This window comes from Pseudobdellovibrionaceae bacterium (assembly GCA_019637875.1).
In the GTDB taxonomy this organism is placed as follows: domain Bacteria; phylum Bdellovibrionota; class Bdellovibrionia; order Bdellovibrionales; family Bdellovibrionaceae; genus JAHBUW01.
On the sequence record JAHBUW010000007.1, the window covers coordinates 57,672 to 114,772 of the forward strand.

57 protein-coding genes (2 of these 57 cut by a window edge) are annotated in these 57,101 nt (G+C 58.0%); 41 read left to right on the plus strand and 16 right to left on the minus strand.

The window, feature by feature from the left end:
- On the minus strand, positions 1-519 hold the 5' portion of the coding sequence (gene maf, locus KF767_10130) for a septum formation protein Maf (GenBank protein MBX3018236.1). 135 nt of this gene lie to the left of the window's left edge; the window shows 519 of its 654 coding nt (coding positions 1-519); the start codon lies at positions 517-519; its stop codon lies beyond the left edge, outside the window.
- Positions 520-545: 26 nt separating this feature from the next.
- On the opposite strand from maf, the gene KF767_10135 reads away from it, so the two are divergent.
- The 7 genes from KF767_10135 to KF767_10165 all read left to right on the plus strand — a co-directional run bounded on the left by KF767_10135 (position 546) and on the right by KF767_10165 (position 10,596).
- A complete protein-coding gene (locus KF767_10135) occupies positions 546-1,448 on the plus strand; it encodes a type II secretion system F family protein (protein ID MBX3018237.1) in 903 nt (300 codons plus the stop codon).
- Positions 1,448-1,798 (plus strand): DUF192 domain-containing protein, encoded by a 351-nt coding sequence (locus tag KF767_10140; GenBank protein ID MBX3018238.1) that lies wholly within the window; start codon positions 1,448-1,450, stop codon positions 1,796-1,798. Before KF767_10135 ends, KF767_10140 begins: the two co-directional genes overlap by 1 nt.
- A complete protein-coding gene (locus KF767_10145; protein ID MBX3018239.1) occupies positions 1,785-3,452 on the plus strand; it encodes an FHA domain-containing protein in 1,668 nt (555 codons plus the stop codon). Before KF767_10140 ends, KF767_10145 begins: the two co-directional genes overlap by 14 nt.
- Positions 3,449-4,525 (plus strand): FHA domain-containing protein, encoded by a 1,077-nt coding sequence (locus tag KF767_10150; GenBank protein ID MBX3018240.1) that lies wholly within the window; start codon positions 3,449-3,451, stop codon positions 4,523-4,525. Before KF767_10145 ends, KF767_10150 begins: the two co-directional genes overlap by 4 nt.
- 4 nt (positions 4,526-4,529) lie before the next feature.
- Positions 4,530-6,500 (plus strand): FHA domain-containing protein, encoded by a 1,971-nt coding sequence (locus tag KF767_10155; protein MBX3018241.1) that lies wholly within the window; start codon positions 4,530-4,532, stop codon positions 6,498-6,500.
- On the plus strand, positions 6,497-7,252 hold the full coding sequence (locus tag KF767_10160) for a hypothetical protein (protein MBX3018242.1): 756 nt from the start codon (positions 6,497-6,499) through the stop codon (positions 7,250-7,252). Before KF767_10155 ends, KF767_10160 begins: the two co-directional genes overlap by 4 nt.
- 152 nt (positions 7,253-7,404) lie before the next feature.
- Positions 7,405-10,596 (plus strand): DEAD/DEAH box helicase family protein, encoded by a 3,192-nt coding sequence (locus tag KF767_10165; protein ID MBX3018243.1) that lies wholly within the window; start codon positions 7,405-7,407, stop codon positions 10,594-10,596.
- Between the two features lie 11 nt (positions 10,597-10,607).
- Here the strand turns inward: KF767_10165 and KF767_10170 are convergent, their stop codons facing one another.
- Entirely contained in the window at positions 10,608-12,140 is a 1,533-nt protein-coding gene (locus KF767_10170; protein ID MBX3018244.1) for a hypothetical protein, read from the minus strand.
- A gap of 16 nt (positions 12,141-12,156) precedes the next feature.
- Between KF767_10170 and KF767_10175 the strand changes: the two genes are divergently transcribed.
- The 3 genes from KF767_10175 to KF767_10185 all read left to right on the plus strand — a co-directional run bounded on the left by KF767_10175 (position 12,157) and on the right by KF767_10185 (position 13,805).
- Positions 12,157-12,783, plus strand: a complete 627-nt coding sequence (locus tag KF767_10175; GenBank protein MBX3018245.1) for a MotA/TolQ/ExbB proton channel family protein — start codon at positions 12,157-12,159, stop codon at positions 12,781-12,783.
- A 1-nt stretch (position 12,784) separates the two neighbouring features.
- Positions 12,785-13,192 (plus strand): biopolymer transporter ExbD, encoded by a 408-nt coding sequence (locus KF767_10180; GenBank protein MBX3018246.1) that lies wholly within the window; start codon positions 12,785-12,787, stop codon positions 13,190-13,192.
- 97 nt (positions 13,193-13,289) lie between these two features.
- Positions 13,290-13,805, plus strand: coding sequence for a hypothetical protein (locus KF767_10185; protein MBX3018247.1), 516 nt, complete (start codon positions 13,290-13,292; stop codon positions 13,803-13,805).
- Between the two features lie 32 nt (positions 13,806-13,837).
- On the opposite strand, the gene KF767_10190 is transcribed toward KF767_10185, so the two are convergent.
- Positions 13,838-14,695: a hypothetical protein gene (locus KF767_10190; protein MBX3018248.1), complete on the minus strand. Its 858-nt coding sequence runs from the start codon at positions 14,693-14,695 to the stop codon at positions 13,838-13,840.
- 251 nt (positions 14,696-14,946) lie between these two features.
- Here KF767_10190 and KF767_10195 point away from each other — a divergent pair, with 251 nt between their 5' ends.
- The 13 genes from KF767_10195 to KF767_10255 all read left to right on the plus strand — a co-directional run bounded on the left by KF767_10195 (position 14,947) and on the right by KF767_10255 (position 27,414).
- Positions 14,947-15,594 carry a hypothetical protein gene (locus tag KF767_10195; GenBank protein ID MBX3018249.1) on the plus strand — a complete coding sequence of 216 codons (648 nt, stop codon included), beginning with the start codon at positions 14,947-14,949 and terminating at the stop codon, positions 15,592-15,594.
- Positions 15,594-16,463 carry a CDP-diacylglycerol--serine O-phosphatidyltransferase gene (gene pssA / locus KF767_10200; protein MBX3018250.1) on the plus strand — a complete coding sequence of 290 codons (870 nt, stop codon included), beginning with the start codon at positions 15,594-15,596 and terminating at the stop codon, positions 16,461-16,463. Before KF767_10195 ends, pssA begins: the two co-directional genes overlap by 1 nt.
- Positions 16,464-16,465: 2 nt before the next feature.
- Positions 16,466-17,485 (plus strand): aspartate-semialdehyde dehydrogenase, encoded by a 1,020-nt coding sequence (locus tag KF767_10205; protein ID MBX3018251.1) that lies wholly within the window; start codon positions 16,466-16,468, stop codon positions 17,483-17,485.
- A gap of 18 nt (positions 17,486-17,503) precedes the next feature.
- Positions 17,504-18,955, plus strand: a complete 1,452-nt coding sequence (locus KF767_10210; GenBank protein ID MBX3018252.1) for a hypothetical protein — start codon at positions 17,504-17,506, stop codon at positions 18,953-18,955.
- Positions 18,952-19,926, plus strand: coding sequence for a hypothetical protein (locus KF767_10215; GenBank protein ID MBX3018253.1), 975 nt, complete (start codon positions 18,952-18,954; stop codon positions 19,924-19,926). The genes KF767_10210 and KF767_10215 overlap by 4 nt, the downstream gene beginning before the upstream one ends.
- A 114-nt stretch (positions 19,927-20,040) precedes the next feature.
- On the plus strand, positions 20,041-21,417 hold the full coding sequence (locus KF767_10220; GenBank protein MBX3018254.1) for a type II secretion system protein: 1,377 nt from the start codon (positions 20,041-20,043) through the stop codon (positions 21,415-21,417).
- Entirely contained in the window at positions 21,417-22,265 is an 849-nt protein-coding gene (locus tag KF767_10225) for a hypothetical protein (protein ID MBX3018255.1), read from the plus strand. The genes KF767_10220 and KF767_10225 overlap by 1 nt, the downstream gene beginning before the upstream one ends.
- A 35-nt stretch (positions 22,266-22,300) precedes the next feature.
- The gene (locus tag KF767_10230; GenBank protein ID MBX3018256.1) at positions 22,301-23,494 is read left to right on the plus strand and encodes a hypothetical protein; all 1,194 of its coding nucleotides are present in this window, start codon (positions 22,301-22,303) and stop codon (positions 23,492-23,494) included.
- A gap of 46 nt (positions 23,495-23,540) precedes the next feature.
- Positions 23,541-24,326, plus strand: a complete 786-nt coding sequence (gene truA, locus KF767_10235; protein ID MBX3018257.1) for a tRNA pseudouridine(38-40) synthase TruA — start codon at positions 23,541-23,543, stop codon at positions 24,324-24,326.
- A gap of 70 nt (positions 24,327-24,396) precedes the next feature.
- Complete coding sequence (gene rplM, locus KF767_10240) at positions 24,397-24,828, plus strand: 50S ribosomal protein L13 (protein ID MBX3018258.1); 432 nt, start codon at positions 24,397-24,399, stop codon at positions 24,826-24,828.
- A gap of 15 nt (positions 24,829-24,843) precedes the next feature.
- The gene (rpsI, locus tag KF767_10245) at positions 24,844-25,239 is read left to right on the plus strand and encodes a 30S ribosomal protein S9 (protein ID MBX3018259.1); all 396 of its coding nucleotides are present in this window, start codon (positions 24,844-24,846) and stop codon (positions 25,237-25,239) included.
- A gap of 248 nt (positions 25,240-25,487) precedes the next feature.
- Positions 25,488-26,009: a hypothetical protein gene (locus KF767_10250; GenBank protein ID MBX3018260.1), complete on the plus strand. Its 522-nt coding sequence runs from the start codon at positions 25,488-25,490 to the stop codon at positions 26,007-26,009.
- Positions 26,010-26,109: 100 nt separating this feature from the next.
- Complete coding sequence (locus KF767_10255) at positions 26,110-27,414, plus strand: alkaline phosphatase family protein (GenBank protein ID MBX3018261.1); 1,305 nt, start codon at positions 26,110-26,112, stop codon at positions 27,412-27,414.
- Between the two features lie 32 nt (positions 27,415-27,446).
- On the opposite strand, the gene KF767_10260 is transcribed toward KF767_10255, so the two are convergent.
- Positions 27,447-28,997, minus strand: coding sequence for a hypothetical protein (locus tag KF767_10260; protein MBX3018262.1), 1,551 nt, complete (start codon positions 28,995-28,997; stop codon positions 27,447-27,449).
- A gap of 177 nt (positions 28,998-29,174) precedes the next feature.
- Between KF767_10260 and KF767_10265 the strand changes: the two genes are divergently transcribed.
- The 4 genes from KF767_10265 to KF767_10280 all read left to right on the plus strand — a co-directional run bounded on the left by KF767_10265 (position 29,175) and on the right by KF767_10280 (position 32,015).
- Positions 29,175-30,632, plus strand: coding sequence for a M36 family metallopeptidase (locus KF767_10265; GenBank protein MBX3018263.1), 1,458 nt, complete (start codon positions 29,175-29,177; stop codon positions 30,630-30,632).
- Positions 30,633-31,409 (plus strand): hypothetical protein, encoded by a 777-nt coding sequence (locus KF767_10270; protein ID MBX3018264.1) that lies wholly within the window; start codon positions 30,633-30,635, stop codon positions 31,407-31,409.
- A gap of 130 nt (positions 31,410-31,539) precedes the next feature.
- Positions 31,540-31,761: a hypothetical protein gene (locus tag KF767_10275; GenBank protein MBX3018265.1), complete on the plus strand. Its 222-nt coding sequence runs from the start codon at positions 31,540-31,542 to the stop codon at positions 31,759-31,761.
- 65 nt (positions 31,762-31,826) lie between these two features.
- A complete protein-coding gene (locus KF767_10280) occupies positions 31,827-32,015 on the plus strand; it encodes a hypothetical protein (protein ID MBX3018266.1) in 189 nt (62 codons plus the stop codon).
- Here KF767_10280 and KF767_10285 read toward each other — a convergent pair.
- From KF767_10285 to KF767_10295, 3 genes are read right to left on the minus strand one after another with little or no spacing between them, the layout of a single operon-like run.
- Positions 32,012-32,221 carry an RNA-binding S4 domain-containing protein gene (locus KF767_10285; protein ID MBX3018267.1) on the minus strand — a complete coding sequence of 70 codons (210 nt, stop codon included), beginning with the start codon at positions 32,219-32,221 and terminating at the stop codon, positions 32,012-32,014. The genes KF767_10280 and KF767_10285 overlap by 4 nt on opposite strands.
- 1 nt (position 32,222) lies before the next feature.
- Positions 32,223-34,970: an alanine--tRNA ligase gene (gene alaS / locus KF767_10290; GenBank protein ID MBX3018268.1), complete on the minus strand. Its 2,748-nt coding sequence runs from the start codon at positions 34,968-34,970 to the stop codon at positions 32,223-32,225.
- 40 nt (positions 34,971-35,010) lie between these two features.
- Positions 35,011-35,520 (minus strand): regulatory protein RecX, encoded by a 510-nt coding sequence (locus tag KF767_10295; GenBank protein MBX3018269.1) that lies wholly within the window; start codon positions 35,518-35,520, stop codon positions 35,011-35,013.
- 40 nt (positions 35,521-35,560) lie between these two features.
- On the opposite strand from KF767_10295, the gene KF767_10300 reads away from it, so the two are divergent.
- The 6 genes from KF767_10300 to KF767_10325 all read left to right on the plus strand — a co-directional run bounded on the left by KF767_10300 (position 35,561) and on the right by KF767_10325 (position 40,681).
- Complete coding sequence (locus KF767_10300; protein MBX3018270.1) at positions 35,561-36,061, plus strand: GNAT family N-acetyltransferase; 501 nt, start codon at positions 35,561-35,563, stop codon at positions 36,059-36,061.
- A gap of 14 nt (positions 36,062-36,075) precedes the next feature.
- On the plus strand, positions 36,076-36,561 hold the full coding sequence (locus KF767_10305; GenBank protein ID MBX3018271.1) for a phosphatidylglycerophosphatase A: 486 nt from the start codon (positions 36,076-36,078) through the stop codon (positions 36,559-36,561).
- Entirely contained in the window at positions 36,558-37,040 is a 483-nt protein-coding gene (locus KF767_10310; protein MBX3018272.1) for a CinA family protein, read from the plus strand. The genes KF767_10305 and KF767_10310 overlap by 4 nt, the downstream gene beginning before the upstream one ends.
- Positions 37,041-37,213: 173 nt before the next feature.
- A complete protein-coding gene (locus tag KF767_10315) occupies positions 37,214-38,860 on the plus strand; it encodes a PDZ domain-containing protein (protein MBX3018273.1) in 1,647 nt (548 codons plus the stop codon).
- A gap of 117 nt (positions 38,861-38,977) precedes the next feature.
- Positions 38,978-39,841 carry a dienelactone hydrolase family protein gene (locus KF767_10320; protein ID MBX3018274.1) on the plus strand — a complete coding sequence of 288 codons (864 nt, stop codon included), beginning with the start codon at positions 38,978-38,980 and terminating at the stop codon, positions 39,839-39,841.
- 18 nt (positions 39,842-39,859) lie between these two features.
- On the plus strand, positions 39,860-40,681 hold the full coding sequence (locus tag KF767_10325; GenBank protein MBX3018275.1) for a hypothetical protein: 822 nt from the start codon (positions 39,860-39,862) through the stop codon (positions 40,679-40,681).
- Here the strand turns inward: KF767_10325 and KF767_10330 are convergent.
- Complete coding sequence (locus tag KF767_10330; protein MBX3018276.1) at positions 40,678-41,829, minus strand: sterol desaturase family protein; 1,152 nt, start codon at positions 41,827-41,829, stop codon at positions 40,678-40,680. The genes KF767_10325 and KF767_10330 overlap by 4 nt on opposite strands.
- An 86-nt stretch (positions 41,830-41,915) precedes the next feature.
- On the opposite strand from KF767_10330, the gene KF767_10335 reads away from it, so the two are divergent.
- A complete protein-coding gene (locus tag KF767_10335) occupies positions 41,916-42,833 on the plus strand; it encodes a 1-acyl-sn-glycerol-3-phosphate acyltransferase (GenBank protein ID MBX3018277.1) in 918 nt (305 codons plus the stop codon).
- Between the two features lie 28 nt (positions 42,834-42,861).
- Here KF767_10335 and KF767_10340 read toward each other — a convergent pair whose 3' ends face one another.
- A complete protein-coding gene (locus tag KF767_10340) occupies positions 42,862-43,359 on the minus strand; it encodes a hypothetical protein (GenBank protein ID MBX3018278.1) in 498 nt (165 codons plus the stop codon).
- Between the two features lie 408 nt (positions 43,360-43,767).
- Here KF767_10340 and recA point away from each other — a divergent pair, with 408 nt between their 5' ends.
- Positions 43,768-44,979, plus strand: a complete 1,212-nt coding sequence (recA, locus tag KF767_10345) for a recombinase RecA (protein MBX3018279.1) — start codon at positions 43,768-43,770, stop codon at positions 44,977-44,979.
- Positions 44,980-45,553: 574 nt separating this feature from the next.
- Entirely contained in the window at positions 45,554-46,231 is a 678-nt protein-coding gene (locus KF767_10350; protein ID MBX3018280.1) for a hypothetical protein, read from the plus strand.
- 137 nt (positions 46,232-46,368) lie between these two features.
- Here the strand turns inward: KF767_10350 and KF767_10355 are convergent, their stop codons facing one another.
- The 3 genes from KF767_10355 to KF767_10365 form a co-directional block, all read right to left on the minus strand.
- A complete protein-coding gene (locus KF767_10355) occupies positions 46,369-46,776 on the minus strand; it encodes a hypothetical protein (protein ID MBX3018281.1) in 408 nt (135 codons plus the stop codon).
- A gap of 159 nt (positions 46,777-46,935) precedes the next feature.
- Positions 46,936-47,499 (minus strand): DsbA family protein, encoded by a 564-nt coding sequence (locus KF767_10360; GenBank protein ID MBX3018282.1) that lies wholly within the window; start codon positions 47,497-47,499, stop codon positions 46,936-46,938.
- A 142-nt stretch (positions 47,500-47,641) separates the two neighbouring features.
- Positions 47,642-48,124 carry a glutathione peroxidase gene (locus KF767_10365; protein ID MBX3018283.1) on the minus strand — a complete coding sequence of 161 codons (483 nt, stop codon included), beginning with the start codon at positions 48,122-48,124 and terminating at the stop codon, positions 47,642-47,644.
- Positions 48,125-48,258: 134 nt separating this feature from the next.
- Between KF767_10365 and KF767_10370 the strand changes: the two genes are divergently transcribed.
- Together KF767_10370 and KF767_10375 are read left to right on the plus strand one after the other, a co-directional pair.
- Entirely contained in the window at positions 48,259-49,389 is a 1,131-nt protein-coding gene (locus tag KF767_10370) for a hypothetical protein (GenBank protein MBX3018284.1), read from the plus strand.
- A gap of 73 nt (positions 49,390-49,462) precedes the next feature.
- Positions 49,463-49,879 carry a hypothetical protein gene (locus KF767_10375; protein MBX3018285.1) on the plus strand — a complete coding sequence of 139 codons (417 nt, stop codon included), beginning with the start codon at positions 49,463-49,465 and terminating at the stop codon, positions 49,877-49,879.
- On the opposite strand, the gene KF767_10380 is transcribed toward KF767_10375, so the two are convergent.
- On the minus strand, positions 49,876-51,096 hold the full coding sequence (locus KF767_10380) for an aspartate kinase (GenBank protein ID MBX3018286.1): 1,221 nt from the start codon (positions 51,094-51,096) through the stop codon (positions 49,876-49,878). The genes KF767_10375 and KF767_10380 overlap by 4 nt on opposite strands.
- A gap of 11 nt (positions 51,097-51,107) precedes the next feature.
- Positions 51,108-52,076, minus strand: coding sequence for a lytic transglycosylase domain-containing protein (locus KF767_10385; protein ID MBX3018287.1), 969 nt, complete (start codon positions 52,074-52,076; stop codon positions 51,108-51,110).
- 324 nt (positions 52,077-52,400) lie between these two features.
- Here KF767_10385 and KF767_10390 point away from each other — a divergent pair, with 324 nt between their 5' ends.
- Entirely contained in the window at positions 52,401-52,841 is a 441-nt protein-coding gene (locus tag KF767_10390; GenBank protein ID MBX3018288.1) for a hypothetical protein, read from the plus strand.
- Here the strand turns inward: KF767_10390 and KF767_10395 are convergent.
- A complete protein-coding gene (locus KF767_10395) occupies positions 52,813-54,168 on the minus strand; it encodes a beta-lactamase family protein (protein MBX3018289.1) in 1,356 nt (451 codons plus the stop codon). The genes KF767_10390 and KF767_10395 overlap by 29 nt on opposite strands.
- A gap of 104 nt (positions 54,169-54,272) precedes the next feature.
- Here KF767_10395 and KF767_10400 point away from each other — a divergent pair, with 104 nt between their 5' ends.
- The gene (locus tag KF767_10400; protein ID MBX3018290.1) at positions 54,273-55,004 is read left to right on the plus strand and encodes a helix-turn-helix transcriptional regulator; all 732 of its coding nucleotides are present in this window, start codon (positions 54,273-54,275) and stop codon (positions 55,002-55,004) included.
- On the opposite strand, the gene KF767_10405 is transcribed toward KF767_10400, so the two are convergent.
- Positions 55,001-56,008, minus strand: a complete 1,008-nt coding sequence (locus tag KF767_10405) for a hypothetical protein (protein ID MBX3018291.1) — start codon at positions 56,006-56,008, stop codon at positions 55,001-55,003. The genes KF767_10400 and KF767_10405 overlap by 4 nt on opposite strands.
- A 339-nt stretch (positions 56,009-56,347) precedes the next feature.
- Here KF767_10405 and flgF point away from each other — a divergent pair, with 339 nt between their 5' ends.
- On the plus strand, positions 56,348-57,101 hold the 5' portion of the coding sequence (gene flgF, locus KF767_10410) for a flagellar basal-body rod protein FlgF (protein MBX3018292.1). 59 nt of this gene lie beyond the right edge of the window; 754 of the gene's 813 nt are visible here — the first part of the coding sequence; the start codon lies at positions 56,348-56,350; its stop codon lies off the right edge, out of view.

Below are 57,101 nucleotides of genomic sequence, written 5' to 3' on the forward strand. Positions count from 1 at the left end.
CGCGTCGACGAAATCGCCGCCGCCGCCCTGAATGCCGTAACTGCCGGCCTTGTCCAGGGGATGTCCGGACTTCACGTAGTCCTGAATTTCGCGCTCAGAAAGTGAACGAAATGCGACCTCGGTCGTCTCAATCCAAGATTTTGGAATTTTCGAATTTTCGTCCAGAAGGCAGACAGAGGTCTTGACCAAGTGGGTCCGGCCCGAGAGGGAAATCAGCGTCGCGATCGCGTCCGCGGCGCTTTCGGGCTTTCCTAATGGCCTCTCGTCGAGGACGACCATCGTATCGGCCGCGATGACCAGTCTGGACCCACCTTGGGTCCTGTCTAACGACTGGACGGAAGCCCGGGCTTTCCGGACGGCGATGTCTAAAATCTGCTCATCCACAGTCAGGTTTTCCTCAAGAGTTTCCGATATTTTAGAGGGATGGACCTGAAATTTGAAACCGGCATTTGTGAGCAGTTCACGACGTCTTGGAGATTCCGAGGCGAGGACGAGTTCATACATGCAGCTCGAGTTCATCACAGGTTTTTGGAAATGGGGAGAGAATGTTAAACCCAGATGTGATTCTCTACATGGCCATGGGACTGAGTTTCGTGTCGGTGTACTTCGTCACGCAGGCTTTGCTGACGAACAACACCGATAAGCAAATTCTGTCTTGGGCGAATGGCAGTGAGCCGCAGAAGTCCTCGTCGGCACTGATCAATTGGTCGCGTCCGTTGGTTCACCAATTCACATTGCAGCACGCCGCGCGCGTGAAGAGCCCCTCGTATCGCAAGAAGCTTGAACGCCTGATCATGACCGCGGGCTTGTCGCGCGAATTGAACGTCGATGAGTTCATCGGCCTGAAAATTTTCTGGGGCTTCGGTTTGCCGGGATTCCTGATCGTGTTCAACTTCGCCTTCGGATTGGGCATCGGCTGGCCGGTCTTCGTGGTCGCGATCGCGCTGGGCTGGCAGTTCCCGGATATGTACGCGAAGAGCCAGAAGAAAAAACGCGAGCTTTCGGCTCGCGCGGATCTGCCTTTCTTCGCGGACCTCTTGGCGTTGTCGACCGAGGCCGGACTTGATTTCATCTCGGCGATGCAGCGGATCGTGGACAAGGCCGAAGGCAGCGTCCTCGGCGACGAGCTGGGCATCGTGCTGAAAGATATCAAACTCGGTGCTTCGCGGATGGACGCCCTTCGCGGATTGGCGAAGCGCCTGGACATTCCCGAGATCATGAGCTTCGTCGCGGTCCTGGTCGACGCCGACGCGACGGGCGCCAGCATCTCGCAAGTTTTGAAAGACCAATCGGTGCAAATCCGTCTGGAGCGTTTCGTCCGCGCCGAGAAGGCCGGGGCCCGCGCTTCGCAGCTGATGTTGATCCCGCTGATCTTTTTCATCTTGCCGGCGGTCTTCATCGTCGTCTTCGGTCCGGTCATCGTGAACTTCACGCGGGGGACGTTCTAATGGCGAAGCTCTTGCGTGCGGATAACCAGCAACTTTTGATCCCGAACTTGCGGGTCGCGGATTCGTTCGCGACGCGGTTGCGTGGTTTGTTGGGTACGCGGGAGTTGCCCGTCGGTGAAGCGTTGTGGATTCATCAGTGCAATTCGATTCATACCTTCTTCATGCGCTATCCGATCGATTGCGTTTTCTTGGATCGCGACATGGTCGTGAAAAGTATCAAAAGCGACGTGCGTCCGGGACGTATCGTCTGGCCGCAGTGGGGAGCCACCACCGTGGTCGAAATGAAGTCGGGAGTTGCGGTCGGAACATTGGGACTTCGGAAAGGGGAAAAACTGCATGTGGGCGCTTAGAATTCTGAACGGTCCGCAAGCGGGACAGATTTTCCCGCTGGAGCCTGGAAAACTGAAGTTGGGTCGCGCGCAAAGCTGTCAGATTCAGCTGAACGCGGCGGGCATTTCGAAAGAACACTTCGAAGTGTCGGTTCTGCCGGACAAGGTGCTGATCACGGATTTGCGTTCGTCGAACGGGACATTCTTGAACGGCGTGCGCATCCAAGGTGGATTCCTGAATATCGGCGACAAAGTCATGGTGAACCAAGTCATCTTGGACGTCGTCCTTATGCAGGAACGTCCGCAGGGTCAGACTTTGCGCCCCGTGGATTCGAACTTGCCGGTTCCGATGGGTTCGGGGGTTCCGCAGATCGGTGGCCAGCCCCCGGGTGGGATGGTGCCGGGCACGCCCATGGGCCAGGACGGATTCGGACACTATAATAATGGAGTGGTTCCGAGCCCCGTCGTCCATAGACCGCCCGCGAGCTTCGGCGGTTTCCTGGAGTACAAGAGCTACCAGTTCAACGAATATATGGATACGACGGTCCTGCCCGGAGTTTACAAGCTCCCGCAGACGTTCGAGTTCCGTTTCGTTTTGATGGGTTTCGTCGGCGTGTTCATCCTGGCGGTGACGCTGCTTTCGATGATCCCGCTGTACCAAGTGACTTCCGAGAGCGTGAATATCGAAAGTCAGCGTCGCGCGCTGACGGTCGCGCGCGCGCTCAGCGAGATCAATCAACGCGTTCTGCGGAGCGGGGACTTCTCGGGTTTCCGCACCGATATGGTCATGAAGGAAGAAGGCATCGAGGACGCCTACGTCGTCGCGGCCGATGGCAAGATCTTGGCGCCGCCCGAGCGCGTGGGATTGACGCCGAAAGAAGCGGGCTTCATGAGCAAGATCAAGCGCTCGACCCAAGAGATGACGGACTCGTCATTGGACGGCCGCGTGGTGGCGTCGGTCCCCGTCGTCGCGTTCGACGCGGAACTGCAGCAAAACGTCGCGAAGGCTTACGCGGTGATCGTTTACAATCCCGGTAACCTGACGTTCGACGACCAACGTGCGTTCAGCCTGTTCGTGCAGGTTTTCACGCTGGCGATCATCGTGGGGGCGGCGCTGTTCTTCTTCCTTTATAAGATGATTCAGTATCCCTACGCGCGTCTGCACATGGCGCTCGATGAGGCGATGCGTGACGGTAACGATCAGATCCAGATCGAGTTCCAGTTCGCGGCTTTGCAAAATTTGATGACTTCGATCAACAGCCTGCTGGCCCGTGTGGCGGCGGGGAACCAGAACGAACACATGTCCGTGGGTAAAGGATCTCGCGACGGTGAGATCGCGAATCTGATGCAGTTGATCGGTTACCCGAGCATCTTGATTTCACGCGAAGGCATGATCGCGCGGGTCAGCCCGACGTTCTCGCAGTTGACGCAAATCGCGGAAGAACGTTTGGTCGGCGCGAAGATCAATGACATTCCCGATCCGGCGATGCAGCAGAACTTCAATCACCTCATGAGTCAATCGCAGATGAATATGTCGTCGATCAGCTCAGATACTTTGGACATCGGTGGACACAACTTCATGTTGAACTGTCAGGCGCTCGCGAACGCGCAGGGCGATATCGAATATTTCTTGATTACCGTCACTCCGGTTGAAGGTCAGGAGGGAGCCGCGTGAGTGCTGCCCCGTCTTTGAACTCCGCTTTGAGCGTGACGATCGAAATCGTCCGCGGCCCGCACAAGGGTTTCGTGCAGACCTTCCAGCAGAACAAGTGGACGGCCGGCCGGGGACCCGAGAACGATCTCGTGCTGGCGCAGGACTTGAAGGTCAGTCGCAATCACGTCGAGGTGCAATGTACCGGCGCGCAGGTCTTCGTGCGCAATACGAGTCAGAAGAACATCATGATGATCGATGGTCTGCTCGCGATCGAGACCATCATGAAGCCGGAAAGCGTCGTGCAGATTGGCGAGACTTACATTCGTTTCAAATTCGACCGGCCCGTCGAGAAAACGCCCCTGAAGGCGGTGCCGAATCCGCAAGTGACGAAAATGCCGGCGGTGACGGGAGTCGGCGCGGCGGTGCCCGCCGGCGGCGGAGTTTCGCGAGCGGTCGGAATGCCGGGAAATCCAAGTGCGGGCGCGGTCGGGTTTCCGGCGCCGGCGAATGGATTTCCGGGACGTCCGAAGCCGCCGCCCGAAGTGGAATTGCCTTTGTTCTCGCATCCGCGATTCCGCTTCTATTCGATGATCGCGGTCGTCGGCGTGGTGGTTTTGTGGTTTTTGAACGGGGAAGTGATCAACAAACCGGCGGAGAAGATCCGCGGGTCGGTGACGGTGACGGAGGATATGGCGAAATCCGAGGATGAGTTGAAAGCCATTCGTGAGTCCATGGCGAAAAAGGGCGTCGACACGCCCCAGTTCCGCCTGGCCGAGGCCCAGTTCATCCGCGGATTTCGTGACTATCAAAACGGGCAGTACGCACGCGCGATGGAGGCTTTTCAATCGGCGCGGTCGTTCTACCCCGAGCACGAGTTGGCGACGCATTACTGGACGCTCGCGAAGCGTAAGCAGGATGAGCGGGTGCAGATTTATATGATTCAAGGACGGCGGTACAAAGGAGTCCAAAACTACCGCTTGTGCCGCTCCGCCTTCGCGACGGTCGTGAAGATGGTGAAAAACGATAAGGACCCCATTTATCAAGAGGCGCTTCGCTTCCATGATGAATGCGCACTGAAGGAGATTCAGAAGTAAGGTTATGGCGCGTTTAAAGGTGTTTCTAGACGGACAACTCAGTTCGCAGCACGAGCTGAACCCCAGCCAGGACTTTGTCGCTGGCCGCGGGGAGAGCTGCGACTGCGTTCTGCGTCCGGAGCGCGGGATTTCGCGCCAACACTTTAAAATTTTCCAGACCGAGATGGGCTGGGAAATCGAAAGCCTTTCGCGTTTCGGTGAGCTGTACGTCAACGGCGAAAAAATCGAACGCACTTTGCTGCAGCCCGGACAGATGTTCGCGGTGCCTCCTTATGAATTTGTGTTCGAGGAAGGTCACGCGTCGAACGAAGTATCAGTTCCGTCGATCCGTCCCCCAGAGTTGGGACGTACGAATACCAACGGCGGCGGTTTCACCAATGGTGGTGACGAGCGTACGCAGATCGGCGTCATGCCGTCCGCGGGGATTTTGCGTTTGATCGACAATCGCGGGAACCTCGTGCAGACCTTCGGTTTGCAGGGTTTCAACTGGGTGGCGGGTCGTGACGTCGGATGTACGATCTTCATCGACAATGCGAAGATCAGCCGCAAGCAATTCGAAATTCAAAAGACGGAAGAAACCTATTTCGTGCGCGATCTGGGCGGAACGAACGGCACGCTCGTCAACGGCCGCCTGATCCCGAACGATCAGTGGACGCAGCTGCAGAGCTCCGACGTCATTACGGTGGCGGATTGGTCGTTGGTCTTCGAGATCCGCGATGCGGAGTTTGAGCAGAGATTGGCTCAAGTCGATCCCGCATTCCGTTCGCCGGTGGCGTTCACCGGTGGTGGCGGCGGTGGTTACAATGTCCCCGCGCACTACTCCGATCCGATGAACATGCCGGCGATGTACTTGCCGCCGGGGCCGCACGCATCGGGACCGATGGCGCCGGTGGGCGGCATGATGTTGTTCGGCAAGCACTACGAGTGGCTGAACCCCATGCGGTTGGGCTTGATCGTGCTCATCCTGTTCGGCGGGATGTACATGATTTCGGAAGAGCTGAATCCGCCCGAGGCGCCTAAGCAGGCGAAAGTGCAATCGCCCTTCGATGCTTTGCCGGTGGAAAAACAGCAGATCGTGAAGCAGACGTACTCGTTGGCGACCGAATATTATATGACCGGTCGTTTCTCGCAGGCGCTGCAGAAGCTTCAAGAGCTGCACGCGATCATCCCCGCTTACGAAGATTCGCAGCAGTTGATGAACTACGTCCAAACGGCGATGGAGATCAAAGAGAACCAAGAAAAGCTTCGCGCTCAAGAGGCCGACGAAAAAGCATTGCGCGCCTTGGTCAAAGAGGTCATGGACAAATGTAAGGCCATGGTCGAAAAGGAGCGCGCGACGATCACCATGGATCGTCTGGAAGCTTGCGTCGTCAAAGCGCTTGAGCACGATCCGAATAACGGCGAGGTCGAAGTCCTGCGTCAACAGGTCGATGCTTTGATGCAAGACCGGGCGATCAAAGCCGCACAGTCGGCGGAGTATCAGAAAAAAGTCAAAGCGATGGAAGCCCTTTACCAAAAGGCCGTCGCCACGGAAAAACGTAAGCGTCCCCTGACCGCCATCGGGCAGTACTCGAAAGTCGTCAATGCGCCCTTGCCGGATCCGAATGGTCGTAAGGCGCGCGCGCAACGCCGTATCGCTTCGATCGAAAAGGATATCCGCATCCGTCAGGGCTCGTTGATCAAACAGGCCGAAGCCGAGTACGCCAAGGGCAACCGTAAGGGCGCCATCCAGATGTTGAAGAAGTCGATCCGGATCAATCCCGGCAACAACAAAGTCGACGAACGCATCGCCGAGATCATCGCGGAGCTGCGTAAAGACATGCAGCCGATCTACCATGAAGGAATTCTGGAAGAATCGGTGGGGAACGTCGATACGGCTCGCCAGAAGTTCACGAAGATTTTGGAGATCAGTATCGCGGGCGAAGAGTATTACGATAAAGCGAAAATGAAGATGCGGAAGTACGGTCAGCCATGATGAAACTCGATCAGGCGTCCTATACCAACGGTCTTTACTTCCGCCCCAAGCCGGTCGTGATCGACCGTCCCGACAGCAATTTGCTGCTCATCGCGACGGGCTGGGGACCGCTCGAGGTCACGCAGCATGCGGCCGAGATGGTCGTCGAGCAGTTCGAGCTGCTTTCACGCGACGACGTGACCACGGCGTTCGAAGTGATGGCCTCGGTGTCGTCTCCCGCGAACCGGCTCGTGAACGGCGTGCGGATGGCGAACCAGCATCTCTATAAAATCGAAAACGCGAAACAGTGGAAGGCCGCGGTCGAGTTGACCGCGATTCATTACGAGTACGGCGTGCTCTCGTGGGTTCACGTCGGCAGCCCGCACGTCCTGTTGCACGACGGAAAGAACGTTCACCCGTTGGCTTACGCCGTGGATTGGGTTGGGCAAAGCGAAAACCGCGGCCCGCTCTTCTCGGAAGCCTTGGGCATGGAGGCGAACGTAAATTTGACCGTCGGCAGTTTACGTCTGACCCGCGAGGCGCAGATCCTGCTCGTGGGACGGTCGACGTTGCCGAAGGCCGTTTTCCAAGCGGAAAACTTCGAATCCGCGGAACTTCAGCACCAAATGGTCGATGATAACGCCGCCGCTCCTTACTGGTTGGGCGTCGTGGATCTGGATCGCCCGACGGCACGGCCCGTATTCGATCCCCACGCCACGCCGGTCGAAGACGTCACTCTGCACGCGGTGGAAGACGAAGATCCCGCCGCTTAACGGCCACCCAATTCCACTGTCGAAGATTTCGACACCAGAATTCCGGTTTGCCGTTGGCCCTAGAGTTCCCTTTCAAAACGCCGAATTTTGCTGCGCCTGAATCGCCAATACGGGTCTCGGCCTTGCTTTTAAAGCAAAGTAGCGAGGACCTTATGGCCGACGTACGTCAACTGGCATTCTGCACCGTGATCGCATCGACGCTCTTTTCCGGAGTCATCGCCCTGACTCCGCGGGCCTACGCCATCCGTTGCGTGGATATGCACGCCGGGCCCAGTCGGGTTCTGCCGACACCGATTTCCGAGCGCACCCCCACGAAGGCGGAACAGCTTTACGCCAACCGTGCACCGAACCTACCCCCGAAAGACCGCATGCTCGAGGACATCGAGCTGCTTCGGAAAACCGATCCGGAGCTCGCCGCGACCGCGCGTGAAGCCCGCTTGGCCAAAGAGCGTGGGCAAAGCCTGCGCGTCGATTTATCCGGGCTCGAAACGCATATGGTTTTCTTCGTTGAAGGCGCTTATTCCAAAGTCGTCGGTGATCGCGGGTATTCACGTCCCTTCGTGAAGTTCACGCGGGTCGACGCCAATACCTTGATGATCGAGCATGCGGGCGACAAACACCCGATGGTCGTTCGATGGTCCGAGGGCATCACTTCCCCCCAGCGCGCGAAGTCCGTCAATGAAGGTGGGCGACTGGTGCAGGTGCTGGATATCCCCGCCTCGCTGAAATCGCGCGCGGGCCTGAACGAGCTTCCGCGCAAGTTCATTTACAGTCTGATCACCGGAAGCCATCTGAACAAATTCATTTCGGGGGCGGGCTCGGCGATCATGCGTATCGCTTCGGTCTTGCACGATGGACGTTTGGCGTACGACCGCCCGACCCAAGTGGAATCCAAGCAGGTGCGGGCGTTGCTCGATTCGAATCCTAAGTTGCGCACGAAGGTGCGTTCATTGCTCTTCGTCGCGCCGACCGCGACGGGAAAAACGAAAGTTTTGGGCGATACGATCGTGAACAAAGTCAATTCGGCGCTCGCGACGAAGGGCCGCAAACTCATCGTGCTGATGACGAAGACTCCCGACCTGACGGGAGAGCTGGCGCGTGAAATCGGGGAACACCTTTATGGTGAAATCAGCCCGCGGAACTTCCGCTTGGTCCAATGGGGCGGCGAGAATACGGAAGCCATGGGGACCCCCGAGCTTCTGCGGTTCATCGACGCGTCGGACGTGCCCATCGTTCTGGTCACAAGTTATCCGACGTTGTCCGCGCGGGCGAAGTCGACGACCGAGCAGGCCGAGCTGTTCCGTCGCGCGAACAGTCTGATGATCGACGAGGCCCACAACGCCGGCGGCGAAACTTTCGCCAATGTCCTGCGTTCGGCGATGGACGTGGCCACCGCGGATCGCAATTCGGGGAATGTCCTGAATGGTCTTGATATTTTCGGCGTGACCGCGTCGCCCGTGACGCGTATTCAGCGGACCGCCGACCTTTTCGACGCCGCCTTTTGGGCCGCGGTCGATAGCCCCGGTCGGTGGGCCCAGACGCAAATGCGCACCGGGCACGAGCTGAAAAACTCCGAAAAAGTTTTGGAGTGGGTGCGTATTCTGGAGCAGTATGAAAAAGCGCGCGACCGCGGCGAAATCAACGCCTCGGAGCCGCAGTTTTACAAACCCGAAGAGCGCGGCTTTAAGTTCAGCACCATCTTCAAGCGCGATACGGGAACATCCAGTAGCGTCGACATCGCGCGCCTGAAAGAGATCTGGCCCGATCTTTTGCCGATGATCGAAGGCCACGGTCCGGGCGTCATCCAAACTTATCCGCGTGATGCCGCCCCGGTGGCCGAGGCGCTTTCGCAGCTGACCGGTAAGAACTTCGTTTCGCTGCAGAAACTCAATCCCGTCGAACGCGGTCGCGTCTACGAAGCGTTCCGTAGCGGCGGACTTTACGAAGGGCGACCCGTGGACGCCATCGTCGGTCCGATTCGTGAGGGCCTCGATTTCCCGCAAGCGGGCTGGTACCTCTCGTTTAAAAAGTACGTCAAATTCCCCGAAAACATCCAGGGGCCCGGCCGGGTCGTCCGTCTGGCGTTGAACAAACTGCCGCCGCTGATCATGTTCTTCGGAACGGAAGTGAACAAGATCGCGTACAAAGACGTGCGGGAGCTCGTCTTGAGTCGTTTGGGTCGTTTGCCGGTCAAGCTGCCCGAAGGGCGACTGTACTCGGGCGCGCGTCGCGGGGATGAAAGTCACATCGGTCAGGTGATCGAAAAGTTGAACACCTCGATGGAGGCGCTCGTGCGGATCCGCGCGGAAGTCGCCAAACAGATGGGCGATCCGAAAAACCTGAACGCCGAGCGGATTCTCGAGATGCAGACCCTGCTGAAGGACATCCGTCTTTCGGGAGAAAATCGCGAGATCGCGCAGTCCCTCAAAGAATTCGTGACCGAGCTCAACTCGTTCCCGTTCTTCACGGGACAGCTGCGTTCGACGTGGACTTTGACGGATCGTTTGTTGTCGCTGGCGAAAACTCCGGAGGGCACGAAACGCCGGATCAAGCCGGAAGAAGAAGCGTGGCTCAAAGACAAAGAGATCATGGAGCAAGTGAAGCTCTTCCGTTCGTTGCTTCCGAATATCGGTCCGGTTCCGCGCGCGATCTTGGAGCACATGGATCTGCGTCCCATCAACGTTTATGAATTGGCGGACGCCGTGAATCGTTTCGTCGAAGCGAACGATGGCAAAGCTCCTTTTACCGCCGATGCCGACCCGCGGTCTTTACGAGCTTTCACCCAGCAGGTCTTGCGGACCTCACCCGATGCGTTTTGGCGTCGCCTGAACGAGAACTCGCGTAAAGCGCTGGAAACCGAATATCAAGCGCAAAGCCGCGTCTCTTTAGAGCAAGCGGTGAACGACTTCGTCCTGACGTACCGGATGTTCCCGCATTTGGAGTTCCGTTTGATGCACGACATGGATCGCGGCTTGGTCGACGGAATTTCGGACAAGCTCGCGACGGAGCTTTCCCAGCGCCTGCGTGAAGGCGATGTTGATGTCGCGAAACTTTCGCCCGACGCGCAGCGGGCCCTCGAGGATTCAGAAGTCTACAACGCCTCGGTGCTCGGTGTGATCAGGGCGTTGCGTGAACTGCGTGAGGACGTCACGGACGGTGGAACCTCGTACGTACAACGCCTGCGTGACGAAGGCCTGTTGAGCTACGATACGCTCGCGCGGACCGGAGATTTCCGCGTCCTGCGGGTGATCGATCAGTTGGTTGAACTGAATCCGAACGGTGACTTCCGCTCTTCGATTTTGCGGGATGCGGTCTTCCAACGTTTGGCGGACGTCGGTCCTTAATCGGTGCGCGGCTAGTCTTTCAAAGGTAAGGCCCGCAGGGCCTCACGTTGTAGGTCGCGCAGATCGGGACGTTCCAAAATTTTTTGGACCGTCAGGAACTCGCGGCTCGGAGCGGGATTCAAGTCGCCGTACGATTGCCGCGGCTCACTCTTCGTGAAGAGATGGTGCGCGGACGCGAGCAACGTGAATTCGTGAATGAAACCCAACTTCAACTCGCGAAGGGCCTCGGGCCGCGCGACGCTCGTCTGGCGCGCTTCCTTCAGGCCACGAAGCGTTTGTACCGTCCGCGAGGGGCAAACGCGCATGAACGCGCCCGCCGCGGTTTCTTGCGCGAACTCATCCAAACAGCCGGTCAGCGCTTCGAGTTTTGTTTTGACCACCGCCAATTGAAGGGGGGGCTCAGGCTTCGCCGGATTCAGCGCGGTCTGAACTTTCGCGACCAGCTCCTTGCGGCCCGGGGCATCCAGTTTGAGGGGGGCCTCCCACGCGAGCCAAGTGGTCCCGTCGAAAAAGGCCGTCCGGCATTGCAGATCGCCATTGGGTGCCGGGAAGCAGCCTTCCGCCGTGGCAAAGCTGGCCTCACGATCGCGCCACTTCTGCGCGAAAAACTGTCCGCGCTCCGCTGGCGTACGGCGATCCCCGGTATCGAAATCGTCGGCGATCTCCCGCAAGAACTCGCCGAGCTCCGCGAAGGACCAAACTCCGTTGATGCGATTTTCGGGAAGTCGGACATTTTCGGGTGGATGCAGATAAAGGGGCATCAGCATGGCGGTCGGATTGATTTGCATCCCGACCGGGCGCCGGTTGAGTGGTTCGGTGCGTCCGGGAAGGCCGACCACGACGATCCACCACTTTTTCCACAGCCCGTTTCGCTGCGTCTCTTCCAAAAAGTGAAAAAGAGTTTCGTCGAGTTCTTCGATTTCGCCCTCGAGTGAGCGGGGCCGCGATTCACCCATGTCGGAAATCGAGGGGAACTCGGGGTACATCAAGTCGCCGCTCGTCATGAAAGCCAAATGACGAGCGCCCTCGGTTTCTTTCAGCCAATTGAGAAAGGGAACCGAGGTGAGCTCGAGGCTACGGTAGGGCGTGCGCGGCGAGACGGGGTTACTTTCGTCGAAAATCTCGAAGCCTTGATCCAGGCGCGTGCGGCGCAAAAGGGGGGCGCCACTGGTGAAGAAGCTTGTGCGCCATCCACGGGTCACCAGCTTTTCGGCCAACGAAACTTGCGAGGCGGCCAGGCTTTGATCGTTATAGCGCAGTCCGTGACGGGTCGGTGGCATGCCCGTCAGCAGGGTCGCGACGTTTGCCGCGTTCGAGGTGGAATTCGCGATCAAGCCCTGAACGTGGACGAAGTTTTGACACAAAAAGTTAAAGCCGCGCTGGTCCGAAGGCTCGCCCGCGACGCAGGGAAGGTCATCGGTTTTGAGCCCTTCGACCGCGATGACTAAAATGCCCGCATCGTCGCGCGCGGGCGTGCAGGCCGCCAAGAGCAGCAAAAGCTTGAGCGTCACGAGGAAGCGGGCGATAATTGCGGGACCTGTCACGGGAAGGAGCCTCTCTGTGTTAGCCGAACAGATTTTTGCCGTTGCCGAAGTCGCAGATCAAGCCGTTTTGTATCTCCTCTTGATCTTGAGCGTAGTGAGCATCGGTTTGATTCTTGAACGTTGGTTCGTTTTGCGCAAGTTCGCCGCGAACAGTAAGAAAATGCGCGCCCGCGTGAAAGCCGCGATCACTTCACATAGCTTGGATGATGTCGAGCAGCTCAGCAAAGATCCCGAGACCTTGGAAGGCCGCGCCATGGGGTTCGCGGTCAAACACATGAAAGAGAATGGTTCGAAGGGACTGGAAGAGGTCTTCAACTCGTTCGCCCTGGCGGAAAAGCCGGAGCTCGAGCGCTCGTTGAACTTCTTGGCGACCTTGGGATCGAATGCGCCCTACATCGGTTTGTTCGGAACGGTCCTCGGGATCATGAAGGCGTTCAACGATCTCGCGAATAGCCCGGATGCCGGACAGCAGACGGTCATGGCCGGAATTTCGATCGCGCTCGTCGCGACGGCGGCGGGCCTTTTCGTCGCGATCCCCGCGGTCATCGCCTACAACTATTTCTCGCGTCAAGTGAAGGGCATCATGGTCGGTTTGGACAGCGTGAAGGAGCTTTGCCTCGCGTACGCGAAGCGGAAAGGCTGATATGTCGAAAATTTCCGATAACGATTCGGAAGCGATTTCCGACATCAACGTCGTTCCGCTCGTCGACATTATCCTCGTCGTTTTGATCATTTTCATGGTGACGGCGCCGATGATCATGAAGCCTTCGATCAACGTCAATTTGCCGAAGGCGGCGAGCGGGGACGCGACGACTCCGGGCGGCCTTTCGATCACGCTGACGACGGACGGCAAGACTTTGCTGAACGGCCAGCCTTCGGATGCCGAGCAGATCCGCGCGCAGGCGGCGGTAGAACTCGCCAAAAATCCCGAGACCCAGGCGGTGATTTCGGCCGACCGCGACGTCCCCCATGGACAGGTCGTGCAGATGATCGATCAGGTCAAACAAGCGGGCATCAAAAAGTTCGCGATCAGCATCGAAAAAGCGCAGTAAAAGTCCAACAGATTTGATTCTCCGGGTGAACACGACGGATGTCGTGTTCGTCTTTGGCGAGGACCGGGATTCATCAAGTCCTGTCAAAATCCCGCCGATGGTTTCTTTGATGAAACCCGATTCTTCCCTTCATGAAGCCAAGTTCCTGGCGGCCACCGCGGTCTTCACGCTGGCGCTTTTGGTTTTTTCATTAAAAGGGATCCTGACGCCACCCGAGACCGGACTTCCGTCGGGGACCGGTGAGCGGGGACCGGCCAGCGAAGTGGCCGGCGCCCAGGCGGGTTTGAACGGCGGGACCGGCGAGCTCGAAACGCTCGAATGGGATTGTCGCGACGCCAAGGATGTTCCCACGGTGAAAGGGAGTCACGTTCGTTTGAAGTCGAAGTATTGCGACAAAAGCGAGAAGCCCGAAGTCCGTATCGTGAACACCGCGAACGGCTATACGGCGTCGGTCTTCCTGGCGGCGAAAGGTTTCTCGACCGACTTCATCGATTTGCGTGAAGGTCTCAACGAAATTTCGATCGAGTGGAAATCGCCCAAAGGCGAACCCATCCGCCGCGCCTTCCACGTCCGCCGCGAACCGGCGGTCGCGCCTACGGGCGCGCAAGAGTAATGGCGCCGACTGGCGCGCAGGCATAACCCAACTTAAAACGTATGTCCGATCGCCGCGCCCACCGAGCTTTCGCGCGGACTGTAGCCGCCGTCTTTGAAGGGCGTCATGACGTGCAGTTGCGTTGAGACACCGAAGGCGTAGTTGTTCCACCACTCCATACGCACGAGTCCGTCGTTGGCGATGATCGAGCTCATCAGGTAGTGGGTGGCGTTCAGGCGTTTGCCGACGTAAAGGCGATTTTCGATGACGTTGGAGGGACCGAAGGCCGCGGGATTCATTTCGACCCGCAGTTTCGAGTCACAGTAGGGGTTCTGCACGACGATCTCGGCCGAGTTGTCCGAGAACGAGTAGTGCACGTCCATTTTGAATTGCGGTCCGACTTGGACTTGTACGTTCGAGAGTTTTTCTTTGAGTTCGTACACTTCGCGCATCGAGGGTTGCGATTTGAAGTAATTGTCGACATGGAACTCGCCCAATCGGCGCATCATGTACTCGGCGAAAGCGCGGCGTTTGCGCTGCATTTCATCCAGGCCGACACTTCGCCCACGGTTTTCATCGAAGGCGGTGAAGCGATTCGCCGCGTACGCCAGGCTCTCGGTGTCGATGTAGCCGAACTGCTCGCGGTAACGGGTTTTGAATTCTTGGGTGAGCTGCGCATTGAAGATCTTGGAACGGTAGTCGACCGTTAGTTCGCCTTGCGGAGGCGAAAGATAGACCTCGTAAAACTTCTGCTGCTTCTCTTGGCGAACGTCGGCGACGTAGCCGTCGTCGGAGGCGGGCAGGCGTCCGCTGAACGACGCGCGTTCAGGGCCGGGTTGCAAGAACCCGAAAACGACTCCCAACAAAAAGCTGACCCAAAGACGCAGTTTCACGTCTTTCAGCAATTGCAAAGGGTTCGCCGCCGGTGCGTCTCTAACCCCCCGAAATCAGGGACCTTCTGAAGGCGTTTCGGCGGTCCCTTCCACGGGCCCCCAAACGGGGTGCCTGAGGCTTAGACATGGGCCCAGTGTCATGATCGAAAATTGATTGAATTCAAAGACTTACCCGTTAGATTCGAGGCGTTTGTGGTGTCGATTCTGGGCCCTCCAGATCGTACATATTGGCTTTGGTTTCCGTGAGGTCAGGATTGTTGGTTGAGATGATGGCTTTAAAGCGACGTTCGGACATCCATTTGGCGCGGAAACTGTGGCACGTGGGTGGGGTCTCGATCATGGCGTTGATTTACACCTACGCGCCTTACGAGGTCGCGATGACGATCCTGGCACTGGCGTGGCTGGCGTTCGTTCCCGTCGACGTCTTTCGCCACTACTCGCCCCAGCTCAACCGCCTGGCGCTGAAGACCTTCGGGCTGATCATGCGCGACCACGAAGAGAAGAAACTTGCGGGTACGACGTATTTGCTGACGGGGGCCGCACTGGTGGGGCTGCTTTTTCCGCGTGAAGTCGTGCAGCCGACGTTGCTGTTTCTGGCCTTCGCGGATCCCTTCGCCAGCCTGATCGGGATCAAGTACGGCACGATCAAAATTTTCGGTCACAAAAGCCTGCAGGGATTTTTGGCCGCCTTCGTGATTTGTTTCGTGTTGAGTTTCTCGTATTTCAGCAATCACGGACTGCTCGTGAATTATCAGCTGACGGCCGCTGTGTTGGCGGGACTGGTCGGCGCTCTTGCCGAGCTGATTCCTGTCGCGAACCTGGATGACAACTTGACCCTGCCGGTGCTGAGCGCGCTGGGCCTTTGGGGAATCTATTTGTTTTACGGTCATCCGATGACCTTAGGAGTGATATTCTGATGTCGACAACGACTCCGGTGGAAACCGCGGACTACGCGGCCGAGCCTAAACGCAAACTCGCGATTCATATTTATCTTCTGCCCAATATGCTGACCACGGCGAACCTGTTCTTCGGGTTCTTCGCGGTGGTGCAGGCGGTGCGCGGGGAATTCGTCTATGCCGCGTACTGTATCGTGGCGGCGGCGGTTTTCGATCTTCTGGATGGGCGGGCGGCGCGGTTGACCCGTTCGACGTCGAAGTTCGGGGCGGAATACGACTCCCTCTGCGACTGCGTCAGCTTCGGGATGGCGCCGGCGGTGATGCTTTACCTGTGGGCCTTGCAGCCCTTCGGTCGCATGGGCTGGATCGCGTGTTTCTTCTTCGTCGCCTGCGGTGCGCTTCGTTTGGCGCGCTTCAACGTCCAAGCGAACGTCGTCGAAAAAGCCTACTTCCAAGGTCTACCGATCCCGATGGCGGCGGGGATCGTGGCCAGTTCCATTTTGGCATTCCAGGATATGGGTTGGGACGCCAGCGGGAATCCGCTGATCCTGGCGATGACTTTCCTTCTCGCTTTCGTGATGGTCTCGACGTTCCGTTACCGTTCTTTCAAGGACTTGGATCTGAAGTCGCGGATGCCGTTCCGCTATTTGGTCGTCGGCGTCGCCGTGATCGCGGTCGTCGCTTACCGTCCCGAAGTGAATTTATTTCTGCTGTTCTTGACCTACGCGACACTCGGCGCTGTATTCGGCGTTCTCCGCCTCGGCCATCGCAAAATCCGTCCGAACGCTTATCTGCCCTCGCGCGATGAGCAAGAAGACGACCTGGTCGAAGAGGAGGATGAAGAATCCGCTCTCGACAACGAGATCGTGGAAGAAAAAGACAGGACATAGCAATGGCTCAGAGTCTGAAAATCGGTGTGGTCGGCGCGACCGGAATGGTCGGCAAATCGTTCATGGCAACACTGGAAGATCGCAAGTTCCCCGTCGCGGAGCTGCGTCCCTTCGCCAGCGAAAATTCGCTCGGAAAAACGGTGCGTCTGCAAGGCAAGGACTACGCGATCCAGATTTTGAAACCGGGCTGCTTTGACGGCTTGGACCTCGTTTTCTTTTCGTCGGGCGACGAAATTTCGCAAGAGTGGGCGCCGATCGCGGAAAAGGCGGGGGCTTGGGCGGTCGATAACTCGGCGGCTTTCCGCATGGACGAAAGATATCCGCTCGTCGTTCCTGAAGTGAACGGGGATCTGGTCGCGAAAACGGGTCGTCCCACGATCGTCGCGAATCCGAACTGTTCGACCATTCAATTGGTCGTTGCGCTCGATCCGCTCATGAAAAAATTCGGTCTGGAGTCCGTGCGCGTGGCGAGCTACCAAGCGGTCAGCGGCGCCGGCCAAGCGGCTTACGATGAGCTTTTAGAGTCGGTGAAGACCTACGACGGCAAAACCGAACAAAAGGCCGTCAACTTCGTGCACCCCATCGCGTTCAACTGCATTCCCCAAATCGGCTCATTCAACGATCTGGGTTTCTCGAGCGAAGAGATGAAGATCATGAAGGAAACCCGCAAGATTTTGCGTAACCCCGAAGTGAAGGTTTCGGCCTTTACCGTCCGCGTGCCCGTGCTGAATGGCCACGCCGAAGCGGTTTGGGTGACGTTGAAACAGAAGGTGACCCGCGACCAAGTCGTCGCCGCGCTTTCGGAAGCCGACGGGATCGTCGTTCAGGACGATCTGAAGACCTCCACTTACCCTCAACAACGTTTGGCGTCGGGACAAGATCCCGTCTACGTGGGCCGTATTCACCAGGATTTGGACGATCCGAACACCTGGTTGATGTGGGTCGTTGCGGATAATATCCGTAAGGGCGCCGCTCTGAACGGCATCCAAATCGCCGAGCGAATTTTTGACATTCGCCATTAGTCCTGCTCGAATAATGGGATGAGCATTTCGCGCATCCCTTATTCGCTCGGTCTTTTTCTTGCCGCCACTCTTTCGGTCGGCCCTTCCGCGCAGGCCGCGATCACCTTGATCAGCCACTCGAACTATCTGCGCACGATCGTCAAAGATACGACGAACAACGAGCTGATCTTCTTCGCGGGGCGCACGGCGCAAAACGGACAAGACTGCACCACGGCGAATCCCGCGTTCACGGACGCCAACCTGCCCTGTAACTCGTGCGCGAAGCTCGCCAACACGACTTTGGGTTCCAATGTCTGTAACGACTCCGAAGTTCACCTGAACCTCCCGTTCCAGATCACGCTCCGCTCGGATCAGGCGGAAGACTACGTCAACTGCACGAAGCTGATCGTCGGCCGCGTCGCCGGCGCGACCGAAATCTTTTCTTCGGCGGCGCAGACCACGCAGATCACGCCGGGACGCGCGGGTCAGGACGTGACCGCCACTTTCACGTGGTCGGAAATCTGCGCGGCGGCGGGCGCGGGCAACGGCTGCACGAACAGCTTCAATAAGAAATTCGAGTTCAGCTTCGATCGTCAGTGCAACCAAAGCGCCGACGGGTTTCAGTCGGGTGCGCCGCAGGTTCGCGTCGTCTTCCGTTTCGTGAGTCAGAACGCCAACATGACCCTGGGCTGCGGGGCCGGTGGCGGGACCGCTCCGGGTCCCTTCGAGGGGATTTGCAATTACACCGTCGTTCCCGGCGACGAAAAAGTCTTCATCCGCAACACCGAAGGTGTCACCGCCAACGCGTTCGACGTTCCGAATTTGTCGGGGGCGGGGACTGGCGACTCGAAAGACGAAAGCGGGATGAAGTACACGGCGCTGCGGATTTACTTTTTGCCGCTCGCGTCCGGCGCTCCGGCCGCCATGAACTATTCGACGCCGTTTTCGGACCTTGCGATCAGTGGAACCTCTTTGAGTGAAAGCCGCGTGCAGGGGTTGACCAACGGCGTGGAGTACGTGTTCTGGGGCGGAATGGTCGATCAGGCCGGAACGGTCACGCACCTGGTGGCGAACGGCGGGTTGACGACCGCGCAACAGGGAACTCCGGAAAAGGTGTTCGGACTCTTGGACGAAAAGGGTTGCTTCGTCGCGACGGCGGCCTACGGAACTCCGCAAGCCGATGAGATCCGCGTCCTGCGCGAGTTTCGCGACGTCGTACTGGCGCAAACGGGGCCGGGTCGCGCCTTCATTCGCTGGTACTACGCGAACTCGCCCGAATGGGCGGCGGTGATTCGGGATCACGAGATGTTGCGCGGAATGGTGCGCACTTTCCTCGAACCCATGATCGGCATGGCGAATTTGAGTCTGCATTACGGCGCCTGGGTTTTCTACGCGGCGTTCACCGCGGTCTTCTCTTTGCTTCTTTGTGGAGTGGCTTGCACGAAAGTTCGCGGGCGTTGGCGCGGTCGCGCGGCGGGGAGCAAAACTTGAAATCCTTGAAAGCGATTCTGGTTCTGACTTTACTGCTGGGTGTTTCATCGGGTTTCGCGCAAGACGAGGACGATTTCGAAAGCGAAATGCAGCAGTCCATGGAAGAGGTCGATACCGGAACGGATCTGCCTCCGTCGGAATTCGGTAGCGAAGCTTTTGGTGACGAGTCCGGTGAAAGCTTCACCGCGCCCGAGGAACAACGTCCTTTCGCGCCGACACCAGCTTATACGCCCCCGCCGGTCGAGATGGCCGCGCCGGGAACTTTTCAAAAACCGAAAGGCCCGCCGCAAGGAGGGACGCTCGAGACCACGCATCCGAACGCCGCGAAAGGCCTTCTGCGCATCGAAAAGGACGGCACCTACGTTTACCGTACTCACATTCCGGAAAAATCGCGTTCGAGTTCAATGCGCGTCGGTTACTTGACCACGCCGTTGATTCGCAACAATCAGGGCGTCAGCTTCGGCGACATCTACGGTGCGGACGGACTTTTGGGATTGGTCGGCGAATACGAGTGGCAACCTTTCCGCCGTTTCGGCGCTTTGGGCTTTCGCGTGGGTTCGGGTTTGGTCGTCGCGCGGGGGAACGGTCGCTTCGCGGACGGCGTCGCCGCGGAAGAGATTTACAATCTGATCGTGCTTCCGCTCTCGGCCGAAATCAGCTACCGCTTCGAGTACGTACGTCGTCAGTGGGCGGTGCCTTTCGTGACCGGCGGAGCGATCGGTTACGGAATGGTTGAGTTCCGTGATGACGGGAAAGCCCCGACCATGGCATTTTCCCCGGCGGTCGTCGCGGGCGGCGGAATTCACTTCAACATTTCCCGCTGGGATCCGCAGGGCGCGTTCATTCTCGCGCAAGATTACGCGATCGCGGACCTGTGGCTGACCCTCGAGGGCAAGGTCATTCAGGGCTTGGACCAAGGTCTCGATATGACCAATCAGACCGTCAGCGCGGGCTTCACCGTCGACTTCTGATTCAGGTCTTGTCTCACTCCGGGAGGCGTCTTTGCGGAAGACGTTTCCCGAGGGGAAATCTCATTTTAAGGCTCAGTTTCGGGCGCGAAGCGGCCGTAATATATAAAGATGGGAATGGACTCGCGAAACCCTCAGGGTTTTAGCTTAGTCGAACTCTTGCTGGGCGCCGGGATTTTGTCCGTGGTGCTGCTCGTGCTTGCGACGTCCGGAATGTTCATGACCCGCCTTCTCAGCAAAAAAGAACTGACTTATTTGCGCGCGCAGCAACTCGAGCAACGCCTGATCGAAGCCTTGCAAGAGAATAACAACTTCGAATTCAAAACTCGTAACTACATGCGCGACGGCGCTCGCTTCCCGGCCTTCACGCTTTCTTTCGGTTCGGCAGTTGAGCTGAAGATGGACGCGATCGAAGAATCGACGAACGTCGACATTAAAACTGATTTCGAGATTCCGCAACCGGACCGCCTACTCTCTAACGTGAAAGCGTCGGTCAATTATTACGATTTGGACGGAGTGAAGTGCGGACCGAGCGAAACTGACGATTGCCCCATCGGCGTGGCGATTTCGATGATCCAAATTGCGGGAACGTACGACTACTACACATACGGTGGAACCGTCGACTATCTCGAAGAGGACTCACGCAAGGATAAAGCGACGACGCCGGTCTTCGCGCTGGCTTACCGGATCATGGTGCCGGCTCCTGAAATGGTGGATCGCAAACCAGCCAGCGAGGACGATGTGGACCTGCGTCCCTACATCTCGCTGGGCGCGAAGGTCGTTGCGCCGTCGGATATTGGCAAATTCGAGTTCGAGGATTACACGACGACATTGCCCGGCGAGGTTTACTTGGAAGTGAACGGTGAATGGAACTGTCCGGACGGCTCCTACATCCGTGGCATCGATCCGTTCTACCAAAGTCCGGTTTGCTTGCGCATGGGTTCGAATTGCGTGAAGGGTGAGCTCGGTAAGCAGTTGCAGATTTCCGGCAACACGCTGTACGTGGATTGCGTGCCCTTCAAGAAGTATGAGTGCACTGACTCCGAGTACGTAATCTCGTGGATCAGTCCTAAATATTTGGATTCCGATTATAGCGGCGCCGAGAAGCCCGGTCAGTGCGTCTACAAAGGTGTGAAAAGAGACTCGCGCAAGATCTCTGGAAACGCCGGGCAAATGGATATTCAAGAGCGTTGCGGTTCGAAGTATGAAATGAAGGTGAATTGCGGCGGGCACGCCAAGATCATATCGAATTGCGTGGGACCGGCGGATCCCGAAACGGGCGTTGCGCCCGAGGTTCCTCCGAACGTGCCTTCCGTCGGTGGTTTGAAAAGTAAGCTCGGCACGAACTCGTACAACTGCCGATTGGATGTAGGACCCAAACCGGAGGTCTGTCCCGCGGGTTATTCTGGGGGCTCTTATTCCGTGCACGTCGACATGGAGACGACGTGTGAATTGCGTCCCGAGGACGAATACCGTCCGTTGAAGGGATTTTGATGAAGAACTCTCAACGCGGTAGCATTATGGTGATGGTTCTTTTGGTCTTGGTCATCGCGTCCGCCACGATCGTGATCGTGCCGCGCATCGCGAGCAACATGGCCGAGAGCTACCGTCGTGCGATCATTGAGTCGTCGTGGCGTACGATGACCGATAAATTGCGCCTGACTTTGCGGAATCCCGGTTGGATCTCGTGCAAGACGGCGAAGAACTGCGTTTTGCGTAAAGATTCGGCCTCGGGATCCCCGATTCTCGAGCTGCACGTCCGCGAGATGTTGGCCGACATGGCTGGTCGTTTTGAGTGCGGTCCGGTCGGTAAAGCCCACTATTGCAGCTACGGAATTTCTTATGACATCAATGATCCGCGCAGCAAATCCTCGAAAGAGGCGACGAAGATCTCTCTGCAGCCGCCCGGTAAAGACAACAAACTGCCGTATACCGAGCTTTGGGTTTACTTCAATACCGAAGTGCCCTCGGAGCTTGTGGGCAAGGTGCGCTCGCTTCCGGTTCGCTTGGGCGAAGTAAAAATGAAAATGGACCTGCCGAGAGGAGTCGCGGTCGAGGATGACAAACGTTACCTCTGCCAGGGCTTTTTGATGGGATTCAACGAAAACGGTTCGCCCATCTGCAAGAACATTTCGACGAAGCGGATGGGAGTCGGCGAGTACGTGACGACGTTCGTTCCCCAAGACATGGATAAAGACGACGGCATGGACCCGACCGATGTTCCGGAAGTCGTTCGGGACTGCACGAACGGAGATGACTACCTTCTGAATTACGTTTGGCGATGGGGAAAAAAGTATGACCATACGTGCGCGACGCGCGTGAAGCCTTGGCAGGTCAACTGATGCGATTGAACCAGCGGGGGCTCACCCTTTTAGAAATGGCCGTGACCATGGTCCTCCTCGGAGTGATCGTGACGGCCTTTTTGCATCAAGTGGTGGGGGTCAGCTCACTGACATCGAACGCGCGGATCGATACCCAATCCAGCGAATTGAAAGCGGATCTGCGGATGTATTTGCGGCAGATGGGCTCGGTCCGCCGGATCGTTAGCGAGTTCGCGGGAAGCCCCATCGACACGGGAAAAGGTTTCGAGAAGGCTGCGCTGTGCCTGAAAGGCCGCGGAAGTAACTGTACGTCGCTCCAAGCGGAATCCTGGCGTCAAATCGCGCTTGAGGGTTTCACCATGAGCGGAGCTGGGGACAAAGTCTCGGGACATTTGATGGAGTATCATGGAATCAACGGTCCTTGCGTTTCGAAGGATGTTTATGCATGTCCGTGGCGAGTGAGTGTTCACTCCCGTTATCTTTGCGAGAAGGGAAATAGTTGCGCGGGGATCGAATTCGTCGCGCAGATCATCACGAAGAACGACGGAAAGGATCAGGTCATTTACCGCTACAATAAGTATTGGAGCGCTTACGACTTGGGCTACTCCGAGCCTGTGGATTATAACTCGTGTATGCAGCGAACCGACGAGGGCCTCAAGCCCAAAGACCCCATCAAGGGAGTGAACTATCAATCACGTGCGATCGCCTGCGGGAAACTACCCGAAAAAGTCGTTTGCACGGATAAAGAAGAGCCGATTCGCGGCACGGGCGGCGGTGAATGCGGTGACGGCGGCGACATCCCGAAAGCCGGGACGTGTACAATCGCCTTCGCGCCGGAAGCTTTCATTATCAGTAACGACCGAAAAGACATGAAGATGAGTTACACGACCATCGGTCAAAATCTGAGCCGCCTGCAGGCGAAGTGCGAAGAAAAATGGACGGCGGCCGAGGGCTATGTGGGACCGGGGCAGGAGGGTAATAGTGTCTACGCCTCACAGGTGGCCTACCTTCCGCAAAAGCAAAACGGCGAGGGCGATTTGGCGCTTCTCCAGCAGGATATCTTGCCCGGGCGGACCGAGATCACTTGTACCGCCATTATGCAGAAGCAAGATCAAACGGAAGCCGGGGAATGTTCCGCGAGCATTACGCTGATCCGCCCGCTCGGAAACGGCCCCATCACCTTCGAAGTTGGCGAAGAGAAAAAGAGACAGATGGAACAAGCCGCCAGTGTGCAAAACGAGGAAAAGTAAGTCTCTTGCTTGACCGGGGTTCTTCCGGGCGGCCAAAGTGCGCTTCATGGCGCGCTACCGAATGCTCATTTCCTACGACGGCACCGATTTCTGCGGCTGGCAGCGCCAGGGAGAACACAAAAATTCCCCCAAGCTTCCCAGCATCCAGGAAACCCTTGAAAAGGCCGTCGGCCAGATTTTGAATCATCCCCTCGACATCTCGGCTTCGGGACGGACGGACGCGGGCGTGCACGCCGTCGGTCAGGTCATTCACTTCGAAACCGAGCGGAAAATTCCGCAGGATTTGTGTTGGGCTTTGCGTTCGAAGTTGCCGCCGTCGATTTCGCCGAAGGCGTTGTGGCTTGCGCCCGATGAGTTTCACGCGACGTTGTCGGCCGTGAATAAGACGTACCGCTATTGGATCTACAATCAGCCGCGCGCCTCGGCGCTGTTTCATCGTTACAGTTGGTGGATTCGCACGCCGCTGGATCTGTCGCGCATGAATCGCTCTGCCGAACAGCTTTTAGGAACGCAGGATTTCGCGAGCTTCCGCAATGTGGGAACTCCGACCAAAACCACGATCCGTCGCATTGACCGGGCGGTGTGGACCGAAACGAAGCCGGGGATTTTGAAGTTCGAGGTCACCGGAAGCGGCTTTATGAAGCAAATGGTGCGCAACCTCGTGGGCACGATGACCGAGCTTGAAATTCGCGGCAAAAATCCTGAAAAAATGAGTGAAATCATTGCCTTGAAAGACCGCTCTGAGGCGGGTCCCGCGGCTCCGGCCCAGGGGCTCTTTTTGATGAAAGTCCGCTACCCGAAGGCCCTTGACAACAAATGCCGCCAACTCTAAAAGGTTCCTTCTGCAAAGAAATTGACCTGAAATTTTGAATATTGTCCCTGTCAGCTATCGGAGTTTTTCCATGAAAACATGGATTGTAAAGAAAGAAGAGACTGAGCGTAACTGGTGGATCGTTGATTGCTCCAACCAGCGCGTCGGTCGTATTGCCACTCAGATCGCAACTCTGTTGCGCGGCAAACACAAGCCCACCTTCACTCCGAATCAGGACAACGGTGACTTCGTAATCGTGATCAATACCGACAAGCTTGAGCTGACCGGTAACAAATGGAACACAAAAAAATTCTTCCGCCATTCTCGTTGGTTCGGTTCTTTGAAAGAAAAGACGGCTGCGGAAATGAAGCAGGAAGATTCGGCATTCGTTCTCAGCGAAGCGGTTCGTGGCATGCTCCCGACCAACAAAATGACATACTCGCTGATGACCAAGCTGAAGACCTACACTGGCGCTGAGCACCCCCACGCGGCTCAGAAACCCCAACCTTTTAAAGTTCAGTAATCGAGAAGGAACCTCATGGCCGCTGAAAAAGTGTTCTACGCAACCGGAAGACGTAAAACCAGCTCTGCACGCGTTTATATGCGCGCGGGTTCGGGCAAAATCATCGTGAACGGTTTGAAGTCGGATGATTACCTCAAGCGTCTGCAATCGCGCATGGTGATCCTGCAACCCTTCGACGTCACCAACATGGGTGGCAAGTTCGATATCGACATCACCGTGACCGGTGGTGGTGAGTCGGGCCAAATGGGTGCGATCCGTTTGGGTATCGCGCGCGCACTGACCGCATTCGACGCTGAACTTCGTCCGCCGCTCAAAAAAGCCGGCTACCTCACTCGCGATCCTCGCGAAGTCGAGCGTAAGAAGTACGGTAAAGCGGGCGCACGTCGTCGCTACCAATACTCGAAGCGTTAATCGTTACGAGTTTCGAAAGACTCTTCAAAAGACCGATGGTGTTCCCATCGGTCTTTTTTTTTGCCCGAAATCGGGTGGAGCGCGGCCCGCCCTCGTCTCATTCCGAGACACGGATTTCACGGGTCCCGAAAGCGAACGCGCGCATTCTTTCGAATACGACGTCGAGTGTTTCAACATGGGCCTAAGAGTTCGACAGCCTTTGAGGTTCCGGGGAATCGGGCTATCCTGGATTCAGAGGGGGAAACTCTATGAGACAATATTTCATCGCCGCTGCTATGCTGGTCGTGATGATGGCGTTTCAGAACTGCGGGAAGGCTGGTGACACGGCTTTCACGGCGGGTGATTTGAGTTCCTCGGCTCCCATGAAGAAGATCCGCGCGGACCAGTTTTCGTCCCTGGTCATGACGGATGCCTCGACGGCGCAATTCCTGGAAGTGAATCTGAATAGCGGACATATTAATGGATACGACGATCGCGGGATCGCGACCGGCGCACGTTATTGTCTGGGTGAGCGCGATCGCTTGCAGCTCGACGAGCTGATCAAGGGCGCGGAAGTCTGCGAGCCCGTGGTTCAGCCCGAAGGCGAGAACTGCATGATGGTTTACCAATATCCCTACGCCTCGCTGAAGAGCGGCGGTCAGGAAGTGCGGTTGGGTGAAAAGCATCACGGTTGCCAAGTGCCCGTGGATCTTTGCGGCGAGCGTGCGGCGCAGTTGAAGTCGCTCGTGCAGTCGCTCATCAATCGGATGGACGGCCTGACCTGCGAATAATCGAGGTCACCCGGTTTCGCTCCATGAAGAAAGAACATGCTGAAATTTGAAGCTTGATTGGCGGCCTGCGCCAGACGGAAGCCTTCCGTAAGGGGGCTTCATGTCGTTTTCCACCGCACGCATTCTGGTTGTCGGCGTCCTCAGCCTGACTTTTTTCACGGGGGCGCAGAATCTGCGCGCGCAAGCCACGGGCGAACCCCTCGCGGTTCTGCAGGGATTGACCGACGAGACCACGACGCAGATCGCGGTCGTGGTTCCCGCGGATGAAACTTTCCAATACCAACTGAGCACCGAGAATTTGCCCGCCGTCACTTTGAGCGTCGAGCGCAAGTCGCGCGCGGATTCGAACTTCGCGGTCGATCAGGTGAAGGCGCAGGGTTTACGTTCCGGGACCTGGTACGATCTGCGGATTCTGGATGCGCGCGGGAATATCCGCGACGTTCGCCAGCTGCGGAGTTTGGAGCTGAACCGCACGCAGGTGAAATTCGCCTTCGCGAGCTGCGTGAACGACAACTTCGAGGCCGCGGGAACGTGGGTGCAGCTTTCGAAAGATCGCCCCGCACTTCTGTTCATGATCGGCGACAACGTCTACGCGGATCATTTGGGAATGATCAAACGCCGCATGGCCGATCCCGCGCAGCTGTGGCAGCGTTACGTCGAAACTTGGAATACGATCGAACTTTTCAAGATGAAGCGCCTGATCCCGACGCTCGCGACCTGGGACGATCATGATTACGGGACGAATAACGGCGACCGCAACTATCCCTTCCGGGTCGAATCCCTTGAAATCATGATGACCTTCTTCGCGCAGGACAGTCGGCAATCGGAAGTCCTGATTCCGGGCCCCGGCGCGGCGAGTTTGTTTCGCGCCTTCGGGCAAAATTTCTATCTTCTGGATGCGCGCAGTTTTCGGACTGAACAGGGCGCGAACGAGTCGACCCATTGGGGCCGCGATCAAGAGAACTGGCTTTTCGAGCAAACGAAGCTTCACCCGGAGCCCAGCTGGATTTTCAACGGTAGTCAGTTCTTCGGCGCCTACAACGGGCAGGAGTCGGTGGAAGGGGAGCACTTCGAAAGTCTCGAGCGTCTGCGCCGCGAGCTGAAGAAGCGTTCCCAAGTCTTCGTCTTCGGCTCGGGCGACGTTCACTTCAGCGAAGTCATGGAAATCGAAAAAGAGTTCGCGGGCTATCCGACGCTGGAACTCACTTCGAGCTCGGTGAACGGACTCTACGTGCGCTGGATGGATCGCGCACTTTCGAATCCTCGGCGTCTCTTCTCGGATGCCAGCCACAATTACATTCTGGTCGACTCGACCGTGACACCGAAGGGCCTTGTTTTGAAAGCCTCCTCCCGTGGCGCGAGCGATCGCACGAACTTCGAGCTTGAACGCCGAATCGAGAAATAATCCCGGGCTTTCGCCCGGGTTCAAAACGAAGCTCAAGGCGCAATAAGCTGCGAGCCTCCGGAATTGTCGTAAGTCACTTCCGCCGTCGTCCAATTCAGACCCACGTTTTTGTAGTAGCGGGCTTGGTTATGATTGATGTTGAGGGCGCGGCACTGGGTGTCCGTCACGCATTGGCCGTTATTTTTGCAGCGAGGGACCGTACCGTTCAGTGCGCCCGGATAGGTTCCTGATCCCAGCGGGTAGTTGACCTTCTGGGTGCAATTGGCATCGGCGTAGGCCTGTTGATCACCGTTCGAAGTGCCGAAGTAAATCGTGCGGACGCGCAAGGTTTGTCCCTTGTAGGTCATCGTCGAAGCAAGGTTGTAGCTCGCCCCGGGAATCTTCGGCAGGGGTTTCGTGCAGCGAATGAAACTTCCGAACTCTTGGCAATTCAGGTCCGCGGGGATTTCGGTCGAGGTTCCGGACGAAGTCCCGGTCCGCGTCGGCTCCTCGGTGGCCGCGACCTCACCGGCGACTCCGCGAGCGGAGACGATCTGCGAACCGCCCGAATTGTCGAGCACGGCGACGGCGGTCGTCCACTGCCGGACTTTCGTTTTCACGTAGGCCGCGGCGCCCACTTTCGTCGTCATTTTACGGCAGAAATTGTCGGTCACGCATTGGCCGCTCTCTTTGCAGGACGGGACTTTACCGCTGGCGGCGCTCGGGTAAATTCCCGAGCCCATCGGATAGTCGACGGTCTGCGTGCAGTTCTTGTCGGCATACGCCTGTTGATCGGCGTTCGACGTTCCGAAGTAGACGTAACGGAGTTTCAAGGTTTGTCCCTTGTACTTCAGCGTCTGGTCCGTCGCGTAGCTTGCGTCCGGGGCGCGTGGCAGTTCTTTAGAGCAACGAAGAAAATCGCCGTACTCTTCGCAGGTGTATCCGGCCGGCGCCGCGTCCTCGGTGTCGTCGATCCGCGCAAGACCGGCGTTGTCGTACAGGATTTCGGTTTGGGTCCACTTCTTCGTTTGGTTCAGATAGTACTTGGCGCCGCTGTAGCTTTTCGCGAGTTTTTGGCAACCGGACTTGGCGGGACACTGTCCCGTACCGTCGTCTTTGCAAGCGGGCACGGTGACGCTGGTCGAGCGAATGTAAACGCCCGAGCCCATCGGATAGTTGACCTTCTGCTGACAGTTCGCATCGGCGTAGGCCTGTTGGTCGGAGTTGGAAGTTCCGTAATAAACGTGGCGCAGCTTCAAGGTGTAGCCGGCGTATTCGATCGTCGGCGGAAGCTCGTAGGTTTTACCGGGTTTAATTTCGATGCCCGACTTGCGCGAGCAGCGAACGTAGTTTTCCGCCGCGAAGATCTGGCATTCGTATCCGAGATCCGCGGCTTCGGTTTCGGTCGCGCTCGCCAGTTCGCGGGCGGCGACGCCGGGATCCGAGGTGAACAATCGACCGGCGCGACCCAGCCCCGTTTCTTCGATATCGAAACTCACTTCGCGGAACGCGCCTTCCGGCGAGCAGTTCTGAAAGACGATGGCGGTCGTCACGATCAAAGCGATCGTGACACTGAACTTCCTGATCCAGTTGCAACGCGACATAATTTCCCCCCTGGATTTGTGATCAAAACATGAATGCGGCTCTCAACCTGAGAAAAAAGTGAGACGGGTTCCATACTGAGACGGATTTCGTTTCAAGAAGAGACATGATTTTCCATACGTCTTCCCTCATTCCTCGATAGACTAGAGAGAGTTCCGCACTCGGTAGGGGGTTGCCGCTTGTTCGTTTGGATTCGCTGGCCATGGCTTGCGCTCGGCTTTGTCGGCGCCTTGACCGCTTCGGTCTTTCAGAATTGTGGCCAAAGTTTTCGCGTCGCCGATGCGGCCGAACTGCGCGGACTCACTCCTTTTGTTTCGGGCACTGGCGAAAATCTGATCGACGTTTTCGGTTTGTCGAAAAATCTGCTGGCGGACGATGCGTCGCTAAAAACGGGAACGTTTGACGACAATTGCATGACCTCTTCGACCTATGAGGCGTGCATCTTCTGGAAAAATCCGTCGGCAACCAATTACATCCGTAACGGTGAGTTCATTCCGGACAATGACGACGCCGATACGGTCGGCGTTTCTGCTTACGGTCAGCTTCAACAATTCGGAATCAACGTCTCGTCCCGTCTGACGGCCGGTCAGTTGCGGAATTCAACGTTCGACGTTCACTACCGCACGGGGACCAGCACGAAAAATTACTTCGCGCCCGGCGCGGCGGGGTACAAGATTTCGGCGGCCGCTTCGGCCAGTGCTTCGACCGCGTCCCAGAGGTTCGGACTGGAGCAGATCCAAACTTTCTTCGTGTTGGACACCTTTCGGGAGTTCATCGCTTCCCGTGGGGGCGGACTGTTCATCGAGGGGTTGGCCATTCCCGTGAATGCGGTGAATTTGGATGTCGAGTCGAATGCCTACTATGCGCCGTCGTCGGGGACCGTTCGCGGCGGATCGATCGAGCTCGGCGTACGCAAGGGCAAGTCGTCTCGACAATATCAGTTTGGTTTGAGCTCCGAAGTCACCGTCCACGAAATGGCGCACGCCAATTTGGATGCCGCGAACCTGACGTTGCGCGAAGGGTTACCGGACCTCATCATCATGGTTCCGTGTTCGAAATCGGGGAAGGAATACTACGTCACCTCATCGATGGCGGCCGACGCGAACTATGAAAGCTTTCTATCGAAAATCGAGTCGACCTGTGGGCAGGTGGATGAATCGGAAGCCGAATACGTGACGATTTGCAAAAGCAGTGCGGGATGTTTGCGCGCGATCGACGAGGGACAGGCCGACTTTTTCGCGATGACCTACTTCGCGCGGGCGCCGTCCGTTGGCGAGCTCAGCATCGAAAAGGATTACGTGCGTTATTGGCGCAAACGCTCGAAGGTCACGCGCGCCAACGTCGATACGGTGTTCGGGGTCAGTTACTACGATGATTTTTTGAAGTCGCGCCAAACAACCTCCGGCGAGATCCACGATATGGGCGAAGTCATTTCGGAGATTCTTTTTGATATCTACGCCAACGATGCCGTCGACCGCAGCGCCTTCTTGAAAACCGTGACGGAAAGCCTGACGCGCCTGAATCAAAATTCCACTTTTCTGACGATGCGGGATCAGCTGATTTCGATCGATGCCTCCGCGCAGGCGGGGAAGAACGCGTCTTATATCCGTAAAGCCTTTTCCGACCGGGGCTACTAAGTGCAGAAGTCTTTCAACGTCATTTTAGGAATCGTCTTCGGGCTTGCGCTGATCTTCGCGCTTCATGGTCGTCAGGACACGGTGACCGGCTCGACCAGCGCCCCGACCGCGGCGACAGCATCACCCGGGCGTGCCGAAGTGAGTGCCACGCCTCAGCCCCTTCAGCGTCGCCCCAGCCAAGCGCGTCCCGCGAATCTCGAGGACTTTCTGCGTTTGCAGGACCCGCAGGCGGAGTGGACGGTTCATCGCGATGAGGCGGGAACCGTGACCGGCTTCATGGGCGGACGTTTGCCTTTGCGGGGGCGTCCCGAAGCGATCCTGAGCTCGATCAGCTCTTATTTGATTGGCCAAAGCCCGGAGTTTCGCGAGGCCGAAACGGCGAGCGTCGAGGGCCCCCTGGCCACGACCCGCACCTACCGGCAAATGGCGTCGGGCTACGAAGTCTACGGTGCCGCCGCTCGCGTTTCGGTGAATCATGGCGAGGACGCGGCGACCGAGGTTTCTTCGGATCTGCGTAAAGTCCAACAGGTCGATACCACCGTCGCGATCGAGCTGCGTGAAGCGGAGGCTCGGCTGCGTGACCAGCTCGCGCGGCATACGGTCTTGGAAGTCACCGGCACGTCGCGGCCCCTTGTCTTTGGCCGTACGCCCGAGGATAACGAACTGGCATGGCAGTTTCGAGTCGTCGTTGCCAAACCCGGGCGCCAACATCGCGAGATTCTTTTGAGCGCCCGGGACGGCCGGATCCTTCTCGACCGCTCGGTCGTTCGTCATTAAATTCCCGCAACTCCAGTGAAGACGATGGGGATCGCCGACAGGCGACTAGAAGTTGTACGCCTCAAACGTCGCCGTATCATCACCCCCTCCATTGCTTTTGGCTGCTAATCTGGATTCATTGGGGGATCTTTTGAATCTGAAAATCCAAACCGTAAAAGTCGCAAGTCTGATGTGGGTTCTGGCCGTCGCTCTGGGACCCGTGATGGTCGAAGATGTCTCGCGCGTGCAGCAAGAGGCCCGGCAAGTGGCCGCGCAGGTTCACGAGAGCCAGGTGGAGCTCGTGGCGAAGACCGAAGCACCGGTCAAGAAAGCGGGACGAACCCCCGCATCCACCGAAACGCAAACACGCTAATGATCGTTAAACACAAAAAGAGCCGACGCGACGTTGGGGGACGAAGCGGGGCCGGAGGACGAGAGATGCGCTACCTGTTGTTTATTTCTGTCTTGATGACCGGAATGTACGCCTTAATTACGGGCCCCCGCCAAGTCGAAGTGGCGATCGCCGCCGATCTGCCGATCGAAGAAAAGATCCGTCGCATGGACGAGATCAATGCCACCTACTCTTACGGAAGTTTACGTTTACCGGCGAACCAATCCGGTAACTAAGCCGTCACTTTGACGCTTTTGCCGGCGTAGGTGACCGTCTGCCCGGCGCGGATTTTCTTTCCGCGGCGGGTTTCGGTTTCGCCGTCGACCTGAACTTCGCCCTCGACGATGGCGTGCTTCGCATCGCCGCCGGTATCGCAAAGCCCTGCCACTTTCAGCAGGGCTTGCAGCAGAATGAACTCTTCACCTTCAAGTTGAAATTCCACATTACCCCAGAAGCGCTTTGAGTTTCGCCCGCGCCTCGGGCCAAGCTTTGGGATTGGGGACCGCGCCCTGGGCGAAATCGGGGCGACCGCCGCCCTTACCGCCCATCACGCCCGCGAGCTCTTTCAACAGCGCGCCGGCTTGGACTTTGGGGTTCAGGTCTTTCGAAACCGCGACGAGCAGCGGGGCGGTGTCTTCACCTTGGCCCAACAGCACGACGACGCCGGTTTGGATCTTGTCTTTCAGCTGATCCGCCCATTTCGCAAGGATTTCGCGATCCGCGCTGGGGGCTTCGGTCGCGATGACCTTACCGCCCCCGAAGCTGTCGGCCGCTTTCACCCAAGCGTCCAGATCGACCGCCGCCGACTGGGATTGTTTGATCTGCTTTTCGAGGTCGCGGACCTGCGCCTTGGACGCCTCGATCCACTGGGTGACGTCTTGGGGCGAGTTCATGAAGTTCGACCAGCTTTCCATCAGGCCGACGGCAACGCGGGCCTTTTGGTTTTCGCTGGCGTGTTTCATCAGGAACTTCTGCGCGACGTCGCCGGTGATGGCTTCGATCCGGCGCACGCCCGCACTCACGCCGGACTCGGACACGATCTTGAACAGGCGAATCTGCGCCGTATTCGAAACGTGCGTTCCGCCGCAGAGCTCGGTCGAAGCGTCGTCCATCTTGAGCACGCGCACTTCGTCGCCGTATTTTTCACCGAAGAGCGCCATGGCGCCGGATTCGATGGCTTTTTTGTAGGGCATGACCGCCGGCGCGACGGGGATGGCGCGCGCGATCTGTTCGTTCACCCAAGTCTCGATCTTTTCGATCTCTTCTTTGGTGACGGGTTTGTTGTGCGAAAAATCGAAGCGCGTTTTTTCGGCGTCGACCAAGCTTCCGGCCTGGGTCACGTGCGTGCCCAGGAACTTGCGCAGCGCCGAGTGCATCAGATGGGTCGCCGAGTGATTGTTCGCGATCTGACGGCGCGTGCTTTCCACGACCTGCAAGGTCACGGGCTGGCCGGTTTTGAACGAACCCGAGGTCACCTCGATCTGGTGCAGGTACACGTCGTTCTTTTTCGTCGTATCGAGGACCTTCGCGTGGCCTTCGGTGGACTCGATGACGCCCGTATCGCCGATCTGTCCGCCGCCCTCGGCGTAGAACGGAGTGACCGCGGTGACGAGCACGCCGGTTTCGCCGGTTTTCAACGTGTCGACGACCGCCGATCCCGAAGAGAGGGCCAGAACGTTCGCGGAGTCTTTCAAGGTCTCGTAGCCGGTGAAGCGGGTCGCGCCGTTTTGGCCTTTGAGGTCTTGCGTCCACGCGATCATGTGGCCGTCATCGGCCGACATGGATTTGCCCTTCCAGCTGGCTTTCGCGAGCTCGCGGGCTTTCTGCATGTGCAGTTCGAATTCGCTTTCGTCGACGCTGAAGCCCTTTTCTTCGGACATCACGCGGGTCAGATCCGCGGGAAAACCGTAGGTATCATAAAGTTTGAAAACGAACTCGCCCGGAACTTTTTTACTGTTCCCCAAGCGTTTGAGCTCGTCGAACAGGATTTGCGTTCCGGTATCGAGCGTTTGCAGGAAGCGACTTTCTTCGTCTTCGATGGTCGCCATGACGACGTCGCGACGGTTCTTCAGCTCGGGGTAAATCGAGCCCATGGATTCGATGTAGACCTCGGCCAGGCGGGGCAGGAACGAGTGCTTGTCCGAAACTTTACGGCCGTAACGGATCGCGCGGCGAAGGATCCGGCGCAGGACGTAGCCGCGGCCTTCGTTCGCGGGCATCGCGCCGTCGGCGATCAAGGTCGCGCTGGAGCGGACGTGGTCCGCCATCACGCGCAGGGCTGCCAGATTCTCTTTCACTTCTTGCGCCGACATGCCGTCGACTTCTTTCGTGCCGACGGGGAGGTCGCGCAGCTTGTCCTCGAGGCGCAGAAGTTTTTGGAAGTCCCAGCCGGCGATTTTACACGCGGCTTCGATCATGGGCGTGAACAAATCGGTGTCGTAGTTGTTCATCTTGCCTTGCATGGCCGCGACCACGCGCTCAAGCCCCGATCCGGTGTCGACCGAAGGTTTGGGCAGGGGCTCCATCACGCCCGGGGATTTTTCGAAGAACTGCATGAAGACCAGGTTCCAGATCTCGACGTAACGGTCTTCACCGGCGACGATCCCTTTGAACGGGTCGGACTCGCGTCCGGCGCGGGGACCGTGATCGTAGAAGATCTCTGAGCAAGGACCGCAGGGACCGGTATCGCCCATACGCCAGAAGTTGTCTTTCTCGCCCAGACGGAAGATGCGGTCTTTCGGAACGCCCTCTTGTTTGTGCCAAATGTCCGCGGCCTCGTCGTCGCTTTCGAAAACGGTGACGTAGAGTTTTTCCTTCGGGATGCCGAGGTCTTTGGTCAACAGCTCCCACGCGAAGCGGATGGCGTCCTTCTTGAAATAGTCACCGAAAGAGAAGTTTCCGAGCATTTCGAAGAAGGTGTGGTGACGCGCGGTGAAGCCGACGTTTTCCAAGTCGTTGTGTTTTCCGCCGGCCCGCACGCACTTCTGTACGGTGACGGCGCGGGTGTAGTCGCGCTTTTCAAGGCCGAGGAACGCGTTTTTGAATTGGTTCATTCCGGCGTTCGCGAACAGCAGCGTCGGATCGTTCTCGGGAATCAGGCTCGAGCTCGCGACATGCGTGTGACCGTTGCGCTTGAAGTAGTCGACAAAGATCTGGCGGATTTCTTGGCTGGTGGGCTTTTTGGACGTCATCCGGCCAATATAGCGAAGGAGTCATCCGTGCGGTAGCGATTTAGGACTTCAGTTCAGCTAAGGCTTTGCGAATGGTTTCGCCCTCGAAGCCCCGGGACAGCAGGAAACGCTGGAGTTTGGCCTTCACTTCCCGGGTCGGGGCCTGGGTGCCCAGTTTGCGCGACACCAGCGCCCGGGCTTTCTCCAGTTCCGTTTCGGGATCGGCTTCGATTTTCGGCAGTCCGAGGGTGCCGAGTTTCTGGTTCATCCAGCGGATGCCTTTTTTGCGACGGTCCAGTCCCGAGCGCCACTTCTCGGCGTAGACTTTAAGCGTTTCGTCGCTGTCCGGCAGCCAGCGGTTTTCGATGGCCCAGGCGATGGCGCTTTCGACCTCTTCGGGCGTGAATTTACGCGAGAGTTTGCGTTTGACCTCGAGGGGGGAGTGGTCGCGACGGGCGACCATATCCAGAATCTTGCGACGCGGGTCCGGCGCGGGCGTCTCTTTCTTTTCCTTCTTGTCGCGACTATCACGATTGTCGCGTGGGTTGTGATCGGGCTTACGATCTGGCATAGATCATTTCTTTCCCCGTTTCGTCGAAAGGGCAACTCCGATGTCCGTCCCCGATCTGCGTATCGTCGCGTCCAGCACCGATTGGTTGGAGAGCTTCCGTGCGTGCATCGATCAGGTCGCGCGCGAGAAAAAGTACCTGCTCATGTCGGAAGGCCCTCCGCTCGCGAAATTACGCGCGTTTATCGAGGGGATGGAGCGCAAGCAAAACCCGCAGTTCCTCGCCTTGGTCGGCGATGAGGTCATCGGGTGGAGCGACCTCCGCCGGTTGGACGACCGGATCACCGGGGAATTGGGGATGGGCGTCAAAGACGGCTACCGGGGACGGGGCGTGGGTCATGCCCTCCTTCAAGCTTGTTTGAAGGCGGCATGGGACTCAGGTTTCGACAAAGTCCAGTTGAAGGTTTATCTACAGAATCAACGGGCCATCGATTTCTATATCGCCGCGGGTTTCCGTTTGGAAAAGCGGCTGAAGAATTTCGCCAAGCTCGACGGCGTGTCTCTCGATGCGCAGCAGATGTATTTACGGAAGGAACACGCTTGAACTCTCGCCTTGCCATGACGCCTTGGACTTTCATCGCCACCTGCGGGGGCGTCGGTTACGCGCCGAAAGCGCCGGGGACCTTTGGCACCCTGATCGCGGTCCCCTTCGCCGTGGCCCTGGCGTTTTTACCGCCGGTCCTGGCGATGGCGATCATCATCGGTATCACCATGGTGGGGATTCAGGCCTGCGAGAAGTTTTGCGCCGTCAGCGGTGAGCACGATCGCCAAGAGATCGTCATCGACGAATTCGCGGGCTACCTGATCGCGGTGAACATGCTGCCGTTCACGTGGCAGAGTTTTTTCGCGGCCTTCATTTTGTTCCGCTTTTTGGATATCACGAAGCCGCTCTTCATCGGTCGTTTGGACCGCAATGTGAAGGGCGGCGTCGGCGTGATGGTCGACGATTTGGCCGCAGGGCTCGTGGCGAACGTCCTTCTGCAATTTGCGTTTTACCAAACCGACTGGCTGGGCGTTCAGTGGGATGGGAGTTTTAGTTTATGAGTTTTCCGAATGAAACCGCTATCCTTCAGTTGACCGCAAGCCTGCGCGACCGGCGCTACACCGTGGGTTTTGGCGAATCCTGCACGGGAGGCCTGTTGTCGGCCCGTATGGCCGCGCTGGCGGGCGTTTCGGACGTCTTCATGGGTTCGGTCGTCAGTTACTCTTACGCCGCGAAGGTCGACCTCTTAGGCGTGAAATGGGAGACCCTGAACGAGCAGGGCGCGGTCAGTGAGCAGGTCGCGCTCGAGATGGCGCGTGGGGTGTGCGAGAAGCTCAAAGCGAACTGCGCCATCGCGGTCACGGGTATCGCGGGACCTTCCGGGGGCACTCCCGAAAAGCCCGTGGGCACGGTTTGGATCGCCGTGAAGGGCCCGCGTTTCGAAGTGGCCGAAAAGTTCGTTTTCAGCGGCGATCGTCTTGAAATTCAAAGCCAATCCACGACTTCAGCCCTCGCACTTTTGCAGAAAAACCTGGTCTGATCGGCAGTTCACTTTTGGCACTTCTAATGCCTACCCAAAGCCGTGCTTATGGGATAACTCGCGGAATCCGTTGAGGATTCGGGCTTGTAGAGTTTTCCAGAATCGTCGCGAAATTTGACACCGGGCGCTATCGCCAGGTACTTGGGCTCCTCACACACGTAAGGAGCTCCCCCATGTTGAAACTGATCTTGGGTCTGACCACTGTCGCCACCTTGACCGCAAGCCCGACGGCTTTCGCGCAGAAGAAGACCATGGATCAGTATTGGGCCGAAACTTCCATCAGCCGCCAGATGCTGGAAGCCGAGTGGCTCGTCAACAACCGGAACTGCGCGATGAGCGAAGCCCGGTTCCGCGGTTGCTTCCAAGCCTTGAACGGAATCGCGTCGCGCGCGACGCCGACATTGGAAGTCGTGCCCGCTGCGCTGGCGAGCGCGGAAGGTTTCGATACCGGCCGCACGGTTTTGCAACTTCCCGGCGGTTTGGTTTTGAATGAAACCGTCGCGCGTGCGGTGCAAGGTGAATCACTCCGTATGTCGCAAATGCGTGCGGTTGAACGCATGAACAAGATCCGCTCGGCATTGGGGGATCTGTACAATAGCCGCGCTCCTGGCGATCTTTATGATTATACGTCGGCTCTGGATCAGGTCATGGGTTACGCGAAGCTTCCCGCGGCGATCGAACCCGCGGCCGTGGCGAAAGCCATCGACAATTTCATGATCGAGGCGCTCGACTCGCACGCGCACTTGAATCCGATGCAACAAGTCCAAGACGATCGCCAGAACGGGAACACCGATATCGTCGGTATTGGCGTCCGCGTTCAGGAAGTCTCGGGCACGGTGGTCGTGACCCAAACCATCGAGGGCGGCCCCGCTCGCGAATCGGGAATGAAGGCGAACGACGTCATCATCGCCATCAACGGTGAGTCGGTTGCGGGTATGGACATCAGTGCGGTCACCGATCGCATCAAGGGCGCCGAGAACACATTGGTCGTCGTGCGCGTCCAACGTAAAGAGCAAGTCGTCGAAATTCCGATCACCCGTCGTCGCATCGTTTTCGAAAACGTGCAGGTGAAAGTGCAAGAGCTGATGGGGCAGAAGATGCTGACCGTGAAGCTCGGCACGTTCACGGACGGTTCGGCTTGCAACAAAATCGAAGCGACGATGATGGCGCTTTCGCAAAAAAATCCCGACCTTTCGGGCGTGATCCTGGATCTGCGCGACAATGGCGGCGGACTCGTGGACCAAGCGCTTTGCATCGGCGGTCTGTTCGTCGGTCGTCAGGTCATCATGAAGACCAAAGATCTGGGACGCGATGGCTTCGATGATCTGCGCTCGTACCGCAACCAGATCACCAAGTTGCCGATGGTCACGCTCATCAACGGCGGATCGGCGAGTGCGTCGGAAGTCGTCTCGGGCGCCCTGCAAGACTATCAACGTTCGTGGGTCGTCGGAGAGCGTTCGTTCGGTAAAGCGACCGTGCAAGCGCCGTCGATGTTCGCGGAAGGCATCTTGATCTACCGTACGGTTCAACGTTTCTACCAACCCAGCGGCCGTACGAATCAAATCGTCGGGATCTTGCCGGACTTCGAAACTCCGAACAAGCCCGGCGCGACGGATGACGAGCGCTTCGTGATGCGCGAAGGGGATTTGTTCCCGAACGCGCTGTCGGCGATCGGTGCTCCCTGGGAGCAGCCCCGCCCGGACGTCGTGGCGAAGATCGCGGAGTGCCGCGCTCGTGGCCGCGCCGAGAACGTTTACCGTTTGGGTGACGAAGTGGATTACCAACTGCAAGTCGCCGCCGAGGTTCTGACTTGCGAGTGATCCTTAGAGCTTAAGTTTGCGTAAAACGAGAACCCTGGGCGACCCCCGGGGTTTTCGCGTTTCTGGAGGGGAACGATGACACAACGAGTGACAGTGGCACCGACACTACGAGCGATAGTGGCGCTGATCCTGATGCTGGGAAGCGGAGTCGCCGCTCAGGCGGCCCAATACCCTTTCGAGCAGATCGAGACGCCGTTCAAAGGCGCTCGCCTGTTTTCCCCGAATGTTTCCACACCGAAGACCTCGATCCTCATGCTTCACGGTAGTGAGGGCGGCAGCAACTACGCGGGCGATATCCAAGCCGTCACCTACGCGATGATGGGCTACCGGGTTTTGCGTTATTGCTATTTCGACTGCGGGCGGGGGATCACCGGTCCGCGGGAAACCCTGCGTGGCGTGAACGCCGAGGGCGCGCTGGCCGCGGTGAAGTGGCTGCGTGAACTTCCGGGCGGCAACGGAAAAGTCGCGATCTACGGAGTTTCGCGCGGGGCCGAGTTCGCGCTCATTCTGGGCTCGATGAATTATGGCGCCGGTGAACGTCCGGATGCGATCATCGCCCATGCGCCCTCGGATGTGTTCGCGGGGCCGGTGAACTGGGATTGGTTCGAGGTCGCCTGCTGGCTTTGCCGCGCGGGAACGGCGTGCGCGGTGGATGAGGACTTCGATTGGAATATGCGTTGCGGTCCCGATGATCCGCGGAAAGTGGATTTCTCGGTGGCGGCGTTTCGCGTGGGCGGGCGTGATCTCGCGGCGGGAACCCGTATCGAAATCGAAAAGTATGACGGACCCTTGATGATCACCGTCGGCGAAAAAGACGAAATCTGGCCCGCGCAGCAGACCCACAACATCGACCGGACGTTGCGGGAAGCGGGACGTAAACCCGAGATCCATTACTTCCCCGAAGGTGGGCACGGCCTGCGCGGTGCGGACGAGGTCCGTCGCGTGAATCTGCTCCTCAATTTTTTAGAACGAATCCCTTAACACCCAAGGAGTAAACCCATGACCCGTTTCATCGTGACTGTATTGAGTGTTCTGATCGCAAACTCCGCCCTGGCGGGCACCATCACCGTGTTCAAAGGCGGCGAGTGGGCGTGCACCGGCGCTTTTCGCGGTAAAGAAGACGGCGACAAAAACCCCTTTCCGGACGGCGACGGCTATACTTTGAAATACGAGTGGGTCGGCGAAACGGCAGAGAATTCGCGCCAAGTTCTGACCTACAAAGACGGTCGCGTGTTGAACATGGTCCGCAACAACAGCGGTTACCACGTCAATGACGGCGGGACGTTCAAGCTCGTTTACGATGCGGCCTACGCTAACATCGATCCCTTGAACGACGACTATTCGAAAATCGAATGGAGCCTGGCCGTCGGCATCGCGCAGGGCCGCTACATCGGCATGGACTTCACTTGCGAAGGCAAAGCGGAGCTCGTGCAGAAGCCCTTCAAACGTTTCACCTGCGTGACGGATGAAGAGATTTTTGAAGGAAAAGAGCGCGCGCAGTACACGATGAAGTTCAAAGTCGCGAACTACGAAGACCCGGCGCTCGTGAACGTCATGTATGACAACGACGACGATCTGGCGATCAAGGTGACTCCGGAAGACTACGTCGTGAATTCGTTGAACGAGAACCTTTCGGTCAACGTCGCGAAGAATGGCGACTTGGTTTTGGACGGCGATTCGGACGGCGTCTACTGGAGCCGCCTGCGTCTGGCGAAAGCCGAGGGCTACAAAAAAGGCACGCTGTCTTTCGAAGGCGAGTTCCGTGGCAACGGCGGCGAAGACAAAATGAGTGTCGGCGTCACTTGTAAGGTTCGGAACTAGTCTCGGTTTTTGAGCAACGGGGTTGAGGTCGAACTTTCGGCTTCAACCCGTTTCTTCGAGCGGAACGGATACAGCGTCTGTTCCAAGTAGGAGTCCGGCACATCGCTTTTATGAATGCCGTAGCCGGACGGCCAATGACCTTCGGGCAGATAGTGTGTTCCGAACACGCGATCAATCACCGGCAAATGCACGGCGAAGTTCTTGTCGATGGCTTCCTTTTCAATGGCGTGATGCCAGTGGTGATAAATCGGCGTCGCGAAGAACGTCTGGAGTGTCGTGAACGGATAGCGGATGTTCACGTGAATGAAGGTCGCCCAGAACGCAACGAAGACCAGATAGGCCTGCAGGGCCTCTTGGCGAAACCCCAAAATGAACAGCGGCACCAGCGTGAGTCCCCGCGTGATCACGATGTCGACCAGATGCAGGCGTGAGCCGGCCAGCCAATCCATGTCTTGGACTGAGTGATGAATCGCGTGAAAGCGCCAAAGAAAGGGGATCTGGTGAAAGGCCCGGTGCACCCAGTACTGGGTGAAGTCGGCCAGAAAGAGCACCTCCAGAAACTGAACGAAAAGCGGCTGGGATTGCACCCAAGCTTGTAAGGTCGGATTCGCGATCTGGGCGCCCAGATACAGCGAAGGGAATAGAATCAGGAACGACGTCAGTTGGATCAGGATATGGCTGAAGAAGAAGTGGTAGAAGTCCGTTTTCCAGCGGGGGCGAAAGATCTTTTGCTTCACCCGGTAGAACAAACTTTCGATGGGGATGAAGACCAAGGCCACGATCAAGATATCCAGGATGAACCAATCCAGGCCGAGGTAATGACTTTTCTCGACCGAGTCTTGTACGGGGATCGCGAGTCCTCCCAGAAAAACGCAGATCGTGGAAACCGCTAAGCCCCACAGGCTCATTTTTTTGTCGGAACTCCGCAGGAAGCCGAAGAGCCCCAGCAGGAAGGAAAGACCGATGAAGAAGGCGAGCGCCCGGCGCAGAAATTCGATGGGGTAGACCTGACGCAGTTCGGGCGTCGTCAGGTACTCGGGGAAATAGAAGCAGAAAACGCCGCCCAAACACAGCGTGGACAGCACGGCGGACAAAAGCCCGCTGACTCTTCCTCGACCGATGCGAAACTCACGGATGGATTTTTCCAAGGTGATTCCATCACAAGATTCAACGTCGGCAGAGTCAAAGTTTTTGGCCCCCGAGTCTGGTCCCGGACTTGAAGTCTTCTGGGGTTATGACTTTGCGAAGCGGATGGTCTTTGCTCTTCTCGCTTTTATGCGTTGTGGCCCTCTTCGGGGGGCCGTCGACTGTCCATGCGGTAGTCAGGTGTGAGGCCATTCACGATCTGCGCTCGGGTCTCGAGATCGTCACCCCGGGCTTGAGTGCTTACCAGCGGCAGGGCGTCGCCTACGGGCTCAACTACACGAGTTTCAAGCATCTGCTGCGCGCTTATGATCGTATCCGTGAAGGACGAATCGAAGGCGAAAATATCTACGAGCAATTCCTGACCGCACTCACGATTCGGCTGAAGGTACAAGAGTCCCAGCTGGCGGCGATTCCGCGCACGGGACCGATGGTGCTGACCTCGAATCATCCCTTCGGAGGTCTGGACGGGATCATTTTGGTGGCGCTGATGAAGCGCCTGCGTCCGGATGTGAAGTTTATGGCGGCCGAGATGCTGACCGTGATTCCGGAACTGCGGGGCGCGATCATTCCGGTGAGCTTCGCGAAAGGTCCCGAAGGCTCGGCCGCGCGCCAACAGGCTTTCGAATCGGCGATGGCGCACGTGGCGGAGGGCGGTGCCCTCATCATCTTCCCGGCGGGCGGAGTCGCGCAGGCGACGGGCTTTCTGGGTTTAGGCAAGGCCATCGATACGCCCTGGAAGGCGGGAGCGGCCCGCATCCTTCAAGCGACGGGGGCGACGCAGGTGTCCGCTTACTTCCCGGGCCAGAATTCGCTTCTATTCCAAACCCTCGGACGCATTCCCGGGGTACGGCCTTTGTTTTTAGGACGTGAAATCGTGAATAAAGAAGATACGGATGTGACCGTCCGATTCGCCGAGCCCCAGCGCCGGGACTGGCTCGAAAACGGGGTGACTTCGGAAGAGATCACCCACGCCTTGCGCGAGAGAACCGACGCTCTCGCGGATTAACGAAGGGGGACCGTGGTCCCCACTCCTTTTACATTTTCGTTTTGTAGCCCGAGCAGAAGTAGTTGCGGCGTTTGACGCGATCTTCGTAGCGGACCCAAACCTTGTGACTGTCGTTGGCCTCTTCGATGTAGACGGTCAGGTCGACATCGCGGCGGCCGGAACCAGCGGGATAGGTCACGCGGTCACGCAGCGAAAGCAGGGTGCGTTTGTCCGGATTGTCGCGCAGCTCGAAAGCGAGGGCGCGGGTCGCCGGAGTGATCACGAGTTCTTCCAGCGCCTGATTCGGGCGGTTGTCGTAGATCGTGATGCGGAACTCGCTCGGCGAAGTCGTCACGCGGACGCTGCACTTGGTTCCATCGCGCATGGTGCCTTCGATCTGATACTTGCCGTGCATTTCACTCAGCTGTTGAAGCACCGGTTGCACACCCTGATTCGGGCGGAACGGGATGGCGGGAAAATTCGGGGTGGTCTGGGCGTTGGCAAATTGCGCCAAAACAAGGCTGCAAACAAGGGCGAGCCATTTCATGCGGGTCCTCCTCCAAGGGCACGCGGAGAGTCATAGGTGACGCTCTGCAAATGAGGCTTGGAGTTAGGTGAGGGGGCGTTCCCGGTCAAGGCTCCGTCACCGGCTTTGAGAATGTTTCCCGGTGTTTGCGGTTCGCCGGGGAGGCACGTGGCGACGCCCCGTTGCCCGCCGCTTCAGCCGTCCGAAGGTCTGGTTTTCGGATCTCGGTTGACGTGTAAATTATGTGTAATTATCTTGGGGTTGGTTTTTCGATTGTAACTGTAGCTCGAAGGACTGAGACACAAACCCAACACCTGCGCGGCCTCACACGCGAACCCGGCAGGCGACAACAGGCCACCCTCGGAAGGGCGGCGGAGAAGACAGATGAACAGAATGGAGACTGGAATGGACAAGGCCAAAGACGCAAAGATGGATCCCAAAGACGCGAAGATCGCGGCTGAACGTGGGAAGGCGTTGGACCTGGCTCTGTCGACCATCGAAAAGCAATTTGGCAAGGGCTCGATCATGCGCTTGGGCGAAGATCAGAAAAGCCTGCACAAAGATATCGAATCGATTCCCACCGGGTCTTTGAGCCTCGATATCGCTCTCGGCATCGGGGGACTCCCGAAAGGCCGTATCGTTGAAATCTTTGGGCCTGAATCTTCGGGTAAAACCACCATCGCGCTGTCGACTCTGGCGCAAGCTCAGAAAAAAGGCGGCGTTGTCGCTTTCGTCGATGCGGAGCACGCGCTGGACATCAGCTATGCTCGTAAACTCGGTGTGAAAGTCGAAGACCTCTTGGTCTCGCAACCCGATACCGGTGAACAGGCTCTCGAGATCACCGAGACGCTCGTGCGTTCGGGCGCGGTGGACGTTCTGGTTGTCGACTCCGTCGCGGCTCTGGTGCCCCGTGCGGAAATCGAAGGCGAGATGGGGGACAGCCACGTCGGTCTGCAAGCGCGTCTGATGTCGCAGGCTTTGCGGAAACTGACCGCGGCGATCAACCGCTCGAACACTCTGGTCATCTTCATCAACCAGATCCGTATGAAAATCGGTGTCATGTTCGGGAACCCCGAAACGACCACCGGTGGTAACGCTCTGAAGTTCTACTCGTCGGTTCGTTTGGACGTGCGCCGGATCGGCGCGATCAAAAACGGTGACGATGTGACCGGAAACCGCACGGCCGTGAAAGTCGTGAAGAACAAGATGGCTCCCCCGTTCACGAAGGTCGAATTCGACCTCATGTACAACGAAGGGATTTCGCTCGAGGGCGACGTTCTGGATCTCGCGACGGTCGCGAATCTGGTCGAAAAGTCGGGCGCATGGTTCAGCTACAACGGTGAACGCATGGGTCAAGGCCGCGATCAGGCGAAGAACTTCCTGAAGGAAAATCCCAAGGCGCTCGAAGAGCTGCGCACGAAACTTCTGGTCGCGAAAGGCATCGGCCAACTTTTGATGGCGGAGCCTGAAAAAGACGGCGATGTTTCGAGCCCCGACGAAGTCGAGACGAAGGCTCCCGCTAAAGCGGACGCGAAGGCCGAGGCCAAAGCCGCTCCCGCCACTGCGGCGGCGAAAGCGAAGCCGGGACCCGCGATGACTCCGAAGGCGAAGGACGCCAAAGAGAAAGACGCGAAACACTAATCGCTTTTAAAGAATATTGAGGGTCCTCCTCGATATGTTGTTGGAAGGGCGTTGCTTTAGCCGGCAGCGCCCTTTGTTTTTTCGGTTCTCCCTTCACCCGAGCTCCGGCCTCGTCGAGCTGAAGATCTGTGTTGGCGGCTGACCGACATTCCTTTTCTGATCTTCCATTGGGATTTCTAGTTCGCCCGCAGAGGATCTTCTCTTTCCTTCGGATGAGGGACGGCCATCCATGGCCTCAGGCCGCAGGGGAATACGCCGTCCAGGCGCTGCGGAGCCCTCATCCGAAGGAAAGAGAAGATCCTCTACGGACGCATGAAGATCGAAAATGGAAGATCAGAAAAGGAATGTCGCTCACCCGTTCGCGCATCCGGCTCGACGAGGCCGGAACTCGAGTGAAGGAAGGGCGAAGCTTTTTGCGCGTCGACGCGGGGAGCGTGTGTAGAAAGGAAAGACGGCGTGGAATGGCATTGTAAGGCTTCGGTTGGGGGAGTTGACCGGTGAAGGGTGTCCGGTGAATTTGGGCGCGTCTTCGCGACTTCAAATCACCACTCAAATTTCCCGGGGGGGGGAATGCATGAAATTGTCTTTCGTGTTTTCGGCTATTTTGGCTTCGTTGGTTGGGTTTTCGGTGCAGGCGGCGGAAGTGACCGGCGCTTCGATCTCGGGCGATGAGTTGACCGTCAACGTTCGCCATGGTGGCGGTTGCGGCGATCACAAGTATGAGCTTGAGCTTCGCGGTTGTGCCGAGAGCATGCCGGTCCAATGCCAGGCTGTTTTGAAGCATACGACTCAGGACTTCTGCGAGGCGATCCTTTCGCGCAAAGCGACCTTCTCTTTGAAGCAGCTGGGTTTGACCGACGCTTACTACGCGAACGGCTCGCTCACGATCAAAGGGGCGAACAAGTCTTCGGCCACCGTGCGTTTGCCCGCGGGGGGACCCAGCGGTCCCGAGCCTCGCGCCGGTGGACGTCCGGTTGAGTGCGTGACTCACACCGATTCGATCATGACGATCAATGAAGCGGCGGGCTCGCTGTCGCTGGAAACCACCTCTGGTGAAACCGCGAACTACTCCATCGTGGATGTTGACGTCCTGATTCTGGAGTCGATGCCGCCGGTCGAACAGAAGACCTACGCGCTGGATGACGGCCGGAAAGTCGTCATCAGCTTCCGCGGCGAGCAGAAGACGGGCTCGGGTTACTTCATTCGCTTGAATGGTGAGGCTTCGCCCCAGTTCAAAAGCTGCCGCCGGTAACGGAGCAAGCGAACGGCGGATTCTTCGCCGTCATGGAAATAAAAAAGGCGTCCCGGAGGGGACGCCTTGAACATCGAGGCCGCTCTTGGCGGGCCCCTTTCGTAGAAAGGGCGTGGCGATGGCCGCGCCCTTTGTCTTTACCGCAGATCCTTGCAAGAGAAGCTGCGGCTCCACCAGCTCAGCAGTCCGCCACGGCCGGACATTTCGACTTTGGAGATCTGGCCCGCCGAGTTCATGTCGGTCGTGCCTTTCACGTGGATGAGACCTACGCTCGAAATTGTAATCGGCGCACCGATCACGCGAGCATAGACGCCATCACCGTAGTCCATCGTCGTCGTCTCGAAACGGCTGCCGCCATTTTCGAGAGTCAGATTCATGAACTTGTAGTCTTTGAACTTCAAGTTCATGGACATGCTCTCTCCCGAACCTTCGATTTCCACGTGACAGGATTGTCCGCGGGAATCGACGCCCGAAAGATGTTTCGTGCCTGAACTCCAGGCCAGAGCCGGCGCCAGAAGCGCCAGTGCAAACAGTTGCGACTTCATTGAGTCACCCCCATGTTGTGATTTTCCCCACGCGGCCCCTAGAGCGAGAAGCGCGCCAACTTGGCCAGGTCTTCAACGCGAAATAAAAAGCCCGCCGCGGTCAAAGGCCGGGGCGGGCCGGGAAAGTCTTTCGGAGGTGTCGAGTTCTTCGTCAGCGCCTTACTTCGCGAGAAGGCGATCGATGATCTCTTGATAATGCGAGAAGGGATAGACTCCGCGCACGGCTTCGCCGTTGATGAAGAGGGTGGGGGTGCCGCCGACACCCGTCGCCTCGCCGACGAGGTATTCGATTTCGACTTGCGATTTCACGCCGGGCTCTTTCAAGCAGGCCTCGAACGCGTTGCGATCTTGGATTTGCAGGGCATCCGCGAGTTGGGGGTAATAGTCTTCCGCCAACTTGGTTTGATTGTGGAGCAGTGCTTTCGAGTAGGACCAGAACAGACCTTGGCGATCCGCGCAGCTGGCGGCGATGGCCGCCGAAACCGCTTGGTCATGGAAGCTCAAGGGGAAGTGCGCGAAGTAGATCGCGACCTGGTCGGGGTATTCGGTGCGGATTTGCTCCAGTACGCCCGCGAGTTTCGCGGTGAAAGGGCATTGATAGTCGCCGTGCACGACCATCTTCACTTTGGCGTCGCGTCCCGCTTGGATGACGTGCGCGGCTTGCGACGTCGAGAATGAGAAAAACGCGGTCAGCGCGACGAACGAAAGGACGAAATTCTTCATATTGCCTCCTGCAATTGAATGGGGATGTGGAACCCCTCAACTCTCAAAAGGAGGACGGAAGCTGTCAATCCGAAAGCCGCGCCTATGGCGCGAAAGCGGACAGATTTGTCGAGCGGCGCGTTGGATCAGGTAGAGTCGAAACTCAACCCAGCATCTTCGAGATGGGCGAGATGAGCTCTTGCGGTTCCGTCTGCGGAGCGAATCTTTCCGTCACGCGGCCGTTGCCGTCGATCAGGAATTTGGTGAAGTTCCATTTGATGGCTTCGGTTCCCAGAATACCGGGCGCCGACGACTTTAAGAATTCGTAAATCGGAGCCGCGTTCGCGCCGTTCACGTCCACTTTCGCGAGGACCGGGAAGCTCACGCCCCAGTCGACCGTGCAGGTGCGCTGAATATCGTCGTTGGTTCCGGGCTCTTGTCCGCCGAACTGATTGCACGGAAAACCCAAGATCACGAAGTCGCGATCTTTGAACTGTTGGTACAGCGACTCCAGACCCGTGTACTGTTTCGTGAAGCCGCACTTCGAGGCGACGTTCACGACCAGAACCGTTTTCCCTTTCAGTTGGGCGAGCGGAAAGTCCTGACCTTTGGCATCTTTGACGGTGAAATCGTGAAACTGCGACATGCAGGGAACATCCTCCCGCCTGCGGGGACTGTCAAGACGCCCCGAGATCTCAAAACGAGACACGGCAAGAATTCGCTCAGCTTCGGGACGAATTTTCTCGATAAGATAAGATAAGAGAAGTGCTGGGGAATCGCATGTTCATCCGAATCGTCATGATGGCTTTGGGTCTGTTCGTCGCGTTGGCGTCGGGGCCGAGCTACGCGCAGACCAGCCAAGCGCTGAAGGATCTGCGTGCCGGCGGAGTCAAAGCCGAAGACGACTGCGACGCTTCGGAAGACGACGCGATCAAAAACGCCCGCACCAAAGCCAACAATCTGCAAGCCAATCAGTCCGGCGACCAAGCCTCGAACCCGATGCGCGCGTGCGAGGACATGAAAAACGCCGCCCGCGAAGGGAAAGAGGCGCTGAGTTCTTTCAAGTCGCGTTGTAAAGAAGCGAACGAGAAGTGCAAGAAGGGCTTGGAAGGCATCGGCGAGCGCGCCGTGACCGGCCGGGATAAGGAATTCAAAGAGGCCTGCCAAAAGCTGAATAAGGATTGGGACAATCTGCAGTCGCAAATCGATCGCACCGAGTCCCAGGCGAATGCTTCGCAGTCCTGCCAACAGCAAATCGGCGGCGGACAGATGCCGCAGCTTCCGCAGATGCCGACGAAGTCCCCGTCGCCGACGCCGACCCCCACGGTCGAAAAGCCCAAAGAGGATTGCAGCAATCCCACCTTCGCCGCGACGAACCCCGTTTGCGTTTGCCAGGCGAATGCCTTCGCGGTCGGCTGCGGCACGGATCAAAGCCCCTCGGTCGAGGCGATGATCAACGACAGCTCCCAATCCGTTGAATCCGGCGGTGGCTATTCGGGTTCATCGCCGAGCGCGGCTCCGAGTAACTACGATCCCAGCAAACTCGGTCGTTACCAAGGCCAAGGCGGCGGCGGTGGGGGCGGAGTTTCGGCCGGCGGCGGTCCGACCAACACGGGGCGCGACAATCCGAAGGCCGACGGTCTGACCCAGATTCCCGCCTCGGGAATTGGGAAGGGCGGCGGCGGAGGAGGCGGTGGCGGTGAAGGCGGCGGAGCCTCGCGAGTCGCCGGCGGTGGCTACGGTGAGGGCGAAGGCTTTGGCAAAGGCCGCGGTCCGGGATCTTTACGTGGGGACGCCACGGGGACGGATCTGAAGAAGTTCTTGCCCGACGGTATGACCGGACCCCACACGAATCTTTTCCATAAGGTCCGCGTGCGCTATCGCGCGAACACCTCCACGCTGAACCCCTGAGCCACTCGTCTCAAATCGGGAATCGCATTTCGTGAACTCGCGAATTCTCGTGCTCTCTTGTTAGACTGATGGAATGCGGCTGCGGAACTTTCTATTTTTACTGGCGGTGATTTTTCTATTCACTGCCGAGCCGAACACCGCGCACGCGTCCCACCCTTGCCGTGAAATCGCCAAACAGTGCCGCAAAGAAGGTTATTCGATCGGCGGCGTGAACAGTTCGGGGCAGGGTCTCGTCAAAGACTGCATGGAGAAGATCGTCGCCGGGCAAACGCTTCCCGGCATCAACGTGAATTTTAAAACCCTCGGTGAATGCAAAGTGCGTTTCGATCGTCGTGTGGCATCGGGACAAAAACCCTCGCGGCGTTTGACCTCGGATGACGGGGAAGATTTCGTGGCTCGTCCGCAGCGTTCGCGCGAGTCGACGGGCTTTACCGAATACACCGGCGGTGCGGCGCCCGCGGCGTCATCCAGCTCTTCCGGGACCCACTAATTTTTGGGAATCAAAGCATGAAGTGTCGTGAGGTAACGTTCGCGTTCCGCGCGGGCGACCACCAAGGTCACGCTTTGCGCGGACACCGAGATCGACCGGGGGCGCAGTCCCGCGCCGTCGACGGCGGTCGCGATCTTTCCGTAAAGACCCATCGAGGTCGTCCCCGCGCAAGTGCAAGTCACGGTCGACAGATCGCCGGTCCAATCGGTGGCGGGTCCTTGGCGCAGAACTTCCTCTAGGCGCGCCATCACTTCCGAGGGGCCCGTCAAAAGCATTTCGTTTTCTTCGTGTCCACGGTCCGCGCGGACGCGGCTGCCCAGGATTTGCGGGGCGGGAACTTTCTCGCGTTGCAGGAGTTTTTCGAAGGCCACGTGGGTTTCCAGGGCGCTTCCCGAGTGGCGCCATTCGATGACTTTCTCGTGGGAATTCAGCGCGAGAATTTCGGTGGATTCGTACATGGCGTCTCCTGTTTGTAGCGTGGTGCCTTCGCCGACCTCGCGCGCGGGGCCGACGTAGAGTGGAACTTGAAAACGTCCGGCCAGTTCAACGGAACGGTAGTGTAAAACCTTGGCGCCCCAGAAACACATGTCCGCGAGCTGTGCGTAACGAAGAGTCTTGAGCGGACGTGCGTCTTTGACCAAGCGGGGATCCGCGGTGAAAACGGCGGGAACGTCCTTCAGGATCTCGCAGCGATCGGCTTTCAAGAAGATCGACATCGCCACGGCCGTGGTGTCCGTGCCGCCGCGACCGAGCGTCGTGATCTCTTTGGTGACCGGCGAAACGCCCTGAAAGCCCGCGAGCACCACGACCTTGCCTTGGTTCAGCGCTTCCGACACGCGAAACGCGCGCACGTCCTTGATCAGGGCGTTCACGTGGGATTCATCCGTCAGGATTCCGGCTTGGCTTCCGGTGAAGCTGATCGCTTCGCAGCCAAGATCTTGCAGCGCCATCGTTAAGAGCGCCATCGATACGCGCTCACCCGTCGTGAGCAGCATGTCGAGCTCACGCAGGGTCGGTTTCGATGAGACCTGATTGGCGAGCGCGATCAGCTCGTTGGTCGTCGAGCCCATGGCGCTGACGATGGCGACCACGGGGTGACCCGCGTGGTGAAGTCGGCAGATGCGCTCCGCCGCCGCGCGGATGTGCGCCGGCGTCGCCAACGTGGCGCCCCCGTATTTCTGCACAATGAGGCGGGATTTTTCGGGAGCGGTCTCCATGACGGGTGGACCTAGTTCGGCGTTGGGGGTTGGGTCACGCTGGCGGACTTACCCGCCTGCACGTAGTCGATCACGAGCGATCGCGCCCCTTTCGGAATGCGGATCGCGTGTTTCTCGACTTGCAAGGGGATATAGCCAAGAAGCAATTCGGCGTTCAAGTCTTTCAGCGATTTGTGCGTGATTCCAAGATGGTCTGCGAGGTGTCTTAGATCGGTTCCACCCTGCATCGAGACGACTTCGTAATCCAGCACGTCCATTTTCGCCAAATCACGGAAGCCGTAAAGGCTGGGCGCCTTCGCGATCAGCATGACGGCCAAAATCTTCGGCACGTAGTCGACCGTTTCTTGCGGCAGCAGTCCCTTTTTCGAAAGGGCCCAGAAGTCGCGCGTACCGGCCCGCTTGATGCGGCGGCGCAGGCCGTTTTCACCCATATTGTAGCTGGCCGAGACGAGGTACCAGCTGCCGAACTCTTCGTAGAGGTCTTTCATGTAGCTGATCGCGGCCTGGGTCGCTTTCTTGTAGTCCTTGCGCTCATCCAGCCACCAGTTCTGCTGCAAGCCGTAGCGTTTGCCAGTCGGGCCGATGAACTGCCAAGGGCCGACCGCGTTCGCGGGGCTGCGGGCGTAAGGATTGAAGCCCGATTCGATCATGACCATGAACGCGAGGTCGGCGGGCAGGCCCGCTTGGCGCAGTTCTTTTTGGATGAAGGGCATGTAGCGCGTGGATTTTTCGAGCCATTCGCGGAACCAACCGCGTCCACGGTTTTGGAAATGATCCAGCCAGAAGGCGACGCGGCGGTTGTAGGTCACCGGCAAGTCGAAGATGACCGTCGCGCGATGGGCGGGGGCCTGCTTCGCTTTGTTCATCAATTGGTTGTGCAGTTCCTTCAGGTCTTCGAGTTCGGCGAGGCGCGCCTCTTCGGTCGTGAGCACGCGGGCGGCGCCGGTGATCCCGTCGGACTTCACCGGAGTTTGCGTCATCAGGGCCGCCTGACCGAGCTCGGCGGCGGACTTGACGGCGGCCTGGCCGAGGTCGGCGGTGAAGATCAAAAAGGCCGCCAGCAGGGCGCGGCTCGAGAGGGTGGCGATCGACATGGAACAATTTTGGCTGACTTCTTTCGCCCGACCAAGGCGGCTTCGGCGGGGGGACGTATTCCGTGCTTTGGTCGTGGAGCGTCCAGTCGGGGAGCGCCGCGCCCAATGGGCCTGTAATTTTGATCCGCGTTCGAATCGCTTCTGGACGGCGGAAGTCCGGCCGCTGCATTTTGGCGGGGATCTTAGAATCCTGAAATCGGAGGGCCTCACATGACTTGGAAAACTTGGATCGCTTTACCCGTTCTGTTGGTCGTTGGTTTCGCCGCCCACGCGCAATCCGGTCCGCGCCTGAAGTGCGTCGTGAACCACGAAGGAAAGACCTTCCCCATGTATTACTTCGGCGGCACCAACTCCCACCATATCAGCGGCTCGGAATATCTGAGCGTCATCGTGAAAGAGAAGCTGACGGCCGGTAAACTTGAAATCCAAATCATGGAAATGGCGAAAGACGAAGTCTGGGACAAGCTCGTCGAGCTGACCGACAAAAACGAAATGCCCGCCGAGCTTCGCAAAGGGCTGCGCAATCTGGGACGCACGCGCATGACCACGGTCTTCGCCGGTCTTTACGCGGGCGTCATGCACTACGCGCACAAGCTTGGTACTGATTCGAACCTTTACGAAATCAGTTGCCAGGAGATGGCGCAGCCGTAACTCGGCGATTTCCTTCCACCGTTTCGCCGCTTTGGCGGAGGACGACCTTCATCGCGTCCTCCGTGAACTCCAGGGTCAAACCGTACACGCGTTGGCGGAAAACTCCCGACCCTTCGGGAACCAGCTTGTATTCCCGGTCCCCTTGGAATGTCGCGTACAGCTTTCCGGCGTCGGCGCGAACGCTCAACTTCAATCCGATGGATGCGAACTCGAACTCGCCGGGGATATTTCGTAGATCCTCCGCGGTCAGGGGCGCTTCGGGCGTCGTCTCGGGCAGCGCGACTTTTTCTCCGAGAGCCAGGCGCAGTAGCCCCCATGCCAGAGCGCTTGTGGTGGCGCCGTCATAGGAATTTCCTAAAACGACAACCGAGAGTTCAAGCCGCGGCACGTAGATATTCATCGAGGTGAAGCCGGGAATGCCTCCCGAGTGGAAGTACACGTTTTCTTGCGCCAGATCCTGACGAAACATCAGACCGTGCGCGTAGTGAATGGGGGGCGATGCGACCACGGAGGGGTTCAGAAATTCTTGAAGAAGGGGGGCGGAAAGAATGCGCCCGCCGAACAGGGCTTCGTTCCAAGCCGCCAGATCCCGAGTCGTCGACTCCAAACCGCCGGCACCGTTCGCCCAACCGCGCTCGAAATAGGCGTTCGATGGCAGGGGCTCCAGTTGGTAGTCGCGATCGAAAACGTGGCCCTCGACGAGGGCGGGGGTTTTGTCGATCGCGAACCGGGTGTCGTGCAGTTGCTGGGGCGCGAGCAGCTGAGTTTGCGTGAAGTCTCCCCAGCTTTGGCCACTCCGTTTTTCGATCAACGCCGAGAGCAGAAGGTAGTTGGAGTTGCTGTAGTCCCAGCGCGTGCCGGGCTCGAACGCCGACGGCAAAGACTCGATCAGCGTGACGAGCGGAGCGACCTGCGTGAACGGAGTTTCCTTCAGGCGCAGGAACTCCGGATGTCCCGTGAAATCGGGAATGCCCGAGGTGTGATTCAGAAGCATGCGTACGGAAATCCGGTCGGCGTTGGTCAGCGTCGGGAAATCCGCCTTCAAAGAGTCGTTCAAGCGCAGCTTGCCCTCTTCCACCAAACGGAAGATGCCGACGGCGGTGAATTGCTTCGAGACCGAACCGATGAGAAAGTGGGTGCCCTTCGTGACACGGCTCACATCTTCGGCGCAAAGATCGCGTCCTTGCTGGCGGACAAGAACCGAACCCGAAAAGCCTTGATCCCGGAACCCCGCGGTCAGTTCGGGGCAAGTGGCGGCGGTCGTCGCGCTTGCGGTTGCAGTTGCGGTGAGAAGAAGGGGAAGCAGAACGCCAATCCAACGAGTCATGAGTCCTCCGTGCTTTGCGCCAAGCTAGGTGGGGTCACGCGGGTCGTACAAAGCCAGAAAAAGAAGCTCCCAAATCGGGGCCCTTTAGGATATCTGGGGTACCCATGAAGTATACCGATGTCAAAGACCACCTGAAACGTGCGCTGCGCGATCAGGGCGTGACCTATACCGAACTCGGACGTCAACTGCGGATGAGCGAATCCGGCGTGAAGAAGCTCTTCGCGGCGCCGGACATCTCGCTCGATCGGTTAGGGCAGATCTGCGAAATCCTGGGGCTTTCGGTGCATGAACTTTTGGATCCGAAAACGTCCCTTTCGGAAACCCAAACGATCACTTTGACCGAGAAGGCGCAGGAGTTCTTCATGAAAAACCGCGCCTGCTTTTTGTTCCTGATCTTGCTGTATACGGAGCCGCTCGGCTTTGAAGAGCTGATCGCCCGGCACAAGATCGGTCGTCAGCGCGCTTACGGATATCTGCGCGAGCTCGAACGCCTGAAGCTTCTGCGTTGGCTTCCGGGCGATCGTGTGGATTTACGGAAAGACGTTCCCGCGCTGTTTCGCTACGAGGGACGTTTCATGAAACAGATCGTGCGGGAATGGTCCGAGGAGCTTCTGGGCGAGGCGCTCGAGAATCCCCAAGGCGAGATGGATTTTTTCACGTCGAGGATTCTGCACCTGACGCCGGAATCGACTCGTGAGTTCAAGCGTGCCTTTGATGATTTGGTATCGGAGTTCGCCCGCCGTTCGGTGCGCGAAAAGAAGCTGCAACGCCAGCGCGTTTTACCGACCCGATCCCTCGTCGTTCTCCGCGAAGGACATTTCGTCGGTAAGGTCTAGCGGGTCAAAAGCGGTTTGCGCGGCAGCGCCGAGCCCGTGGGGGCGGTGAGCTTCGCGGTCGCCTCGAGCCGGGCTTTCGCCGCCTCGTCGCGGACGATGGCGAGATCCAGTTTTTCACGTAGCAGATGGTACTGACGTTCGTGTTGATCGTACAGGTCGGGGCGGTCGTTCGCGTAGTTGTCGATCATCTGGTAGGCGCGGACGAAATCCACGTACACGCCACCCGGGAACGGAATGATCGGCGGGACGTAGTTCGTGAGGACGTAGTCGATGGCCTCGAGCGCGTAGGGATCCATGTAGCGCGTGCGGCTGAACTCCAGCGAGTTTTTAAAATAGCCGCCGCGCCGGGGATAAAGCCCATGCATCGTCACCACGCGGAAGTCGAAGGTCAGGGCGACCGGCACGTCGGCGTGACCGGGCGGCAGATGCACGCGCTCGGGGAGCGGCGTTTTCAGGGACTGACTCAGCACCACCAGCGCGTAGGTCAACAGCACGGGATGATCCGACTCGATCCGCAGAAAATCGCCGACCATTTCGCCTTGGGCATTCACGTTCAGGTGAACGACGACCTGTCCACCGATCCGCATTTGCGCGATCTCGACCGGGAAATCCATGACGTCGTCCACACGTCGCCACAGCGCTTGGAAGAAGGGCATGGTCTCGGTGGACTTCGGCAGATCCATTCCTTCTGAGTAGCCGTAAACTCCGGCGGTACCGTGGGCGTCGTAACCCGCGTCGCCGAGGGGGCCTTCGCGTCGAAGGGTCGCGGTTCCCGCGCCGTACTCTTGATCAATGCGGGGGCGCCGACCCAAAAGCGGCTCGCGCACTTTCGACGGATCATATTTCGGAATCAGATCCTCGAGCGAAACCTGGGGGGACGTCTTGGGGGAAAGGCCGCGCGCACGCGACCCACTCCTTGGCGAGCCCGCTTCGGGATTTCCGCGCCGGGCGACGGCCTCGTCCGCAGTTGGCGCGACCACTTCAAACTCAACGAATTCTTTCAACGGAGCCCGTTCGGGGGCAGACCGCAAACGCGGCCCGACGATCGCGACAAGTACGATCAATGCGTGTAGCAAGAATGAAGCGACCAATCCGTAAAAACGCAATGGAACCTCTTCGAAAATTGCGGACGAATCTTTGTCGCATGTTGGGTGGGGGAACGCAATCACCCCGATCTTAGGCTAGGTCCTCGTCCGCCATAATTTTGGCAAGTTCTAGTCTTTTTGACGCTACAGATTTCGGTTTGCAACGCCGATACGGCCTAAATTTTCCGTGGCAGATCTGTCACAGACCATCGTCCGGTGGGCACCGGCTTTGCTCAAGAGACTGTTCACGGAGGTGGTATGAGTACACGGGGTGTCTATGCGGCACTGAGCGGAGCCATGGCGCAGGCCCAGCGTCTGGACACGATCGCGAACAACATCGCGAACGTGAATACGCCCGGCTTCAAGCGTGATGAACAAACCTTCCGCGAGTTTCTGACGAATCACGAGAAGCCCGAGGAAGTCCTCGACGCCACCAAGATTCCGAACAGCATCGAGTCGTTCTACGACCAAAAAGGCAACGACATCAGCTTCGTCGACAACGCCGGAACTTATACCGACCACTCGCAAGGCCGTCTGGTGGCGACCGGCGGTCAATTGGATGTAGCGCTGGATGGCGTCGGTTTCTTCGAGGTCATGACGCCGCAAGGACTGCGGCTGACCCGTCAGGGCGGTTTCAACATCGACGGCGAAGGACAACTCGTGACCAAGGAAGGCTATCCCGTCATGGCGCAAGCCGAGCCGGGAGCCGATCCCGCCGCGCGCGTGATCCGTTTGACCGGTGAAGGTCCCGTCCGCATCGCCGAAGATGGTCAAGTTTTCCAGGGGAACGAGGCCTTGGGGCAAGTCGCCGTCGTCGAAGTCGCGGATCGCGATCATCTCAGCAAAATCGGTAACGGTTTTTATGATTTCAAACCCGGCACGCAGCCGGAAGTGTCGAACGCCCAGAACATCACCCTTCGTCAGGGCTTCATCGAAACGAGCAACGTGAACATCGTCAAAGAGATGACCGACATGATCACCGCGACGCGGACTTTCGAAACCGCGAAGAAGG

Excerpts from the sequence above, each read along its gene's own strand:
- recA (MBX3018279.1), top strand. The coding sequence starts at position 43,768 with ATGGATCCCAAAGACGCGAAGATCGCGGCTGAACGTGGGAAGGCGTTG.
- KF767_10230 (MBX3018256.1), top strand. The coding sequence starts at position 22,301 with ATGGCCGTGACCATGGTCCTCCTCGGAGTGATCGTGACGGCCTTTTTG.
- KF767_10140 (MBX3018238.1), top strand. The coding sequence starts at position 1,448 with ATGGCGAAGCTCTTGCGTGCGGATAACCAGCAACTTTTGATCCCGAAC.
- KF767_10135 (MBX3018237.1), top strand. The coding sequence starts at position 546 with ATGTTAAACCCAGATGTGATTCTCTACATGGCCATGGGACTGAGTTTC.
- KF767_10375 (MBX3018285.1), top strand. The coding sequence starts at position 49,463 with ATGCGGCTGCGGAACTTTCTATTTTTACTGGCGGTGATTTTTCTATTC.
- KF767_10250 (MBX3018260.1), top strand. The coding sequence starts at position 25,488 with ATGAGACAATATTTCATCGCCGCTGCTATGCTGGTCGTGATGATGGCG.
- KF767_10210 (MBX3018252.1), top strand. The coding sequence starts at position 17,504 with ATGAGCATTTCGCGCATCCCTTATTCGCTCGGTCTTTTTCTTGCCGCC.
- KF767_10400 (MBX3018290.1), top strand. The coding sequence starts at position 54,273 with ATGAAGTATACCGATGTCAAAGACCACCTGAAACGTGCGCTGCGCGAT.
- KF767_10325 (MBX3018275.1), top strand. The coding sequence starts at position 39,860 with ATGACCCGTTTCATCGTGACTGTATTGAGTGTTCTGATCGCAAACTCC.
- KF767_10395 (MBX3018289.1), bottom strand. The coding sequence starts at position 54,168 with ATGACTCGTTGGATTGGCGTTCTGCTTCCCCTTCTTCTCACCGCAACT.
- KF767_10380 (MBX3018286.1), bottom strand. The coding sequence starts at position 51,096 with ATGGAGACCGCTCCCGAAAAATCCCGCCTCATTGTGCAGAAATACGGG.
- KF767_10225 (MBX3018255.1), top strand. The coding sequence starts at position 21,417 with ATGAAGAACTCTCAACGCGGTAGCATTATGGTGATGGTTCTTTTGGTC.
- KF767_10385 (MBX3018287.1), bottom strand. The coding sequence starts at position 52,076 with ATGACGCAAACTCCGGTGAAGTCCGACGGGATCACCGGCGCCGCCCGC.
- KF767_10305 (MBX3018271.1), top strand. The coding sequence starts at position 36,076 with ATGACGCCTTGGACTTTCATCGCCACCTGCGGGGGCGTCGGTTACGCG.
- KF767_10180 (MBX3018246.1), top strand. The coding sequence starts at position 12,785 with ATGTCGAAAATTTCCGATAACGATTCGGAAGCGATTTCCGACATCAAC.
- KF767_10160 (MBX3018242.1), top strand. The coding sequence starts at position 6,497 with ATGATGAAACTCGATCAGGCGTCCTATACCAACGGTCTTTACTTCCGC.
- KF767_10145 (MBX3018239.1), top strand. The coding sequence starts at position 1,785 with ATGTGGGCGCTTAGAATTCTGAACGGTCCGCAAGCGGGACAGATTTTC.
- KF767_10185 (MBX3018247.1), top strand. The coding sequence starts at position 13,290 with ATGGTTTCTTTGATGAAACCCGATTCTTCCCTTCATGAAGCCAAGTTC.
- KF767_10205 (MBX3018251.1), top strand. The coding sequence starts at position 16,466 with ATGGCTCAGAGTCTGAAAATCGGTGTGGTCGGCGCGACCGGAATGGTC.
- KF767_10365 (MBX3018283.1), bottom strand. The coding sequence starts at position 48,124 with ATGTCGCAGTTTCACGATTTCACCGTCAAAGATGCCAAAGGTCAGGAC.
- KF767_10220 (MBX3018254.1), top strand. The coding sequence starts at position 20,041 with ATGGACTCGCGAAACCCTCAGGGTTTTAGCTTAGTCGAACTCTTGCTG.
- rplM (MBX3018258.1), top strand. The coding sequence starts at position 24,397 with ATGAAAACATGGATTGTAAAGAAAGAAGAGACTGAGCGTAACTGGTGG.
- KF767_10195 (MBX3018249.1), top strand. The coding sequence starts at position 14,947 with ATGGCTTTAAAGCGACGTTCGGACATCCATTTGGCGCGGAAACTGTGG.
- KF767_10295 (MBX3018269.1), bottom strand. The coding sequence starts at position 35,520 with ATGCCAGATCGTAAGCCCGATCACAACCCACGCGACAATCGTGATAGT.
- KF767_10155 (MBX3018241.1), top strand. The coding sequence starts at position 4,530 with ATGGCGCGTTTAAAGGTGTTTCTAGACGGACAACTCAGTTCGCAGCAC.
- pssA (MBX3018250.1), top strand. The coding sequence starts at position 15,594 with ATGTCGACAACGACTCCGGTGGAAACCGCGGACTACGCGGCCGAGCCT.
- KF767_10165 (MBX3018243.1), top strand. The coding sequence starts at position 7,405 with ATGGCCGACGTACGTCAACTGGCATTCTGCACCGTGATCGCATCGACG.
- rpsI (MBX3018259.1), top strand. The coding sequence starts at position 24,844 with ATGGCCGCTGAAAAAGTGTTCTACGCAACCGGAAGACGTAAAACCAGC.
- KF767_10340 (MBX3018278.1), bottom strand. The coding sequence starts at position 43,359 with ATGAAATGGCTCGCCCTTGTTTGCAGCCTTGTTTTGGCGCAATTTGCC.
- KF767_10280 (MBX3018266.1), top strand. The coding sequence starts at position 31,827 with ATGCGCTACCTGTTGTTTATTTCTGTCTTGATGACCGGAATGTACGCC.
- KF767_10360 (MBX3018282.1), bottom strand. The coding sequence starts at position 47,499 with ATGAAGAATTTCGTCCTTTCGTTCGTCGCGCTGACCGCGTTTTTCTCA.
- KF767_10255 (MBX3018261.1), top strand. The coding sequence starts at position 26,110 with ATGTCGTTTTCCACCGCACGCATTCTGGTTGTCGGCGTCCTCAGCCTG.
- alaS (MBX3018268.1), bottom strand. The coding sequence starts at position 34,970 with ATGACGTCCAAAAAGCCCACCAGCCAAGAAATCCGCCAGATCTTTGTC.
- KF767_10310 (MBX3018272.1), top strand. The coding sequence starts at position 36,558 with ATGAGTTTTCCGAATGAAACCGCTATCCTTCAGTTGACCGCAAGCCTG.
- KF767_10315 (MBX3018273.1), top strand. The coding sequence starts at position 37,214 with ATGTTGAAACTGATCTTGGGTCTGACCACTGTCGCCACCTTGACCGCA.
- KF767_10260 (MBX3018262.1), bottom strand. The coding sequence starts at position 28,997 with ATGTCGCGTTGCAACTGGATCAGGAAGTTCAGTGTCACGATCGCTTTG.
- KF767_10350 (MBX3018280.1), top strand. The coding sequence starts at position 45,554 with ATGAAATTGTCTTTCGTGTTTTCGGCTATTTTGGCTTCGTTGGTTGGG.
- KF767_10370 (MBX3018284.1), top strand. The coding sequence starts at position 48,259 with ATGTTCATCCGAATCGTCATGATGGCTTTGGGTCTGTTCGTCGCGTTG.
- KF767_10335 (MBX3018277.1), top strand. The coding sequence starts at position 41,916 with ATGACTTTGCGAAGCGGATGGTCTTTGCTCTTCTCGCTTTTATGCGTT.
- KF767_10355 (MBX3018281.1), bottom strand. The coding sequence starts at position 46,776 with ATGAAGTCGCAACTGTTTGCACTGGCGCTTCTGGCGCCGGCTCTGGCC.
- KF767_10300 (MBX3018270.1), top strand. The coding sequence starts at position 35,561 with ATGTCCGTCCCCGATCTGCGTATCGTCGCGTCCAGCACCGATTGGTTG.
- KF767_10390 (MBX3018288.1), top strand. The coding sequence starts at position 52,401 with ATGACTTGGAAAACTTGGATCGCTTTACCCGTTCTGTTGGTCGTTGGT.
- truA (MBX3018257.1), top strand. The coding sequence starts at position 23,541 with ATGGCGCGCTACCGAATGCTCATTTCCTACGACGGCACCGATTTCTGC.